58 protein-coding genes and 1 tRNA gene (1 of these 59 only partly in view) are annotated in these 55,110 nt (G+C 64.4%); 22 read left to right on the forward strand and 37 right to left on the reverse strand.

Annotated features, from left to right (window positions below):
* Positions 1–437: 437 nt before the first annotated feature.
* Complete coding sequence (locus tag E4K09_RS10000) at positions 438–851, reverse strand: DUF1236 domain-containing protein (protein WP_134496611.1); 414 nt, start codon at positions 849–851, stop codon at positions 438–440.
* 69 nt (positions 852–920) lie between these two features.
* Between E4K09_RS10000 and E4K09_RS10005 the strand changes: the two genes are divergently transcribed.
* From E4K09_RS10005 to E4K09_RS10035, 7 genes are all read left to right on the forward strand, one after another.
* Positions 921–1,670 carry an SDR family oxidoreductase gene (locus tag E4K09_RS10005; RefSeq protein ID WP_134496612.1) on the forward strand — a complete coding sequence of 250 codons (750 nt, stop codon included), beginning with the start codon at positions 921–923 and terminating at the stop codon, positions 1,668–1,670.
* A 292-nt stretch (positions 1,671–1,962) separates the two neighbouring features.
* The gene (locus E4K09_RS10010; protein WP_134496613.1) at positions 1,963–4,854 is read left to right on the forward strand and encodes a penicillin-binding protein 1A; all 2,892 of its coding nucleotides are present in this window, start codon (positions 1,963–1,965) and stop codon (positions 4,852–4,854) included.
* Complete coding sequence (locus tag E4K09_RS10015; RefSeq protein WP_134496614.1) at positions 4,854–5,891, forward strand: hypothetical protein; 1,038 nt, start codon at positions 4,854–4,856, stop codon at positions 5,889–5,891. Before E4K09_RS10010 ends, E4K09_RS10015 begins: the two co-directional genes overlap by 1 nt.
* Positions 5,892–6,145: 254 nt before the next feature.
* Complete coding sequence (locus tag E4K09_RS10020; RefSeq protein WP_134496615.1) at positions 6,146–6,541, forward strand: VOC family protein; 396 nt, start codon at positions 6,146–6,148, stop codon at positions 6,539–6,541.
* 25 nt (positions 6,542–6,566) lie between these two features.
* Positions 6,567–7,070 carry a peptide deformylase gene (locus tag E4K09_RS10025; RefSeq protein ID WP_134496616.1) on the forward strand — a complete coding sequence of 168 codons (504 nt, stop codon included), beginning with the start codon at positions 6,567–6,569 and terminating at the stop codon, positions 7,068–7,070.
* 31 nt (positions 7,071–7,101) lie between these two features.
* Entirely contained in the window at positions 7,102–7,326 is a 225-nt protein-coding gene (locus E4K09_RS10030) for a hypothetical protein (RefSeq protein WP_244610434.1), read from the forward strand.
* Positions 7,327–7,470: 144 nt separating this feature from the next.
* Positions 7,471–7,547, forward strand: a tRNA-Asp gene (locus E4K09_RS10035).
* A gap of 134 nt (positions 7,548–7,681) precedes the next feature.
* Here E4K09_RS10035 and E4K09_RS10040 read toward each other — a convergent pair.
* Positions 7,682–9,652 carry a PhoX family protein gene (locus E4K09_RS10040; RefSeq protein WP_134496617.1) on the reverse strand — a complete coding sequence of 657 codons (1,971 nt, stop codon included), beginning with the start codon at positions 9,650–9,652 and terminating at the stop codon, positions 7,682–7,684.
* A 123-nt stretch (positions 9,653–9,775) separates the two neighbouring features.
* Between E4K09_RS10040 and E4K09_RS10045 the strand changes: the two genes are divergently transcribed.
* Positions 9,776–10,033 (forward strand): hypothetical protein, encoded by a 258-nt coding sequence (locus E4K09_RS10045; protein ID WP_134496618.1) that lies wholly within the window; start codon positions 9,776–9,778, stop codon positions 10,031–10,033.
* Positions 10,034–10,154: 121 nt separating this feature from the next.
* Positions 10,155–10,583 (forward strand): RNA polymerase sigma factor region1.1 domain-containing protein, encoded by a 429-nt coding sequence (locus E4K09_RS10050; RefSeq protein ID WP_134496619.1) that lies wholly within the window; start codon positions 10,155–10,157, stop codon positions 10,581–10,583.
* 6 nt (positions 10,584–10,589) lie between these two features.
* Here E4K09_RS10050 and E4K09_RS10055 read toward each other — a convergent pair whose 3' ends face one another.
* Positions 10,590–11,810 (reverse strand): peptidoglycan L,D-endopeptidase MepK, encoded by a 1,221-nt coding sequence (locus E4K09_RS10055; RefSeq protein ID WP_244610435.1) that lies wholly within the window; start codon positions 11,808–11,810, stop codon positions 10,590–10,592.
* A 143-nt stretch (positions 11,811–11,953) separates the two neighbouring features.
* Positions 11,954–12,658, reverse strand: coding sequence for a L,D-transpeptidase (locus E4K09_RS10060; RefSeq protein WP_134496620.1), 705 nt, complete (start codon positions 12,656–12,658; stop codon positions 11,954–11,956).
* Between the two features lie 144 nt (positions 12,659–12,802).
* Here E4K09_RS10060 and E4K09_RS10065 point away from each other — a divergent pair, with 144 nt between their 5' ends.
* Positions 12,803–13,264: a DUF2726 domain-containing protein gene (locus E4K09_RS10065; protein WP_134496621.1), complete on the forward strand. Its 462-nt coding sequence runs from the start codon at positions 12,803–12,805 to the stop codon at positions 13,262–13,264.
* Between the two features lie 6 nt (positions 13,265–13,270).
* Here E4K09_RS10065 and E4K09_RS10070 read toward each other — a convergent pair whose 3' ends face one another.
* The 16 genes from E4K09_RS10070 to E4K09_RS10145 form a co-directional block, all read right to left on the reverse strand.
* Positions 13,271–14,281, reverse strand: coding sequence for a ribonuclease Z (locus E4K09_RS10070; protein WP_134496622.1), 1,011 nt, complete (start codon positions 14,279–14,281; stop codon positions 13,271–13,273).
* 41 nt (positions 14,282–14,322) lie between these two features.
* On the reverse strand, positions 14,323–14,802 hold the full coding sequence (locus E4K09_RS10075) for a DUF411 domain-containing protein (RefSeq protein WP_134496623.1): 480 nt from the start codon (positions 14,800–14,802) through the stop codon (positions 14,323–14,325).
* A gap of 81 nt (positions 14,803–14,883) precedes the next feature.
* A complete protein-coding gene (locus E4K09_RS30835; protein ID WP_342211344.1) occupies positions 14,884–15,435 on the reverse strand; it encodes a c-type cytochrome in 552 nt (183 codons plus the stop codon).
* Positions 15,416–16,336, reverse strand: a complete 921-nt coding sequence (locus tag E4K09_RS10085; protein ID WP_244610436.1) for a cytochrome c oxidase assembly protein — start codon at positions 16,334–16,336, stop codon at positions 15,416–15,418. The genes E4K09_RS30835 and E4K09_RS10085 overlap by 20 nt, the downstream gene beginning before the upstream one ends.
* Positions 16,333–16,680 carry a hypothetical protein gene (locus tag E4K09_RS10090; protein ID WP_134496625.1) on the reverse strand — a complete coding sequence of 116 codons (348 nt, stop codon included), beginning with the start codon at positions 16,678–16,680 and terminating at the stop codon, positions 16,333–16,335. The genes E4K09_RS10085 and E4K09_RS10090 overlap by 4 nt, the downstream gene beginning before the upstream one ends.
* Positions 16,681–16,690: 10 nt before the next feature.
* Complete coding sequence (locus tag E4K09_RS10095) at positions 16,691–17,290, reverse strand: cytochrome c oxidase subunit 3 (RefSeq protein WP_134496626.1); 600 nt, start codon at positions 17,288–17,290, stop codon at positions 16,691–16,693.
* Complete coding sequence (ctaD, locus tag E4K09_RS10100; protein ID WP_134496627.1) at positions 17,287–19,200, reverse strand: cytochrome c oxidase subunit I; 1,914 nt, start codon at positions 19,198–19,200, stop codon at positions 17,287–17,289. The genes E4K09_RS10095 and ctaD overlap by 4 nt, the downstream gene beginning before the upstream one ends.
* Positions 19,197–20,201, reverse strand: coding sequence for a cytochrome c oxidase subunit II (gene coxB / locus E4K09_RS10105; RefSeq protein WP_134496628.1), 1,005 nt, complete (start codon positions 20,199–20,201; stop codon positions 19,197–19,199). Before coxB ends, ctaD begins: the two co-directional genes overlap by 4 nt.
* A 7-nt stretch (positions 20,202–20,208) precedes the next feature.
* A complete protein-coding gene (locus tag E4K09_RS10110; RefSeq protein ID WP_134496629.1) occupies positions 20,209–20,772 on the reverse strand; it encodes a c-type cytochrome in 564 nt (187 codons plus the stop codon).
* Complete coding sequence (locus E4K09_RS10115) at positions 20,769–21,590, reverse strand: substrate-binding domain-containing protein (protein WP_134496630.1); 822 nt, start codon at positions 21,588–21,590, stop codon at positions 20,769–20,771. The genes E4K09_RS10110 and E4K09_RS10115 overlap by 4 nt, the downstream gene beginning before the upstream one ends.
* Complete coding sequence (locus tag E4K09_RS10120) at positions 21,571–23,364, reverse strand: methanol/ethanol family PQQ-dependent dehydrogenase (protein WP_134496631.1); 1,794 nt, start codon at positions 23,362–23,364, stop codon at positions 21,571–21,573. The genes E4K09_RS10115 and E4K09_RS10120 overlap by 20 nt, the downstream gene beginning before the upstream one ends.
* A 159-nt stretch (positions 23,365–23,523) precedes the next feature.
* Entirely contained in the window at positions 23,524–24,246 is a 723-nt protein-coding gene (locus E4K09_RS10125) for an ABC transporter ATP-binding protein (protein WP_134496632.1), read from the reverse strand.
* Positions 24,243–25,205 carry a PQQ-dependent catabolism-associated beta-propeller protein gene (locus E4K09_RS10130; RefSeq protein ID WP_134496633.1) on the reverse strand — a complete coding sequence of 321 codons (963 nt, stop codon included), beginning with the start codon at positions 25,203–25,205 and terminating at the stop codon, positions 24,243–24,245. Before E4K09_RS10130 ends, E4K09_RS10125 begins: the two co-directional genes overlap by 4 nt.
* 317 nt (positions 25,206–25,522) lie before the next feature.
* Complete coding sequence (locus E4K09_RS10135; RefSeq protein ID WP_134496634.1) at positions 25,523–25,825, reverse strand: hypothetical protein; 303 nt, start codon at positions 25,823–25,825, stop codon at positions 25,523–25,525.
* A 187-nt stretch (positions 25,826–26,012) separates the two neighbouring features.
* The gene (copM, locus tag E4K09_RS10140; protein ID WP_134496635.1) at positions 26,013–26,387 is read right to left on the reverse strand and encodes a CopM family metallochaperone; all 375 of its coding nucleotides are present in this window, start codon (positions 26,385–26,387) and stop codon (positions 26,013–26,015) included.
* A 66-nt stretch (positions 26,388–26,453) separates the two neighbouring features.
* The gene (locus tag E4K09_RS10145; protein ID WP_134496636.1) at positions 26,454–26,663 is read right to left on the reverse strand and encodes a heavy-metal-associated domain-containing protein; all 210 of its coding nucleotides are present in this window, start codon (positions 26,661–26,663) and stop codon (positions 26,454–26,456) included.
* A gap of 237 nt (positions 26,664–26,900) precedes the next feature.
* Here E4K09_RS10145 and E4K09_RS10150 point away from each other — a divergent pair, with 237 nt between their 5' ends.
* Together E4K09_RS10150 and E4K09_RS10155 are read left to right on the forward strand one after the other, a co-directional pair.
* Positions 26,901–27,791, forward strand: a complete 891-nt coding sequence (locus E4K09_RS10150) for an MYG1 family protein (protein WP_134496637.1) — start codon at positions 26,901–26,903, stop codon at positions 27,789–27,791.
* Between the two features lie 60 nt (positions 27,792–27,851).
* Positions 27,852–29,000 (forward strand): amidohydrolase, encoded by a 1,149-nt coding sequence (locus tag E4K09_RS10155; protein ID WP_134496638.1) that lies wholly within the window; start codon positions 27,852–27,854, stop codon positions 28,998–29,000.
* 27 nt (positions 29,001–29,027) lie between these two features.
* Here the strand turns inward: E4K09_RS10155 and E4K09_RS10160 are convergent, their stop codons facing one another.
* On the reverse strand, positions 29,028–29,732 hold the full coding sequence (locus tag E4K09_RS10160) for a glutathione S-transferase N-terminal domain-containing protein (RefSeq protein WP_134496639.1): 705 nt from the start codon (positions 29,730–29,732) through the stop codon (positions 29,028–29,030).
* A 211-nt stretch (positions 29,733–29,943) separates the two neighbouring features.
* Between E4K09_RS10160 and E4K09_RS10165 the strand changes: the two genes are divergently transcribed.
* A complete protein-coding gene (locus E4K09_RS10165) occupies positions 29,944–30,819 on the forward strand; it encodes an SDR family oxidoreductase (protein ID WP_244610446.1) in 876 nt (291 codons plus the stop codon).
* 51 nt (positions 30,820–30,870) lie between these two features.
* Here the strand turns inward: E4K09_RS10165 and E4K09_RS10170 are convergent, their stop codons facing one another.
* Positions 30,871–31,983: a tlde1 domain-containing protein gene (locus E4K09_RS10170; protein WP_244610437.1), complete on the reverse strand. Its 1,113-nt coding sequence runs from the start codon at positions 31,981–31,983 to the stop codon at positions 30,871–30,873.
* A 241-nt stretch (positions 31,984–32,224) separates the two neighbouring features.
* Positions 32,225–32,395 carry a hypothetical protein gene (locus E4K09_RS28985; RefSeq protein ID WP_166802253.1) on the reverse strand — a complete coding sequence of 57 codons (171 nt, stop codon included), beginning with the start codon at positions 32,393–32,395 and terminating at the stop codon, positions 32,225–32,227.
* 324 nt (positions 32,396–32,719) lie between these two features.
* Between E4K09_RS28985 and E4K09_RS10175 the strand changes: the two genes are divergently transcribed.
* Positions 32,720–33,823 (forward strand): alpha/beta hydrolase, encoded by a 1,104-nt coding sequence (locus tag E4K09_RS10175; protein WP_342211345.1) that lies wholly within the window; start codon positions 32,720–32,722, stop codon positions 33,821–33,823.
* 37 nt (positions 33,824–33,860) lie between these two features.
* Here the strand turns inward: E4K09_RS10175 and E4K09_RS10180 are convergent, their stop codons facing one another.
* Entirely contained in the window at positions 33,861–34,055 is a 195-nt protein-coding gene (locus E4K09_RS10180) for a hypothetical protein (protein WP_134496641.1), read from the reverse strand.
* A 396-nt stretch (positions 34,056–34,451) separates the two neighbouring features.
* Between E4K09_RS10180 and E4K09_RS10185 the strand changes: the two genes are divergently transcribed.
* Entirely contained in the window at positions 34,452–34,859 is a 408-nt protein-coding gene (locus tag E4K09_RS10185) for a DUF1236 domain-containing protein (protein ID WP_134496642.1), read from the forward strand.
* 137 nt (positions 34,860–34,996) lie between these two features.
* On the opposite strand, the gene E4K09_RS10190 is transcribed toward E4K09_RS10185, so the two are convergent.
* The 4 genes from E4K09_RS10190 to E4K09_RS10205 form a co-directional block, all read right to left on the reverse strand.
* Positions 34,997–35,785 (reverse strand): LuxR C-terminal-related transcriptional regulator, encoded by a 789-nt coding sequence (locus E4K09_RS10190; RefSeq protein ID WP_166802254.1) that lies wholly within the window; start codon positions 35,783–35,785, stop codon positions 34,997–34,999.
* 55 nt (positions 35,786–35,840) lie between these two features.
* A complete protein-coding gene (locus E4K09_RS10195) occupies positions 35,841–36,203 on the reverse strand; it encodes a DUF1236 domain-containing protein (protein WP_134496644.1) in 363 nt (120 codons plus the stop codon).
* Between the two features lie 90 nt (positions 36,204–36,293).
* Positions 36,294–37,058: an anti-sigma factor family protein gene (locus tag E4K09_RS10200; protein WP_134496645.1), complete on the reverse strand. Its 765-nt coding sequence runs from the start codon at positions 37,056–37,058 to the stop codon at positions 36,294–36,296.
* Between the two features lie 29 nt (positions 37,059–37,087).
* Positions 37,088–37,606 (reverse strand): RNA polymerase sigma factor, encoded by a 519-nt coding sequence (locus tag E4K09_RS10205; protein ID WP_166802255.1) that lies wholly within the window; start codon positions 37,604–37,606, stop codon positions 37,088–37,090.
* 267 nt (positions 37,607–37,873) lie between these two features.
* Here E4K09_RS10205 and E4K09_RS10210 point away from each other — a divergent pair, with 267 nt between their 5' ends.
* The 3 genes from E4K09_RS10210 to E4K09_RS10220 all read left to right on the forward strand — a co-directional run bounded on the left by E4K09_RS10210 (position 37,874) and on the right by E4K09_RS10220 (position 42,947).
* Positions 37,874–39,979: a S8 family serine peptidase gene (locus E4K09_RS10210; protein ID WP_134496646.1), complete on the forward strand. Its 2,106-nt coding sequence runs from the start codon at positions 37,874–37,876 to the stop codon at positions 39,977–39,979.
* A 176-nt stretch (positions 39,980–40,155) separates the two neighbouring features.
* A complete protein-coding gene (locus E4K09_RS10215) occupies positions 40,156–41,274 on the forward strand; it encodes an ABC transporter substrate-binding protein (RefSeq protein ID WP_134496647.1) in 1,119 nt (372 codons plus the stop codon).
* A gap of 524 nt (positions 41,275–41,798) precedes the next feature.
* Positions 41,799–42,947: a glycerophosphodiester phosphodiesterase gene (locus tag E4K09_RS10220; protein ID WP_134496648.1), complete on the forward strand. Its 1,149-nt coding sequence runs from the start codon at positions 41,799–41,801 to the stop codon at positions 42,945–42,947.
* A gap of 359 nt (positions 42,948–43,306) precedes the next feature.
* On the opposite strand, the gene E4K09_RS10225 is transcribed toward E4K09_RS10220, so the two are convergent.
* From E4K09_RS10225 to E4K09_RS10255, 7 genes are all read right to left on the reverse strand, one after another.
* The gene (locus E4K09_RS10225; protein ID WP_134496649.1) at positions 43,307–43,486 is read right to left on the reverse strand and encodes a hypothetical protein; all 180 of its coding nucleotides are present in this window, start codon (positions 43,484–43,486) and stop codon (positions 43,307–43,309) included.
* A gap of 481 nt (positions 43,487–43,967) precedes the next feature.
* Entirely contained in the window at positions 43,968–44,789 is an 822-nt protein-coding gene (locus E4K09_RS10230) for an SURF1 family protein (RefSeq protein WP_134496650.1), read from the reverse strand.
* On the reverse strand, positions 44,720–45,130 hold the full coding sequence (gene cyoD, locus E4K09_RS10235; RefSeq protein WP_134496651.1) for a cytochrome o ubiquinol oxidase subunit IV: 411 nt from the start codon (positions 45,128–45,130) through the stop codon (positions 44,720–44,722). The genes E4K09_RS10230 and cyoD overlap by 70 nt, the downstream gene beginning before the upstream one ends.
* Positions 45,127–45,753, reverse strand: coding sequence for a cytochrome o ubiquinol oxidase subunit III (cyoC, locus tag E4K09_RS10240; protein WP_134496652.1), 627 nt, complete (start codon positions 45,751–45,753; stop codon positions 45,127–45,129). The genes cyoD and cyoC overlap by 4 nt, the downstream gene beginning before the upstream one ends.
* A gap of 4 nt (positions 45,754–45,757) precedes the next feature.
* A complete protein-coding gene (gene cyoB / locus E4K09_RS10245) occupies positions 45,758–47,755 on the reverse strand; it encodes a cytochrome o ubiquinol oxidase subunit I (RefSeq protein ID WP_134496653.1) in 1,998 nt (665 codons plus the stop codon).
* 17 nt (positions 47,756–47,772) lie between these two features.
* Positions 47,773–48,996, reverse strand: a complete 1,224-nt coding sequence (cyoA, locus tag E4K09_RS10250) for a ubiquinol oxidase subunit II (protein WP_244610447.1) — start codon at positions 48,994–48,996, stop codon at positions 47,773–47,775.
* Between the two features lie 15 nt (positions 48,997–49,011).
* On the reverse strand, positions 49,012–50,355 hold the full coding sequence (locus E4K09_RS10255; RefSeq protein WP_134496655.1) for an MFS transporter: 1,344 nt from the start codon (positions 50,353–50,355) through the stop codon (positions 49,012–49,014).
* A 529-nt stretch (positions 50,356–50,884) separates the two neighbouring features.
* Here E4K09_RS10255 and E4K09_RS28990 point away from each other — a divergent pair.
* A complete protein-coding gene (locus tag E4K09_RS28990) occupies positions 50,885–51,157 on the forward strand; it encodes a transposase (RefSeq protein ID WP_166802256.1) in 273 nt (90 codons plus the stop codon).
* Between the two features lie 124 nt (positions 51,158–51,281).
* Here E4K09_RS28990 and E4K09_RS10265 read toward each other — a convergent pair whose 3' ends face one another.
* Both E4K09_RS10265 and E4K09_RS10270 read right to left on the reverse strand, forming a co-directional pair.
* Complete coding sequence (locus E4K09_RS10265; protein WP_134496657.1) at positions 51,282–51,974, reverse strand: DUF1236 domain-containing protein; 693 nt, start codon at positions 51,972–51,974, stop codon at positions 51,282–51,284.
* 467 nt (positions 51,975–52,441) lie between these two features.
* Positions 52,442–53,122 (reverse strand): GntR family transcriptional regulator, encoded by a 681-nt coding sequence (locus E4K09_RS10270; protein ID WP_134496658.1) that lies wholly within the window; start codon positions 53,120–53,122, stop codon positions 52,442–52,444.
* A gap of 188 nt (positions 53,123–53,310) precedes the next feature.
* Between E4K09_RS10270 and E4K09_RS10275 the strand changes: the two genes are divergently transcribed.
* The 3 genes from E4K09_RS10275 to E4K09_RS10285 all read left to right on the forward strand — a co-directional run.
* Positions 53,311–54,191 (forward strand): TRAP transporter substrate-binding protein (locus E4K09_RS10275; protein WP_244610438.1); only part of this gene is annotated, 881 nt, incomplete at its 3' end.
* 124 nt (positions 54,192–54,315) lie between these two features.
* The gene (locus E4K09_RS10280) at positions 54,316–54,855 is read left to right on the forward strand and encodes a TRAP transporter small permease (RefSeq protein WP_134496660.1); all 540 of its coding nucleotides are present in this window, start codon (positions 54,316–54,318) and stop codon (positions 54,853–54,855) included.
* A 4-nt stretch (positions 54,856–54,859) separates the two neighbouring features.
* Positions 54,860–55,110 carry the 5' end (the start) of a TRAP transporter large permease gene (locus E4K09_RS10285; protein ID WP_134496661.1) on the forward strand. 1,030 nt of this gene lie beyond the right edge of the window, so only the first 251 of its 1,281 coding nucleotides appear in the window; its start codon is at positions 54,860–54,862; its stop codon lies off the right edge, out of view.

The following is a 55,110-nucleotide window of genomic DNA, read 5'->3' on the forward strand; positions in this document are numbered from 1 at the left end:
CTGAACCCGCCGAAAACGCCAAAGCGCCTCGGCCAATACGGGGATGTTCGCTCCAGAGGAGCCCAGACCGCAGATCCCTCCACAGAACAAGGCTCATGGTCACGCCAGAGATGATCTTACCTCTGGCTCCGGCACGCGTGCGACCGTCCCTGCATTGCTGCCTGAACACGTTGCTGCGTTGTCCGGAAAAGAAGCGCGCGCCGATCAGACCCGCGCCGGGACGCGCCGATATAAGCGATTCGTGCGTTTATGCAAGAGGGGATGAACGGGGCGACCCTTCCCGGGCGGCGTTGTCCCGTCCTCCCTTCAACCCTTATATGGTGTCGCGGTCGTGTGGTTTGAAGGTGGATTCGAGCCGGGCGCGCTCTCAAGTGAAAAGGCGGCCCGTGCGAGGCCGCCTTGTCCGGTGATATTGTAACGGGAACGGCGCGGTGCGGTTATTCGATGACCTGAACGACCGTACGGGTTTCAGGGTCGACGAGCACTGTCCGGTCGTTCACGATCGTGTAGCTGTAGGGATTGGAAAGGCCGACCGTCTGGGGGACGGGGTAGAGACGGACGCGCGACGGAAGCGGTTGGCCGACCACCACTTCATCGGCGACGCGGATGGAGGGACGGCGCTGAGCAACGACATAGCCGCGGACGCGGGTCGATTCCTCCGCGGTCAGGGCCGTGCCGACAGCCGCTCCGGCGACTCCGCCTACGGCGGCGCCTATCGGCCCGCCCACGATGGCGCCCGTCACGGCCCCGCCTGCGGCGCCGGTGGCAGTTCCGCTCTGGCACGCCGCGAGAGCAAGGGGAAGGGCGATAACAGCCAGAGTTGCGGCCGAGCGTAGGATACGATTGCGCATGACGGACTCCTTTCCGATTGGCAAAATGCGAACGCGAAAAAGCTTGGCCGGTTCCACAGGAAGGAAAACATGAGCAGTCAATCCAGGATCGCTATCGTCACCGGCGCCGGAACGGGCGTCGGAAAGGCGATTTCCGCCGCACTCCTGAAGGAGGGATACAATGTTGTCATGGCCGGCAGGCGCCAGGAGGTGCTCGAGAAGGCCGCGCAGGAGATCGGCGGGACGCCACTTCTGGCAACAGCCGACGTGACGGACGCCGAGTCGGTCAAGGCTTTGTTCTCGAAGGTGAAAGACAGGTTCGGGAGGCTCGATCTCCTGGTCAACAACGCGGGCATCGGCGCCCCTCCGGTTCCTCTCGAGGACCTGACCTTGGAGCAATGGCAGACCGTCGTGGACACCAACCTGACAGGCGCCTTCCTCTGCACGCAGGAGGCGTTCCGGATCATGAAGGCGCAGGATCCGCGGGGTGGGCGGATCATCAATAACGGCTCGGTGTCGGCTTATGCTCCGCGGCCCTTCTCGGCACCCTATACGGCCACCAAGCACGCGGTGCTGGGACTGACGAAATCCACTTCGCTCGACGGCCGAGCCTATGACATTGCCTGCGGACAGATCGACATCGGCAATGCGGCCACGGACATGACCGCGAGAATGTCGGCAGGGGTCCTGCAGGCGAACGGCACGACGATGGCGGAGCCGACCATCGATCCCGTCCATGTGGCGCAGGCCGTCGTCTATATGGCGAGCCTGCCTCTGGACGCGAATGTGCTCAACATGACCGTGATGGCCACCAAGATGCCGTTCGTCGGACGTGGCTAGAGCTGTTTCCACGGGCGTGGAACCACCTCTCCTCTTCGGTGTGCCGCATTTTTAGGCGGAGAACACGACCCGCTTCGCCGAAAAGTGCTCCAGGGCGCAAAATCGACGGGGCCAGGCTGGGAAGCCTGGCTTTGCCGCTCCATATGAATCCGATGCCCGTCCTAAAACAGCCGTACTATCCAGCTTTCATTCAGCTCGCTTCCGGCAATGTGGAACGGGCTGGTGGGTGCCGGATCGTTTTCCTGCGAGTTCACACCCTTAATGAACCCTGTCGTTCCAGAATGGCGGCGGAATGAGCGCAATCCTCATCAAGATCTTTGCAACGGCTCTCACCCTGAGCCAGGTTCTGGTGGATCCGGACACGGTGAGGACGTCGTTCAACCCGGTGGAGGATCGGAACGAGGTGAGCGAAATCCTCAAGCAGGGCTGCACGCATATGCGGCGCGCCTTCGACATCGAGGACATCAATCTCGACGATCTGATGGCGACCGCCATGGACGATCCGCAGGCGGTGACCGGCGACCTCAAGATCCTTCAGGGCCTGAGTTTCAACGACCTGCACGCCAGTTATCGGATTTTCTGCAAGAGCGAGACGGTTGAGCCTTCGCCCGTCGACCTCGGCGAGGTCATCACCTATTACAACGCTGCGGTGGCCGATCTTCCGGACGCCGGAAAACTAAAGGATCTCAAGCTGCCTGGCGTCAGCGTCGTCCTGGACGGCAGCGGCAGGCGCTTCGCGGAAGTCTACGAACCCGATCACCGGCGCATCTCGGTGTCGTTGTCGGAGATCCCGAAATCGGTGCAGCAGGCTTTCGTTTCGGCCGAAGACAAGCGCTTCTATCAGCACAAGGGCGTCGACGAGAGAGGCGTGATCCGGGCGTTCGTGAGCAACCTCGCCAATCCCGGGCGACCGGCCGGGGGCTCCACCATCACCCAGCAGGTGGCCAAGAACCTGCTCGTCGGAGACGACGTGACCTATGAACGCAAGATGCGCGAAATGATCGTCGCCTCGCGGGTCGAGCGGCTTCTCAGCAAGGCGGAGATCCTGGAGATCTATCTCAACTCCATCTATCTCGGGCGTTCGTCCTGGGGCATCGAAATGGCGGCCCAGAGCTATTTCGGCAAGAATGCGAAATCGCTCTCCGTCTCCGAAGCGGCGCTTCTCGCAGGCTTGGCGAAGGGGCCCAATTACTACAACCCCGACACGCAGCCCGATCGCGCACGCGAGCGCATGGCCTATGTGGTCAGCCGCATGCAGGAGGACGGTTTCCTCAACGCCGAACAGGCCAATCAGGCCATCGCCGCGTTGCCGCCTCGGATCCCTTTCCAGCGCCCCCGCCGGGAGAGTGGTTTCTATTTCGTGGATCATCTCAGCCGGGACGCACGCACCCTCGCGGGTCTCGAGAATCTCACCGCGGGTTCCTATACGGTGCGCTCGACGATCAACGCGGACCTGCAGCAAGCCACGGAGGCAGCCCTTCAGGAAGGGCTCGCGCGCTACGAATTGAGCGTCGGCCGCCAGCGCTTCCAGGCGCCGGAGATGAACCTGGCGGATGCGGTCAAGCTGCTCGAGGACAAGAAGGACGGCGCGGCGACGCCATCCTGGCGCAGGGCCCTGGAGAACGCGCGCCTGCCGCTTTACGACGTCCATTGGACGCCCGCCGTGGTGATCGAGAATGGACGCGACAGAAAAAAGGGGACTCCCGTCCTGAGGGTGGGGCTTGCGGATGGGCGGATCCTGCCGCTCAACGCCTGGGACGCGGCGCGCCGAAATCTGAAGCTCCATGACGTGGTGCGCGTCCGCATCGTCGAGCAAAAGGGCAAGGGAGCCGTTCGTGCGGACCTGAGGGTGCCGCCGACGGTGCAGGGCGGGGCGGTCGTTCTCGAGAACAGGACCGGGCGCATTCTCGCCATGGCGGGGGGATTCTCCTATCCGCTGAGCCAGCTCAATCGCGTGACGCAGGCGCATCGCCAGCCTGGTTCGGCGTTCAAACCGCTCGTCTATCTCGCCGCTCTCGCCAAGGGGCTTCAACCCAATACGCTGGTGTGGGATGCGCCCGTGACGCTCCCCCCTGTGAACGGCGATGCAGCCGCGCGGGCTCGGGATTACTGGACACCCAAGAACTACGATGGCGGCGGCGGCGGCATCGTCACCTTGCGGCGCGCTCTCGAGAACTCGAAAAATCTGGTGACCGCCCGCCTTCTTGACGGCGGCATCGAGACCGACCCCGCCAGAAGTCTGCGGAACGTCTGCGAGCTTGCCCTGGAGGCGCAGCTCTATCTGGAATGCACGCCTCATTATCCTTTCGTGCTCGGCGCGCAGCCGCTGCGAATCCTCGATCTCGCGGCCTTCTATGCCGCCATCGCCAATGAGGGTGCAATGCCGTCGCCTCATGCGTTCGAGAGCATCGAGGAGCGCGGGCGCACGGTCTACAACCGCAGGGCGCAATCTCTCGTGAGACTGGGCTCTGCCGATGCCGCCGCCTTCTACCAGCTGAAGACCATGCTCCAGGGCGTGCTGGAGCGAGGCACGGCTCGCGGCTTGAAGGCTCTCGCGCCGTATGCCGCGGGCAAGACCGGCACCTCGAACGACGAGAACGACGCGTGGTTCGCAGGCTTCACCAACGATGTGACCGTGGTGGTCTGGGTGGGGCACGACAATGCGGACGGCAAGCGTCGGACCCTTGGGCGCGGGCAGACCGGCGCGAAGGTGGCCGCGCCGATCTTCAAGGACATCGTCGAGGCGGCCTGGCGGCACCACATGCCGCAATCTCCGTTGAGCCCGCCGTCGCCGCAGGCGGCCAAGCAACTCATCGCTTTGCCGATCGATCTCAACACCGGCGACCGGCTGACGAACGGAGAGCGCGGCGCATTCACGGAACATTTCCGGCTCAACTGGTTCGGACGGCTGAGCGAGACGCAATACCGCCTCGTGCCCCAGGACGAGGTGTATGCGCTGCGCAATCCCGATCCATGGAGCGATGGCGATGAGGTGGGCGCGTACAGCCCCTATGAGGACGCGCCTTACATGGAGGGCAGGGGTTGGCTGGATTCCCTCCGCCAGAACGCTCCCGCGCAGCGCCGTTCGGATCCGGGCGCGCGCTGGTGGTGGGAGGACGAGCCTCGCCAGAGGCCGCGTCGGGTCGATCCGGATTTTCCCTGGGGCTATCAGCGGGTTTATTGATGAAAACTGTTCCCCCTCGGCGCCGGTGCCTGATCGCTCTGGCGGCCTTTTTTCTGTCCGTCGCTCCCGCCTTGGCCGAGGCGTTTCGCGTGGAGGACGTGCCGTCGGTCACGGCCGTGTCGCCCGACCGCGTGAAGGTGAGGACGATCCTCGTCAGCGACCATGCGGATAAGATCGCCGATGGCGAGACCGGACTCATGCGGTTCGAGGATTGGGCGCGGGAGCGGCCGCAGCAGAAGCGCTTCTTAAGTCTCTTCCCGACCTATGCGGAGCCGCGGATCAAGGTCTCCGTCCATGGGATCGAGAAGCCCTACACCGAAAAGCTCCACATGTATGTGGTGGAAACACGCTTTCTGATCGGGAAGCCCGCCGATGCCGTAGACCTTGGCCGCTTCGTCAATCTGGATGTGCTGGAGGCGATCGATCCTTCGATCAAGCACCGCCGCATCACCGCCGATCAGGCGGGCCCGAACCGGGATCCGCGAAGCGCCCACAACCGCAATCCCGGCCGGCGTTGGTGCGAGGCCGCGCAAAGCCTGTGCATCGAATCCCGCTACCCGCTCGAAGGACGGCTGCCGGTGGGCATTCGCCTCGCCAACAAGCTGGAGGAGGGCGGCAAGAAAATCTCCGAGTTCATGGAGTTTCAGAGCGAGATCCGGGTGCTGCCGCAGCCGGAGATCGATCAGGCAGGCCTTGCAAAGCTCACCAATTTCGATGCGCCGGTGACCGGCGTGCTCGAACAGACCCTGTTCGACGTGAACCAGGTGCTGCAATTCGGCAAGCTGCTGGCGGTCCTTCAGCCGCACCCGACGGATCGGGCGAAGACGGTCGCGACGGTATTCATGGCGCTGGGCATCGAAACGGACGTGCTGCAGCAGAAACAGGAGTTCGCAAGCGTTCCCGTGCTCCGCAACCTGATTCCCGTGCAGGTGCTCATGGGGAAGAGTTCGTTCAACACCGGCAACTCCATCAGCGCCGGTCTGCCCAGCTATGTCCGGAACCGCGTTCGGGCGATCGCGGAGATGCTGGACGGGTGAGGCCTGGCACGAAAAAGCCCCGTTCGAAGGCGGGCTGAACGGGGCTCGAAGTTGGCGGAGGCGGTAAGGGGTTGCGGGTGTGATGCCTCCGTGCCAAGTCAAGAATTTGGGGCGAAACAAGGTTCCGCCCTCCCGAGCTCTTCAGCAAGCTTGGCAGGTTCACGTTTTCTCGACTATGTGCTGTGAACCGAACCGCCCTTGCAGGCGGAACGCAGGCGGCCATTTGAAGGCCCTGATTGCAGCGAGGATTCACCATGGCGAAGGCCATCCATTCCATGATCCGGGTTCTGAACGAGCAGCGTTCGCTCGATTTCTACGGCAAGGCTTTCGGGCTCGCCGTCGCGGAGCGGTTCGGCTTCGACGGCTTCACCCTGGTCTACCTGAGCAATCCGGAGAGCGAGTTCGAGGTCGAGCTGACCGTCAACCACGGGCGCAGCGAGCCCTACGCTCTCGGAGACGGCTATGGCCACCTTGCCGTCTCCGTGGACGATCTGGAGGCGGAACACGCCCGCCTGACGGAGCTGGGCCTTCAGCCTCAGCCGATCAAGGAGTTCATGCACGAGGGGAGGCTGCTGGCGAAGTTCTTCTTCATTCAGGATCCCGACGGCTACAAGATCGAAGTGCTGCAGCGCGGCGGTCGCTACAAGTAAACGGTTCCAGTGAAGGAGCAGCCCTGTGGCGATCCGTCCCATCGTTCGCTTTCCCGATCCGCGCCTGCGCCGGAAGGCGGAGCCGGTTGCGATCTTCGGCGACGCGCTTCACGCCCTCGCGCAGGATCTGGCGGAAACCATGCGGGCTGCTCCTGGCATCGGCATCACGGCTCCCCATATCGGAGTGCTCGAGCGCCTCGTGGTGATCCAGCTCGACAGCGATCCCGCGCCGCACGTCTATGTGAACCCGCAAATCATCTGGGCCTCACCCGAAATGCTTCGCCACGTGGAGGGAAGCGTTTCGATGCCGGGCGTCACCGAGGAGCTCGAGCGGCACGCCCGTGTTCGGGTGCGCTACAGCGATCTCAGCGGGGTGGAACACGAGGAGGAGGCGGAGGGCCTGATGGCCGTCTGCCACCAACACGAGATCGATCAGCTCGACGGGATCTTCTGGATCGACCGCCTGTCCAAGCTGAAGCGGGATCGCCTGATCAAGAAATTCGACAAGCTCCATCGCCTTGGCGCGTAGCGGAGCCCGTCTCAAGTGGAGTTGCTCCGTCGTGGTTGAAGTCTATCGCATCGAAACCATCGCCTCCGCGGAAGCCGGAGGCGGGGTGATCCGCCGGATCATGGTCCGCACCGATTCCCTCGACAAGGCAAAGGAGCGCGCCCTCAAGGTATTCTCGCTCGCCTGCCGTCCGCAATCCCGCGATGGGGACGTGGAGGCCGTGCGCGTGCTGAACGGGGCGGGATACGAGGTGTTCTCCATCAGCACCCGGGATTGATGGCGGAGAATTATCGTTCGAGAAAGGGCGCCAGGGCTGTGGATGACGAAAACGGCATTGACAGCCCGCCCGATCACCGGTACGAGCGCGCCTCCATCGCAGAGATTTGAGGCCTCGGGCCAGCCGCGATGGAATGAGAAATGCGCGGGCGTAGCTCAGTCGGTTAGAGTGCCGGCCTGTCACGCCGGAGGTCGCGGGTTCGAGCCCCGTCGCCCGCGCCATTTCCCCTCCCGAACAGTTCATCAGCGGTCCAGCCCAGCGGCGCAATCCGAAGGCTGGGCGGCGTCGTCTTCCCAAATGAAAAGGGAGTTCGCAGGAACTCCCTTTTCGCGTCTCAGAGAAACGAGCTGGCAGATCAGGCGATCTTGCCTCCGCCCCGTTTGGTGATGACGAGCACCGAGGGACGCGTGGGCATGTTGTCCTTGAAGTCCGGCCAGCGGGTGATCGGATTCTCGAATGTGGAGGTTGCGCCTTCCTCCGCCTCGCCGGGATGCTGCACGGCCAGGAAGAGCGACTCGTCGTTCGGCGTGAAGAAGGGGCCGCACAGCTCGCCGCCGACGGGCACGCGGAAGAAGTGCTTCGAGGTGCCGCGCTTCTCTCCTTCGGTCTCGAGAGCCCAGAGACCGTCGGCCCGGCCGGTCGCCTTCGCGTTGTTGCCGTCGGTGGAGACCCAGAGGCGGCCCTGGCTGTCGATGGCGCAGTTGTCGGGCATGCCGAACCAACCGTTCTTGGTCGTCTCGGACGAGAAGGTCGCACCGACCGAGGCAACGGAGGGATCGCCGCACTTGACCAGGACTTCCCAGGTGAAGGTGGTCGCCGCGTGGTTGCCGCCCTCCGGCATCATCTCGACGATATGGCCGAAGGCGTTGTTGGCGCGCGGGTTCGCCGGGTCGACCTGATCTTCCTTACGACGCGTGTTGTTCGTCAGCATGACGTAGACACGGTTCGTTTGCGGATTGGCCTCGATGTCCTCGGGGCGATCCATCTTGGTCGCGCCGAGCAGATCAGCCGCCCGGCGGGTCTCGATCAGCACGTCGGCCTGGCTCTTGAAGCCATTGGCTTCGGTGAGGGGGCCCTGGCCGTGCACGACCGGCAGCCATACGCCGGTGCCGTCCGGATTGTACTTGGCGACGTAGAGGGTGCCCTCGTCGAGGAGGCCGAGATTGGCGGCCCGGTTCTGCGGATCGACCTTTCCGGCGGTCACGAACTTGTACACGTAGTCGAAGCGCTCGTCGTCGCCGAGATAGACCACGTAGCGGCCGTCGCTGTTCGTGATGCCGGCCGCGCCCTCATGCTTGGTGCGTCCGAGCGCCGTGCGCTTCTTCGGCACGAAGGACGGATCGAACGGATCGATCTCGACCACCCAGCCGAAGCGGTTCGCCTCGTTCGGCTCCTTCACCAGGTCGAAACGATCATAGTACTTGCCCCAGGCATAGGCGGGCGTGCCGATGCCGTAGCGCTTGTAGTTCTTGGCTTCGGCGTGGTCGTCGGCAAGCTTGCCCCAGAAGTAGCCGTTGAAGTTCTCTTCGCAGCTCAGCCAGGTGCCCCAGGGGGTCACGCCGCCGGCGCAATTGTTGATCATGCCGTTCACCTTGCGGCCCGTGGCATCGGCAGAGGTCTTCATGCGGTCGTGACCGGCGGCGGGGCCGGTGATGTCCATCGGCGTCGCGGCCGTGATGCGGCGGTTGTACTTCGAGTCCTTGACCACCTGCCACCGGCCGCCGACACGGCGGATTTCGACGACGGCGCCCCCATGGGCGGCGATCTCGATATCCACGAGCTCCTTGGTCATCTTGCCGAAATTCGCGTCCTTGGCATCCTGGACGCCGACGCCGGGGAACATGAGTTCCTCGTTGGTGTACTCGTGGTTCGCCACGAGCAGGCCGTGATCGGCCGAGCCGTCGAGCGGGATGAAGCCGATGAAGTCGGTGTTGTATCCGAACTGACGCGCCTGCTTCTCGGCAGTCTGGTTCATGGGATCGAACTCGGGGGCATCCGCAAAGATCGGGTCGCCCCATCGCAGCAGCACCTGGGCATCATAACCCTCGGCGACGTGGTGCGTCTGGTCGACGCCGGCCTCGATCTCCTCGAAATCGAAGGCGGCCATCGTCGAGGCCTGCTTGGCGGGCTGCTCATTGGCCGCGAGCGCCCGCGAACCGAGGGTCGCGGAAATGGCCGCGACGGCGAGGGAGCCGCGCAGGAGATCACGCCGGTTGAAGCGCGTCGCGATGATCTCTCCCATCGTAAGATTCCCGGTCGGGTTGACCCCGACGTCGCCCGAATCCTCAAGCTCGCTTGCGCGAAGGCGAACCTTGTGCTCGTCCATATGGCTTCTCCGTCTTGTGTGACGTATGGGCCTTAGGACGGTTCTATGTAAGCTGCGTGACAGGGTGGGGCCGCCGGACGATTGCCGGGGACAGGACGCGCCGGATCGTGTATGGATCGACCCATGACCGACGATAGCTCCACCCTCCGTCTCCAGCTGGCCGATCAATGGCAGAAGCTCGCCATCGAGCTGATCAAGAAGGGCCTGCCGGCCGACATCATATTCGAGTCCCTGCTCACGGTGGGACTCGCCGGCCAGGTCGAGGTGCTCGGCAAGGAGGTCGCCGCCGCTCGTCTTGCCGCCATCGCCGAACAACTGTCCGAGCAGGTCCGGCAGCAGAAGGAGGCTTTGCAGGAAGCCTCCAGCGCGACGAAGAACTGAACCGGAAACGTCGGAAGCCCCACCTCAAAAAAGTCGCCGGACATGCCCCGCCCGTGCAACGCCTCGCCAGATTGCAGCGTTAGGCTGACAAGCCTTCGTCAAACCTTGAGGTGATGTCCTCATGCAGCCGGCACTCGATAGCAATACCCTGGACCGTTTGATCTCTCTCGGCCGCGAGCGGGGACATCTCACCACGGAGGATCTTCGAGCCAGTCTGCCTATCGACAACATGAGCGCGGAGGACATCGCGCTGGTCGTGGTTCATCTCGAAGAAACCGGGGTGCCGGTGGACCTCGAGGAGAGCCTCCTGTCCTCCCCTTCGAAGCCTGCGGCGTTGCCCAGGCAGAGCGCCGAGATCATTCCCTTTCCGGGACCGCGCGCCAGACCCAAGCCCGTGAAGGAGAAGCCGCTGCAGCCGGCGAAGCCTGCACCTTCGGAATCCCGTCAGGAAGCGTCCGGGATCACCGCCCCTGCCCATTGGATGATCGTCGGAGCCGGGGTGTTCGCCTTCGCGGTCGTCTCGCTCGTCATCTTCGCGACGGCCGGCTGAGGCCGATCAGCCAGCTTTCGCCCACAGATTGCTGGGAGCTTTCTGCTGCTCAAGCCGCGGAAGAGGCTTGATCGCCGGGCCCGTGAAACGTCCGGTGCTCAGATCGTCCAGCGCCCCCGACGTGAAACCGGTGTCGAGCAACGCGGTCTTCGGCTCGAACAGCGAGCGGACGGCGGCTTTCACGTTGTATCCGAGGATCGGCTCGAAGGTGGCTGTCGCCTTTCCGGCCATCTGGGTGGCGTGCGAAACCCGGACCGGCGGGACCGGTGGTTCCGCCGCCGCCACCTGGCGCACCAGGTCCTGGGGCCGTTGCGGCGGAAGCGGAGCATGCGGCGCGGCAATTTCGGGCGCCGCCGATGCCACCACGATCGGCTGCTGAGCCGGCGTCTGCGGCTGCTGTTGCGGCTGCGGTTTCCGTCCAAAGACGTTCGCCAGAAGGGAGCCGATCGATCCACCGCCGGCGGAGGCCTGTTGGGCAAGGGCGGCGTTGCGGGCGGCGATCTGAGTTCTGGCCTGTTCATATCCCGGCAACGGCTTGCCGTTTGCGGGAAGATGCGCCGTGTTCCCATCGGGGAAGAGGCGCGCGAGCTGTTGCTGCGACATGCGCGGCCAGGCACGCACGTTGCCCGTGTCCACATGCACGAAGTCGGACGAACCGTAGTATCCGACGCCGCCATATTGCAGGCGCATGGCGATTTCGCGGAGCCGGGCGGTGGGAACGTCCGGCAGGCGGATGTCCATGGCCTTGCCGAGCGTATGCTGGCTGTTCTCGGCCACACCGCTCGACCGGCGACGCAGGGCGGAGTTGGTCTCCGGAGAGCGGTAGGACGAGATGATGTGGATCGGCTGTCGCGATCCGGACTCGCGATAGACCTCCCACAGGACGTCGAAGAGGCGCGGGTCCATGCGCGCGGGCTTGTCGTTGCGCCAGTCGCGCAGGAACCAGTTGAGCTGGCCGAGAGCCTGATCGTCGTATTGCCCGTTCCGGCGGAAGGTGACCGTAATGGTATCCTGGCGGTGGGTATGGACGAAGCTCAAGGTCCGTGTCTCGCCATCGGCCCGGACGGTCGGATTCCAGGGATAAAAGGCAAGCAGCCCGGCCGCAGCGGCAAGACAATAAGCAATCTTCAGGTTTTTCTTCCTGTCATGCTCGCCATCGTCTGCGAGCACACGCGCCGCATGATTCCTGCCGAACGACCGTTCCGGTCGGGCGATGATGTCCCGCATTTTGGTTTTGTCCCGCTACCCTTACGCAAGGTTTGGCGGTCAACCATGGCAAAAATAGGCTTAATACTTCGTTCTCTCCCGCCTCGAGCACCGGGCCCAAAAGTGGATTTGCACCTTTGGGGCCCAATCCGATGCTCAATGGGCTAGGAGGCCCGTGCCGAATGCTGGCCGCGCCTGCCTCCTGGGGAACCGAGAACGACCACCTTCGCGCCCAGAGGCGTGTGATTGTAGAGATCGATCACGTCCTGATTGATCATGCGGATGCATCCGGACGAAACATTGGTGCCGATGGTCCAAGGCTCGAAGGTGCCATGGATGCGGTAGAGGGTATCCTTGTTGCCCTGCCAGAGATACATGGCCCTGGCGCCGAGCGGATTGCCCGGGCCCCCAGGCATGCCGGGACCGCCCGGCAGCTCGCCCATCTGCTCCATCAGCTCGGGCTGGCGCCCGAACATCTCCTTGGGCGGATACCAGTCGGGCCATTCCTGCTTGTCCTTGATCACGGCCGTTCCGGACCAGCCGAAGCCGGAGCGACCCACGCCGACCCCATAGCGGACGGCCATGCCGTCCCGGAGCACCAGGTAGAGATAGCGGCTTCGCGGATCGACCACGATGGTGCCGGGCGCTTCGCTTGTCCCGTAGGAAACGACCCGGCGCAAATAGTTAGGATCGATCCGCGAGAGATCGACGCCAGGGATCGGGTAGAGATCGTCGTCGATGGGCGCGTACATCGCCTGGTAGGCCGAGCGCGGTATGGCCTGCTGGGCGTGGCTCGGGCCGGCCGGAAGGCTGGAGCAAACGGCGGCGGCCGGGAGACCGAGAACAAAGGCGCGTCGGTTGAGATCCATCGTCACTCTCCCCAGGGCTCTAACGTGGCAATAAGAAGACGCGGGACCAGGGCGCTCGGTTTCATGAACTCTGGCCTGTCCTGTGGACATAGCCGAGATTCCTGACATACGGGCGGAAGAACGCGGGACCAGCAGGGAGAACCGATGATCCAAAACATGTCCTGGGCGTGGCTCGGCGGCATCACGCTGCTCGTCGTGGCCTTCATCGCGGCTCTGATTTGGGTCCGCCGGGTGCGCTATCGCCGCACGTCCGTCATGACGGCGAACGAGCGCGAGTTCCATCAGCGCCTGCTCCAGGCGCTCCCCGATTGCGAGATCTGGCCTCAGGTGCCGCTCCTGGCTCTCCTGCGGCCCGACGCGCGGGAGGGCAGCCGCACGTTCTGGGTCGCCTTCAAGCAGATCTCGAACACGCGGGTCGACTGGGTGATCGCCCGCGACATGGAGGTGATTGCCCTGATCGAGCTGGACGACCGCTCCCACAATGCGAAGCGCGATGCCAAACGCGATCAGATCCTCAAGTCCTGCGGCTATCGGGTGGTGCGGTTCCAATCCAACAAGCGCCCTGGTCCCGACCAGATTCATGACGCTGTTTTCGGCGCCCGATGAGAGGTCTCACGCCGTCAGGGACCGGGTCCTGCCGCTCGTGAAGCTCTCGAAGGCTTCCTGCGGCAGGGCATCGGGTTCGGCGAGATAGCGCGCCGAATGGTGGAACGGCGTCAGGTGACGGACTCCGGCCTCGCGGGCAAGAGCGCCCGCCTCCCAGGCGGTCAGGTGGCATGAGGCCTCGGCGAGGTGCCGGTCGCGTTCCAGGAACACCGCCTCGATGAACAACTGGTCCGCCCTGTCGATCAGTTTGAGAATTCTGTCGCGGTTCCGCACATGGGGCGCTGCGTCGGTAACGTAGGCGACGACCTGGCCCGGGGCCACGCGCAGGGCGCGATGCTTCAGGTCGCCCAACCTGATGGTCTGGTTGTCGGACACGACGATCCGATGCTCGTCCGGCATTCCACGGCGCACGGCTCCCTTGGCCTCGTTCAGCCAGGACCCCGGCGGCAGCCCCATCTCGGCAAGCACTCCGCGCCAGACATTGACCTGCATCACCTCCTTCAGCGCGAACGCCAGGGAGGGGATGCCATGGTCGAGCGCAACGCACTCGATGGTGAAATCCGCTTCCGCCCAGGCGACCCCTCCGGGGAATTCCGGCGGTTCCACATCGCGCCGCGCAAACGCTTCGCGGGCATGGAATTCGATGCCCTTGACGAGGCGCAGGCCGTCGTAATCGAGGGCGCGAAGGCAGAAATCGACCGAGTTCTCGTCGAGCAGGTTCCAGGTGAAGCTGCGGATGCGATGCTCGACCTGATCGGCGAAACCGGGCGGTCCGATCATGACGAGCGGTGAGGGCCGGTGCAGGCACAATCTGAACAGGCGGTCGAACCCGGCGATGTGATCCACGTGGGTGTGAGAGACGAAGACATGGCTGACCCGCAGGAGCTCGCGCGACGACAGCGCGCTCACGTCGCCGAGATCGAAAAGGATCGCCCGGCGACCATACCGGAAATCGAGGTAGACGCCTGGATCGCTGAAGGGATCGTTCACGAGGCGGGGTTGAACAAGCCAGGACATGGAGGGCCAACGAGGCCGCCGGCCCAGTGTTCCCGAGGGTGTCAGAGCGGTTCGTTGCCCTTATAGCGAGCGAAGGAACGCTGGCCAGACGGGCCGAAGAGGACGACCTCGAAGGTCTGCGGCTCCATGTCCGGGACTTCCATTCCAGGGGAGCCTGCCGGCATCCCGGGTACCGCAAGTCCCCTGGCGTGGGGCTGCTCGGCGAGAAGCCGCTTGATGGCGTCGGCAGGCACATGACCCTCGATCACGTAGCGATCGATTTCAGCCGTGTGGCATGAGGCCAGGTTCTGCGGAACGCCTAGACGGGCCTTCACGCGGCTGATATCGGGCGTTTCGACAACCTCGATGCTAAATCCTGCCGACCGGATATGCTCGACCCAGGCGCTGCAGCAGCCGCAGCTGGGATCCTTGGTCACCACCATCCTGCGGGGGGCGTCCGCCGCAGCGGTGCGGAACGCAAAAGGTGAGGCGATGAGCGTTGCCAGAACTGCCCTCCGGCAGATCGTCGCGTTGGAGTGCATGATCGAACCTCCTTCGAGCCATATCGCCATGATCTGGACCCTCCCGGAATGGCAAGGTCAAGTACGAACGGCTAGAGGCACCTACCGTAGGGAATAGAGATAGGCTGCCACATCTCGTGCCTCTCCGGTCGAGATCCCGGTAACGGGCATCGCCGTTCTCGGGTTCACATCCCGCGGGTTGGCGATCCAGCGGATCAGGTTGTCCGGCGAGTTGGGCAACATGCCGGCCACATAGACCCGGCGGGAGATGGAGTTGAGCCGAGGCCCGACGAGACCGTTCGCCCGGGAGATTCCGGGAATGGTGTGGCAGCCGGCACAGCCGTAGCGGATGATGTGATCTTCGGCCCGGTGGAGATCCCCTCCCGTCATGGCCTCGGCGAGCTGCTCCCGCTCGCGCATGTCCCTGTAGGCAAAGCCCCCGTAACCGACAGCCCCTACCACCAGCAGGAGAACGAACGCGATGAAGGCGCTGCGCGGCAGCCTGTAGGGCGCTTGGACGAAGGGAGCGATCGCGCCTTCGGGCGCCGTGGCTTGCCTTGTGCGCTGTGGCTGCCCTGCGCGCTTGGCCAGGGAATAGCCGACGGCGACCGCCCCAAGCGCCGAGAAGATCGTTCTACCGAGGAAGCGGGGCATGAACGCCTCCCGATGCGGACATTCGGCTCGACCGGCTGATCCAGATCCCCATCATGGCAAGAGCCGCTACAGCATAAACCACTCCGGCCGGCACCCACATGATGAGACCGGCAAGTTGCTGATCCTCCAGGGGCGTGAGGCCCCAATCCGGCGCCGCCTCTGTCTGGCCAGGATAGATCGGCGTTTTCGTCAGCGCGATCAGGATTCCGAGGAAGCCCGAGTGGAGCGCGGTGATGAAGAGATAAAAGGACGCCGTGCCGTAGCCGCGGGTGCGGGCCCGACCGCGCAGCAGCGACCACCAGAACAGGATCGCAGTACCGAAGAAACTCACATGCTGCACTCCGTGCACGAGAGGGCTTGCCAGCGCGGCATTGAACAGGATGGGGAGATGCCAGATCCAGAGGGCGGCACCATGGATGAGCGTTGCCGCGAAGGGATCGATCAGGACGCTCCAGAGGCGGGCGATGTCCCGGTTTCGGGCGATGGTGCCGACGAGGCGTCTTCCGCCTTGGGGGAGGGCCCACAGCATCCCGCCCACGGGTCGCGCGATCACGAGCAGCGGAGCGGAAACAGCCATGAGAATCTCATGCTCGAGCATGTGCGCCGTGAAGAGGCGTTCCCCCAAGGCGTGAACGGGCGAGATCAGGGCGATGGCGAGCAGGAGCCAGCCGAGCATGAAGCAGAGGAATTGCCACACACGGACGCCTCGGCCGATCCTGAGCCCGCGCCAGAGGCGCAACACGCCGGTGAGATAGAGAGCGGCCGACACGAAAAGGGCCAGGGCCACCCAGGTTTCGAGCGACCAGGGCGAGGGCAGGTGGTGATCGCCGCCATGGGCAAGGGCGGTTGAGGGCAGCAGAGGGATGAGCGGCAGAGCCAAGGATTTTATCGAGGATCTCATCGCTCGCATCCGTGGAACATGAGACCGGCTATGCCATGCAGGACGATGATGGCCGTGAACAGGGCGGCCATCGCGACGCCGATGAGCGCCGTGAAGCGATGCGGGCGTCCGGCGCCCGTGCTGTCCGGCGCGGGAGTGACGGGCGACATCCGGTATGCGCGCCACGACAGGAGGCCTCCCGCCAGGCTGACGACGGCGGCCGCGAAGGCCACCACGGGCACAAGCTGGACCTGATGCGCGCAGATCCAGGGCACGAGGGCGTAGTTGATCTGCGTATCGATGAGCCAGGCCAAGGGCCCCATGAAAATGCCGGCCGATGGGATTCCTGTGCGAAGACGGGCCATGACGATCGCCTCACATCCTCGGGAGCCAGTAGAGCAGGACGTAGATGGGAAGCCACGTGATCACGACGAAGTTCCAGTAGAAGGCATTGTCCTCCACGTCGCTGAACCGCTTGCCGCGCCCGTGACGGGTGAACATGAGCACCGTCAGAACGATGGTGTCGCCGAGATCGGTCAGGACGTGCAGCGTGTGCAGACCCAGGAGCAGCCAGACGATGGAGCCATAGGCGTTCTGATCCCATCGGACATGCAGGCCGTAGAACTCGAAGACGCGGATCCCGAGCAGGGCGACGCCGCTCAGACTCATGATCACAAGGGTGCGCCGGACCTTGGGGAGGTCCTGCGCCTTCGCGCCTTTCCCTGCCAGATGGTTCGGCCAGAGGCTTGCGAGCAGCAGCAGCGTGAAGACGCCTGACCAGAGCAGGTCCGGCGGCGGGGCGCTGAGTGGCCATTGCCCATTGATGAACACGAGGTAGAGGTAGGCCCCGATCGCCATCGCGAAGCCCGCGCCCTCGACGGCGCAGAAGCCGAGTGTGCCCCACCACGTGGTCATGCGGGGGCCGAAGGCGAGATCCGGCAGGGACGAGACGTCCTGAACGGGGCGATGCTTCATTCCTCGTCCTCCTCGCTCTTGGGCCAGAACCAGCCCGTCAGGGTGATCGCCACCAGGGCGCCGCCCCACACCACCGCCCAGGGCGTGAAGATCGAGGCCACGAACGTGATCGACGTCGCGATCGCGGCGAGGAGCGGCCAGAGGGACGGATCCGGCGACGGCTCGCGAACGTCGGCTCTGGCTTCCGACACGGTCGTGACGAGGATTTCGCGCTTGTTTACCTCGAGGCCCGTCACGACAGGCAGCGTCTCGCGTTCGGCCCAGAGCGGCTCGCGATTGGTCACGAAGGGAATGCGGTCGAAGTTCTGCGGCGGCGGCGGCGAGGTGGTCGCCCATTCGAGCGTGCCGGCATCCCAGGGGTTGTCGCCGGCCAGCGGACCGCTTCTTGCGCTCGTGACCATGTTGTAGAGGAACAGGACGAAGCTCGCGAAGAGGATGAGCGCGCCGGCCGTCGAGATCAGGTTGAGGTTGCCCCAGCCCATTTCCGGCAGGTAGGTGTAGACCCGGCGCGGCATGCCCATCAGGCCCGTGATGTGCATGGGGAAGAAGGCGATGTTGAAGCCGATGAAGGCGAGCCAGAAATTCCACTTGCCCAGCCGCTCGCTCATCATCCGGCCGGTGAATTTCGGGAACCAGTAATACACCGCCCCGAGCAGCGGAAACACGTTGCCGCCGATGAGCACGTAATGGAAATGCGCCACCACGAAGAAGGTGTCGTGCACCTGGGTGTCGAGCGGCACCGAAGCCAGCATGATGCCGGACAGGCCGCCTGCGATGAAGATGAAGAAGAATCCGATGACGAAGAGGAGCGGGGTGCGGAAGACCGGTCGCCCGTCCCAGAGCGTCGCGATCCAGCAGAAGATCTGAATGCCGTTGGGAATGGCGATCAGCATGCTGGAGGCGGTGAAGAAGCTCGCTCCCAGCTGCGGCAGGCCCGTGGTGAACATGTGGTGCACCCAGAGGCCGAAGGAGAGAAAGCCTGTGGCGATGAGCGAGAGCACGAGGGGCAGATAGCCGAAGGCCTGCCGCCGCGAGAAGGTCACGACGATGGCGGAGACCCAGCCCGTCGCCGGGATGAAGATGATGTAGACCTCCGGGTGGCCGAAGAACCAGAACAGGTGCTGGTAGAGCAGGGCATCCCCGCCCTCGGCCGGATTGAAGAAATGGGTGCCGACGAGCCTGTCCATGATCAGCATCGCCGAGGCGGTCACGACGGCGGGCAGCGCGAAGACGATGATGAAGGCGTTGACGAGTTCCGCCCAGACGAAGAGCGGAATGCGGTCCAGGGTCATGCCGGGCGCGCGCTGCTTGAACACCGTCACGATCACCTGGATCGCCACGGCAAGGCCGGCGACCTCCGTGAAGGTGATCATCTGTGCCCAGAAATCCACGCGCTTGCCGGGCGAATTCTCGGGGCCGGCCAGCGGAACATAGGAGAACCAGCCCGTATCCGGGCCGATATTGAGCATGAAAGCGATCCAGATCATGAGACCGCCGAAGAGGTAGACGTAGTAGGAATAGGCGTTGAGGCGCGGAAAGGCGATGTTGCGCGTGCCGATCATGAGCGGCAGCAGATAGACCGCGAAGGCCTCGCCGATAGGCACGCCGAACAGGAACATCATCGTCGTGCCATGCATCGTGAAGAGCTGGTTGTAGAGATCGGGCCCGATCAGCTGGCTCTCCGGCCGCGCCAGCTGCAGGCGCATGGCGACAGCCGCCAGACCGCCGAGGAAAAGGAAGAAGATGGCGGTGAAAATGTAGCGGCGGCCGATGATCTTGTGATCGACCGTGGAGAGCGCGCCGATGATCCCCCTGGCGGTGCCCCAGGTCCTGGCGAGGCGCGCCGACAATTCGGCATCGCCCAGGTCGGTATCGCGCAACACATCCTTGCCGGCCGCAAGTTCGCTCACTTCAGGCTCTCCAGATAGGTGGCCAGCGGCTGGATCTCCTCCGGCGCGAGTTGGACGAGGGGCATGTGCACGCCGGGCTTGATCCCCTGCGGATCCACGATCCAGGCGGCGATGTTGCCGCGGGTCGTGGGCAGGGTGCCCGCCGCGATATATTGCCGGCTGCCCACATGGGTGAGGTCGGGCGCCACCTTGCCGCCGGCGGAGGTGCCGCGGATCTGGTGGCACATGATGCAGGGCTTGGTCATGAAGATCTCCATGCCCTTCTGCTCCTCCGGATCGTCGGGGATGTGCGCCGCGCTGATCTGTCCGTCGCGCCAGCGCTCGAAATCCTGCCTGGTCTCCGCCACGACGAGCAGGCCCATATGGGCGTGCTGCCACCCGCAGAACTCGGCGCATTGGCCCCGGTAGACGCCCGGCCGGTCGGCCTGGATCTCGATCTGGTTCTGACGCCCTGGGATGGCATCGAGCTTGCCGTTGAGACTCGGCACCCAGAAGGAATGGATGACATCGCTGGATTCGAGCTTGATCAGCACCTTCTCCCCGACGGGGATATGGATTTCGTTGGCGGTCGTGAAGGTGCGGGCGGGCGAGGCGTCCTCGTACTGCACCTTCCACCAGAATTGCTGCCCGGTCACCAGCAGGGTGAGCGGCCCGTCCCTGCTCGCGAACAGAACCCTCTGCGCGCCGTAGCTCACGATTGTCAGGGCCATGACGATGAGCGCGGTCAGCGCCACGGCAGACGACACGACGATCGTCATGCGCCGCTCGGTGCCGGGATGCGTCATGAGTGGATCGTCCCCCGGTTCGCGCCTGCGGCGCAGCGCCAGGAGCAGCATGACGATCGTCACGATCCAGACCGTGCTCAGGATCGCGAGAAAGATCCAGAAGAGGCGCGCGAGGCTGTCCGCGTGAGGGCCATGGGTGTCGAGGGCCGATTGCCAGCCCGAGCAGCCGGAGAGGGGCAAGGCGGAGAGAAGGATGAGGAACGGGCGCGCTCCCATCGAGGCCTCACTGAGGCATCTGCGCCGAGGACGGGATGCTGCCGCCCGGATTCATCTCTGCCGGGGGGCGGCGCTGCTCCGCGGGGCCCGGGTGCATGTCGTCCCTCCGGGCAGGGGAAGCAGCCTTCGGCGTGTAACGGCCCATGGAGCGCACATAGGCTGCGATCTGCCAGACCTGGTCGTCGGGGATCTTGCCACGGAAGGACGGCATGCCGTTCGGACGTCCCTCGCGGATGGTCTGCACGATGTGTTCGATAGACCCGCCATAGATCCAACGGTCGTCCATCAGCGCCGGGCCGGAACCCCCACCTCCGTTGGAATGGCATCCGTTGCAGTTGAACCAGGTATAGAGCTTCTGGCCCTCGCTGATGTGGTAGGCGTTCTCCTCGAAGTTCTTGCCCTTGCCCGTGGTCTGCTGTGAGGGGGGAGACGGGCCGGCGGAGAGGGACGAGAGAGCGATCTTCTCATCCGTCTCCTCGGACACCTGCGCGGGGCGGAATTCACGCTTCTCCCGCTCGCAGGCGGAGAGCAGAAGAAGAGCAGCCGGGAGCAGCCAGATGGGCTTCTTCATGGCCGGATCTCCCCATTCCTCGCAGCCTTGTCGGCACGGGGAACGCCATAATCTTCGAGAATGGCGTCGATCCGGGGTTTCAGGCGAACGAGCGCCGCTTCGATCTCATCACGCAGGGCGTCGTCCCCCTTGCGGACGGCCATGGAGATATCCCACACCATCGGCAGCTGAGGACCGTCGAAGAAGGGTTTGACCGGCGCGACTTTCAGCGGCGCGGCTTGCCGGGTGGCGAAGTAGCCTCCGAGCGGGCCCCAGGCGATGGCCACATCGATGCTGCCATCGGCCACCGCTTCGATGATCCGGGCCGGCGGGTTCGGCTCGCGATAATCTCCGTAAAGGCTGTAGCCGCGTACGTTCCCGACGATGCCGCGCTTGGCGAGCGCATGGGCGGGCGGCGTGTTCCAGCCGTCGTCACCCACGAGCTGCACGCCGATTTTACGCTCCCGCAGAAGCGCGTCGTTGAAGGATTGCGGGACCGGCTCGTCCGCGCGAGTCACGAAGACATAGGACGAGCGATAATAGGGAGCGGTGGTGCGCACGCCCTCCAGATTGCTCGGAAGTGCCGGGACCAGATCGCAGGCTTCGGCTTTCAAGCCTTCCCGTAGAAAGCCTCTTCGCTGGGCGCGCCAGGCATATGTGACCGTTGCGCCGAGATCGTGGGCGATGAGTTCCACGATCTTGTTCTCGAAGCCTTCACCCTTGTCATTGGAGAAGGGCAGGTTGTTCGGATCGGCGCAGACCTTAAGCTCGCGCGCCTCGGCGAAACCGGAGACGAGGAGAGCCGCGACGAGAGCCGCCTTAAGGGAGTTTGAACACATAGAGCGTTCCTCCCTTGGTGGTGACGTTCTTCAAATCGCGCATGGCGTTGACGAAACCGAGCGCTGCCGTGCCGTCGCGTGGGTCGAGATCGCCTGAGACGATGGAGCCTGCCCATCCACCGACACCGGAGAGGATGGCGACGTATTGCTTGCCGTCGGGCCCACGATAGGTGGTTGGTTGCCCGATGATCCCGGAGGAGGTCTTGAACTGCCACAGCACCTCGCCGGTGCGGGCGTGGACCGCTTTGAACCAGCCGTCCATGGTGCCGTAGAAGACCACGTCTCCGGCTGTCGCCATGGCGCCGCTCCAGAGCGGGAAGCGCTCGTTGATGGTCCAGAGCTCCTTGCCTTCCTTGATGTCCCAGGCGGAGAACTCGCCCATATGCCCGCCCGGTCCGGGGAACATCCGCACCTCGGCGCCGACATAGGGCGTACCGGCGATGTAGTTGGGCTCCACGCTTTCCCAATCCATGCACATGTTCATATGCGGGATGTAGAGAATGCCGGTCTTGTGCGAGAAGGCGCTGGGGTTCCAGTCCTTCGAGCCGGGCGCGGTCGGGCAGATGTCGCGCACCACCCGGTTGTTCACCGGCTCCTTGTCGGAATTATATTGGATGCGGCCGGTTTTGAGGTCGACGCCCGTGACGGCCGTCAACGCGTGGAACGGCTTGGCGGAGAGGACCTCGCCGGTGGTCCGGTCGATCACATAGACGAAGCCCGTGCGTCCCGGATGCACCAGAACCTTGCGCGGCCGTCCCTCCCATTCCAGGTCCAGGAGGACGAGCTCGTTGATGTTGTCCCAGTCGTGCAGGTCGTGGGGCGCGGTCTGGTAGAACCAGCGCGCTTCGCCGGTATCCGCATCGCGGGCGAAGATGCCGGCCGTCCACTTGTTGTCGCCCGGGCGTTGGTTGGGGTTCCATGGGCCCGGATTGCCGGTGCCGTGATAGACGAGGTTCAAGTCGGGGTCATAGGAGAGCCAACCCCAGACCGTGCCGCCCCCTTGCTCCCAGGCATTGGGCGGCCAGGTGCTGACGCCGAGATCCTTGCCCTTGTCGCTGTCGTAGAAGGGCTTGAAATTGGGGCCGATCTTCACGTCCTGGTCGGGGCCGGTGCTATAGGCTTTCCAGACGCTCTGGCCGCTGTTGGCATCGAGCGCCTGAATCCAGCCGCGCACGCCGTATTCGCCGCCCGAGATGCCGACGATGACCTTGTCCTTGACCGCCAGGGGAGCCATGGTCATGGTCTCGCCCTTGTTGATGTCGCCGAGCTTGGTCTTCCACGCCTCCTCGCCCGTCTCGGCGTTCACTGCCACCACATGGGCGTCGAGGGTCGTGAAGTAGATCCTGCCGTTCGCGAAGGTGGGGCCGCGGTTGACCACGTCGCAGCAGGCGACGCCCTGCGCTGCGGAGTCAGGCTTGGGGTTGTATTGCCATTTCAGCGGCGCGCCCGGTTGCGTCAGGTCGAGCGCATAGAGAATATTGGGGTAGGGCGAGAGCACGTACATCGTGGTGCCGACCACGAGAGGCGAGGATTCCTGGCCCTTGTTCACGCCCGTGGAGAAGGTGAAGGCCACCTGAAGGTTCTTCACATTCTCCGTATTGATCTGGTCCAGCTCGCTGTAGCGGGTGCTGGCGAAATTCTTGGCCGGCATCGTCCATTGCCCGTCCTCGGACGGGGCGGCCGCCGGCGGGGCTGCGGGAATGGGCTGCTGTTGCGCGACGGCCGGGAGGGACGTTGACAGGATCAGGAATGCCTGAGCGACGCTGCGGCGCATGAAAGCCAAGCCTCGGTGCATCCCCGGAACCTCACGCCTTACACAACAGGAATCCTCAAGCTTAACGATTCATGCCAAGGGTATGTTCCTGAAGAGGCTCGGCTCGGGGCGGCCCACCGGGTCCGAAATCGGCGTTTCGGACAGAATGCTTCCGCGGCCTCAGCCAGCTTGCCCGGTCAGCTTGAGGAACGCGTCCTCCAGGCCCGCCGCGGTACGGGAGAGGTCGCCGGCCCGTCCGCGCCAGCACACGCGGCCTTGGTGAAGCACGACCAGACCATCGTCGGCTTCGACCTCATCGAGCAGGTGGGTCGCCCAAAGAACGCTCAGCCCCTGATCCCGGCAGAGCGACCGGACATGGTGAAGCAAGGATTGCCGTGCGATCACATCGAGACCGACCGTCGCTTCGTCGACGATGAGCAGGCGCGGGCGGTGGATCAGGGCACGGGCGATCTCGACCCGCCGCCTCAGGCCGCCTGAAAGGTTGCGTACCTTGTCGTTCATCCGGTCGGCCACGTTCAGACGCTCCAGCTCGATGGCCGAGCGCTCCCTGGCCTCCCGCCTGGAAAATCCGTGCAGGGAGCCGAAATAGAGAAGGTTTTCGGATACGGTCAGATCGAGATCGAGGGTGGAGGCCTGAAACACCACTCCGAGCTGGGCAAGGGCCCTCAGAGGATCTGTCCGCAGGCGCTGTCCCAGAATGCGGATCTCACCTTGCCGGGCCGCATAAAGTCCCGTGACCAGGGAAATCAGGGTTGTCTTTCCAGCACCGTTCGGGCCGAGAAGCACGCAGAACGTGCCCGGCTCCACGGAAAAGCTGACCTCGTTCAAGGCGCGGCGCTTGCCGAATTCATGGGCCAGGTTTTCAACCAGGAGAGCTGTCATGGTGCCACCACCACGCCCCAGGGGGAGCGTCCGACTCCGATGCTCTTGACGACGCGCCGGTCCTCGAGATCGATCACGGACACGTCGTTCGAGGTGCCGTTGGCCGTGTAGAGGCGCTTGCCGTCGGGCGAGAGAGCGATATGCCAGACGCGCTGGCCCACGAGATAGGTGCGGAGCACCGCGAACGTTCTGGCGTCGACCTCCGCGACCCGGTTCGAGGGCCCCAGCGCCACGTAGGCTCGGGAGCCGTCCGGTGTGAGCTGCAAGCCCACCGCCTGGACGAGCTCTCGGGGGACGCCCGGCACCTCGAAGCCGATCTTCGTAATCGGTTCCCGTGTCTGCGCGTCGAAGACGGAGACGGTGCCGCGCAGCTCGGATGAGACCCAGAGCTGCCTGCTGTCGGGAGAAAAGAGAACCATGCGGGGGCGGGTGTCGACCAGGACGTTGTCGATCAGCTCCGAGGATGCCGCGTCGATCACATGGACCATGCTCGTGGTCTCGGACGTGACGGCCGCAAGGCGTCCGTCCGGGCTCACGCCGACCCCTTCCGGTTCCACGCCGACCTCGATCTCCTGCACGATGGCGTGCCTGGAAAGGTCGACGACGGAAGCAAGGTTGTTGTCCTCGTTGGCGACGAACAGCCGTTGACCATCCGGATGAACGGCGAAGAACTCCGGATCGGGACCTGACGGAATGGTGCCGACCACGTGCTTCGACTTTAGGTCCACCACGTCGATGCGATCGTCGTCCCCAACCGCCACATAAAGCTTCGTCCCGTCATGGCTCAGGGCGATGCCGCGCGGACGCCGCCCAACCTTAATGGTTCCCGTCGTCTTCAGGCTCTCGCCGTCGATCACCGAGACCGTGTTGTCCTGCTCGTTGGAGACATAGACCGTCTCCGCGAGGGCAGGGCCGGTCAGGCACAGGAGGCAGACGAGGCTGTGGTTCAGGATACGCATCGGCTTTCCTCGTCCGTTCCCGGACTGTCGAGCTCCGACGGCTCGTGCCCGATCGCATCGACCCTCCAGGTGTAGGTTCCGGACGTCACCGCGCGCAATTGCCGAGGTGAGGTCTGCCGCCAAGACGAAAGGGAGGAGATAAGGAGGGAGAAGCCGGAGACGAACCTTGGAACCATGTGCCGTCTCGATAGCAGGAAACAGGCGCATCAATCAAACGGCCAAGCTCGGCTGTTGTTCCACCTGGACCCCTCAAAGAAGCGGCCGCGCCCGGGATGCCGAGGCGCGGCCTGGTCGAAACGCGTTTCGGCGCCGAGGGGCTAGTCCTCGTCCGCCTCGTCCGGATCGGTCACGTCGACCAGGAACATGATGTAGGGACCGTCCTCCTCATCATCATCGTCGTCTTCCTCGTCGTCGAAATCCGCGCCCTCGAACTCGGCCTTTTCCTCTTCGGTAGCGGGCCGCACATTGAGCGTGGCGAAGCCATCCCAGATCGGAGCGCCTTCGCTCTCCAGGTACTTGAGGTCTTCCTTGAAGTCCTCGCTCGTGAGGAGCTCGCGGGCTTCCTCCTCATCTGCATTGGTAATAGCAATCGGCTTGTCGCTGATTGTAAGCGTGAACATGGTTTTTCCTTTCCTGTCGCCCGCAAGGGATACCCGTTAACGCACGAGCCCTCTCGTTCGAAGCAGGGAGCTCCTCACAAGTGCGCAGCCTTCCTTCTGTACACGTCTCGGAAGTTGAATGACACTGCCAAGGTGAGGCTCGGGCGATGCCGCGCCAGCCCGAGGGAAAAGCTTGGTTTTCCTGCTTCTATTGGACGCCCTTCTTCTTCAACCAGGCTTGCATTTCCGCAATCTCACGCTCCTGCTCGCGGATGACGTCCGTGGCCCATTTGCGGATCTGTTCATCCTTGGCGTGCTGCAGAGCCACCTTGGCCATTTCGATTGCCCCCTGGTGGTGGGGGATCATGCCCCGGACGAAATCGACGTCGGAATCGCCGGAATATGGGATGCTCATGTCGCGATGCATTTTCGCATTGGCGTCGCGGTAGCCTTTCGTGGCGGGGCTGTCGGTCGATTGCTGCGTCTGCATCGGCATCGAATGCCCGCTATGGGCCCCTTGCGCCGCCGCGAGGGAAGGGAGCGCAGCGAGGCCTGCTGCAAGGATCAGAGAGCGTATGATCATTGTCATGTTCCTTGATCGGATGAGCGTGAAGGGGTTGAGATATCCAGAATGAAATCCGCAGGAATCTCAACGTAGGGTAGAATGCGGCTCGGCTGGATAGCCGGCCCTTTCCAGCACCGCGCGCAGCGTCTCTTCGGATGTGTCCGACGCGACCGCAATCCTGCGGTTCTCAAGATCGCCCTCGACCTTGGCTTGCGGATCGAGCTGCTGGATCGCCCTTGTCACGGCGCCAAAGCAGCCGCCACAGGTCATCCCCAGGATATGGAAGTCATGCATGACAGAATCCTTCATTGATCGGGATTCCGGCTCTTTGGGCCTTCCTACCGTGGCAAGGTCAAGCGCCTGGTCGCCATGCCGCGGCTCTCCCCACCTGGAAGATAACTTCTCAAACATGTAGAAAAGGGCCGTTCGGATGCATCGACGCTATTCCTTGCCATCGTGATAAGGTTATATGAGCGCCCAGCTTGGCGGTTGGAGAGCTGCGCGTTTCGAAGCATCGACTGGATTGGAAGAATGAAGATTGTAACCCATAGCGGGACATTCCATGCGGATGATGTGTTCGCATTCGCCATTCTGCGTGCCGCCCTCGGGGATTTCGGTTTTATTCGCACCCGCGACGCCAGCCTGATTGACGCTGCCGATATCGTTTTCGATGTGGGCGGAATCTATGATCCCGTCAGAAGGCGGTATGATCACCACATGCGCGATCTGCCGCGACGGGAGGACGGCACGCCGTACAGTTCCGTAGGACTGATCTGGCGTGACTATGGCCGGGCCGCCCTGCATGCCTTCGTGGCCGGGATGGACGAAAGCGCGGTCGATTCCGTGTGGCAGGATGTGGAGTCCGGCATCGTGCTTCCGATCGATCAGGCGGATAACGGCGTCGCGACTGCGTGCCCCAGTCATCTCGCCCTGCTGATCGAAGCCTTCAACCCGACATGGGACAGCACCCAAACCTACGATGAGGCCTTCATGGAGGCGGCGGGGCTCGCCCATGGCGTCCTGCAGCGGGCCTGCCGCCAGGCCTATGCGGAAGCCAAGGCAACGTCGTTCGTGCTCGAAGCCGCCAGAGAAATCGCGAACCCTCGCGTCATAGTGCTCGACCGCAAGCTCCCGTGGGAGAAGGCCGTGTTCGAGCATGGCCTGACTGATCTGCTGTTCGTGATCTACCCGAACGAGGATTGCACCTCCTGGTATTGCCGCACGGTTCCGCCGGAGCCGAACTCCTTCGGTCAGAGATTGTCGCTGCCGGAATCCTGGCGCGGATTGCAGGAGGAGGCCTTCTCCAAGACGGCCGGGATTCCCGACGGGGTGTTCTGCCATCCGAGCGGCTTCATCTGCGGTGCCCGCTCGCAAGCCTCGGCCATTCGCCTGGCGGAACGGGCGATTGCGGCCGGCGCGTAAATCGAAGCAACCTGGCCATCCCCACGCAGGAACACGCGTCGTGGGAGCGGAGACGTTTCCATGTTCTTGACCAATCAGGATGTGATCGAACTCACCGAGTGGCGACGCGGCCTGCATCGCCATCCGGAAGTGTCGGGAGAGGAATTCGAGACCGCTCGAACGGTTGAGGCCCTGCTCGTCTCGGCAGGTGCCGACACAATCGTCACGGGCATCGGCGGGCACGGCGTCGCAGGAATCTTCGCGGGGCACGAACCCGGGCCGACGGTCATGGTCCGCGCCGAACTCGACGCTTTGCCGATCGAGGAAATCTCCGAGGCGCCGCATCGGTCGCACATTCCCGGCAAGGCCCACCTTTGCGGGCATGACGGGCACATGGCGATCCTTGCTGCTCTCGCCCGCGGGCTGAGCCGGCAGCGCCCTCGGCGCGGGCGTGCCATCCTGCTGTTCCAGCCGGCCGAGGAAACCGGCGCCGGCGCAGCGGCCGTGGTGGCCGATCCGAAATTCCGCGAAATCGCACCGGATTTCGTGTTCGCCCTTCACAGCCTGCCGGGGATGAAGCTCGGCAGGGTGGCGCTCATCGAGGGACCGGTGAGTTGCGCCTCGCGCGGCATGCGTATCGTGTTCACGGGCAAGACGGCCCATGCCTCGATGCCTGAAACCGGTCTCTCGCCCGTCGACGCCGTCGCCCGTCTGATGCCGGCGCTCACCGCGCTCGGCAGCGGCGGTCCCATGGATGCAGGCTTCGCGATGGTCACCGTCACGCATGCGCGCATCGGCGAACCGGCCTTCGGTATCGCGCCGGCGCATGGGGAAGTCTGGGCTACGTTGCGCACGCTCACCGATTCAGGCATGGATGCCCTCGTGGCCAGGGCGGAGCGCCTGGCAAACGATGCGGCGGCTGCAAGCGGCTTGTCCGTCCATATTTCCTATAACGACATCTTCCGCCATTGCGAGAATGCGCCCGAGGCGGTGGCGCATCTGCGCCGCGCCCTCGATGCGGAGGGGGTGCCGCACGACAGGGGCGATCTTCCGATGCGGCCGTCGGAGGATTTCGGGCATCTGGGCGCGAATGCCCCTGCGGCAATGTTCTTTCTCGGCGCGGGTGAGAATCACGCAGCCCTTCACAATCCCGACTACGATTTTCCCGACGATCTCATCGCCATCGGGTCCAGAATCTTCATGCGGACGCTGCGGGATCTGCTGGGTTAGGCCCTCGGGGGCCTAACCCAGCGTTTCTCAAGGGCGTTTCGGAATCTCGAGGCCGCGCTGAACGGCAGGGCGGGAAAGGCCACGCTCCAGCCAGGCGGGAACGTTCCTGAGCGAGTCGAACTCGACGAGTTCCCGAGCGCCGTAGAAACCGACGAGGTTGCGCACCCATCCCAGGAGGGAGATGTCGGCGATGGTGTATTCGTCGCCCATGATCCACTGGCGGCCTTCGAGGCGCGTCTCCAGAACGCCGAGCAGGCGCTTCGACTCCGCGCGGTAGCGCTCGAGCGGCCGCTTGTCCTCGATTTCGCGTCCGGCGAATTTGTGGAAGAAGCCGAGCTGGCCGAACATCGGGCCGACGGCCGCCATCTGGAAGAACACCCATTGAATGGTCTCGTAGCGGAGCGCGGCGTCGCCCGGCAGGAGCCGGCCGCTCTTCTCCGCGAGGTAGAGGAGGATCGCGCCCGATTCGAAGAGCGCCAAGGGTTTGCCTCCCGGTCCATCGGGGTCGATGATGGCCGGGATCTTGCCGTTCGGGTTGAGCGACAGGAACTCCTCGGTCCAGGTCTCGCTCGCCCCGATATTGATCAGGTGCGGCTCATAGGGAAGGCCGATCTCCTCGAGCATGATCGAAACCTTCACGCCGTTGGGCGTCTGCGCGGAGTAAAGCTGCAGGCGGTCGGGATGGGCTGCGGGCCAGCGCCGGGTGATGGGAAAGGCGGAGAGATCTGTCATGAATTGTTCCATTCGGCAGGGCCTGTGATTGAACCGAGGCTCCCTCGAGCTGTTAACCGGTGATCTGATTCACCGGAAGGGCAGCAACATGGCGCGGAATGACGACGGGTCAATCTCGCGACGAAGCGTCGTGGGCGGTGCGGCCATCGGCTTTGCATCGGTCGCTGCAGGTTCCGGCGAGGCGCAAACGGCAAGCACAGAGGGCATCGCCATGGAAGATCCGACGACGAAATACCCGAAACCCCCGTTTCGCTCCCAGTCCCAGCCCTGGCCCGGACTGGCGGGCCAGATGGACCCGCGCCCGGATCACGGCGAGACCACTTACAAAGGCTCCGGCCGCCTTCAGGGACGCAAGGCGCTGATCACCGGAGGGGATTCCGGCATCGGTCGGGCGGCGGCGATCGCCTATGCCCGTGAGGGCGCCGACGTGGCGATCAGCTATCATCCCGACGAAGAGCCCGATGCCCGCGAGGTGATCGACCTCATCAAGAGGGAAGGGCGCATCGCCGTCGCCCTGCCGGGCGACATCCGCGACGAAGCCCTGTGCTCGCGGATCGTCGCCGATGCCGTGCGCGCGCTCGGAGGTCTCGACATCCTCGTCAACAATGCCAGCCGGCAGCAGCAGCGCCAGTCGCTCCTCGACATCACGACGGAGGATTTCGACGCGACCATGAAGACCAACATCTATGCGATGTTCTGGATCGCCAAGGCGGCGCTGCCACATCTCAAGCCGGGATCGGTGATCATTCAGACCACCTCGGAGCAGGCCTACGACCCATCCGCCAATCTGGTCGACTACGCCATGACCAAGGCGGCGATGATGAACTTCTCGAAATCGCTCGCCAAGCAGCTCGGCCCGAAAGGCATTCGCGTGAACGGGGTCGCGCCCGGTCCGATCTGGACACCGCTCCAGGTGAGCGGCGGTGCAACCCAGGAGAAGCTCCAGGAATTCGGCGGCGATACGCCGATGGGGCGGCCGGGCCAGCCGGCGGAACTCGCTTCGATCTACGTGCAGCTGGCCGCGTCGGACGCGAGCTATGCGACGGGCCAGATCTATGGTGCCGCGGGCGGCAGCGGGCAGCCTTAAGCCGGCTCACCGCCGCGCGGGCTGTCTCAATCCTGTGTCCTTCAGAACAGTTCAGGACGTGCGGCCCCGGCCGACCATGCGGGGCAGGGCGTCCTGGCCGCGCCCGGCGACGACGACGAGACGCTTCACTTCGCCTCGCAGGAAGGCCTGCAGGAACCGGTCGTAGTTCTTGAACGACACGCAGCCGTTCGAGTCCCCGTTGGGCCCGAGCAGGTAGGTATGGGCGAGAATTCCGTCGCGGCCATAGATCGCTGCGCTGCCGCCGACCGGGTTGAGGCGGATGGCGCGCACGCCGTGGAACAGAGCCTCGCGTTCGGTGAGGGTATAGGTGCCGGGCGGCGTCGCTCCCTTCATGCGCACATGAACGAAGCGGGGATCGTCGAGCTTGTCGCCGAGGCCGGAATGCGCCTCCAGCCGCTCTCCGTTGGGCATGATGACGACCTTCGCGCTGATGTCGTAGACGGCGGTTGCGTCCCCGATCGTCGGATTGAAGCGGCCGCTCGGAGACATGTTGCCGGTGTCGAGCGCGGCATAGCCGAGAGCGTTTTCCGGCGGCCGTGCCGGCTTGATGCCGAAAAGCTTCTCGAAGAAGGACGGTTTGTCCTCCGGAGCGCTCGGCGCGGCGGCAACCTGCACCGGGCCGGCGGCCGGAGCACGGGACGCCCTCGGCGTCTCTGGCTTCGGAGCCTCGGGCGCCTTCGCCATCCGGAATTCGGCGGGGCGCGGGACGGGCAGCGGCACAGGCTGGACCGCTTGCGCCACCGGAGGCTCCGGCGCGGGCTGCTGCGGCTGGGCAGGCTCCGAGGCCTGCGGCAGGATCGGCGCCGCCGCTGCCGCGATCGTTTGAGGGGCATTAAATGGTGTGAAGCCCGTCGCGAGAGGTGCGTTGCCCGCGAAGGCGAGCGCATTGGGCTTGAGCGTGAGGTTCGGGTCCATCGGAGACCATTCGCCGCGATCCGCCATGGCGACCTCGGCGTTCGCCGGCACGGTGGGACGGGCGGTGCTCGCGGAGAGCTCGGCGGCGGGCGATGCGTCTTGCCTCTGGACGTCCGCATAGAAGGCGATTGGACTGATGGCGAGCGCGACGAGGGCGGCCGTCAGGAGGAGCGTGTGTCGGCTTTTTCGCCGAACGCGGAGGCCTGACGGATAGCGCTGATGCAACATGGCGGACTCTACGCAACACTTCGCCGCGCACGACATGCCTCCGCCGAACAGGCCGAGGGCAATTTCCGAGTGCCGAAACCGCCGCGCGCGAAAGTACACTGTCACTCGCGGCCATTGAACGATGGTTCGGTTAAATTAAGGATAACCGGCCCGTGCGCGGCACCCCGCTCCGGCCGTGATCCTCGTCTCGACGGCAAGCCGTCTGCGGAGTGCCAGGTCAATCATGAAAAGGATGCAGGCCTCAGCGAGGCGCGACCGTGTCCGGATTGGACGGGATCTGTTCTACTGTCTCCTTGTTCGCGGCTCGGCCTGGAGCAGTCTCGGGATCCGTATGAACCTCGCGAACGGCAAAGAAGAAGACGACGACTGCGGCGGCGATTGAGGCGAGAGCCAGCCAAGCGCGAATACCCATGATGTTCTCCTGCTCGGACAACGGGCCCACGAGGCAGAACACATTCGGATCCGGCTGGTTCCTCTTGAAGGTGACCGCGAGGGGGCGGCACAAATTCCCCCGGCGAGGGTGTTCGCGGCTGGATTCAACGCTACTTGGTTCTTCCAATGAACTCCACCAGGCTCGCAAAGCACAAGTTTGTGCTACCAGAGCGCCGGGCCATGCCGTCCCTGTTTCCTCACCAAGCGAAGACTGACACAGCCTTTCATGCCAGTTGCCGGAAACCGCATATTCGTCCAACACGCCCCATGCGGGTCCCTTTGGCAACCGCCTCTGGCATGCCTCGTGATCGGGCTGCTGATGCTCGTGCTCAGCGCCTGCGCGAGCCGTCCCGGCCCCGAGGTCCTGACGCCTGTGGGTGCTGCGGTTCCCGGTGCGCGGATCGTCACCGTCTATGTGGCGACGACCCGCGAGCGGAGCGCGCCGGAGCAGAATGTCTTCACGACCGGGCGGGCCGCGGCTCTCAACTATGCCGAGTTCGCGATTTCCATTCCGCCGGGGCACAGGACGGGTGAGATCGAATGGCCCGGCACGGCGCCCGATCCCGCGACCAGTTTCGTGACCGTTCGCCAGACCGTCCTCGACGAGGCGGCGTTCCGCCAGAGGGTGCGCGGCCGGTCAGGGCGGGACGGCCGTGACGTGGGTGTCTTCGTGCATGGGTACAACACCAATTTCCAGGAGGCCCTGTTCCGTCTCGCCCAGCTGAGCGCCGACTCGCAGCCGGACACGGTGCCGGTGCTCTTTGCTTGGCCGTCCGAGGCCGCCATCACCGGCTACGTGGCCGATAGGGAGGCTGTGACTTATTCGCGGGACTATCTGGCACAGGTTCTGTCGATGCTCGCACGGGAACGATCCGTCCGGAACGTGGCCGTGATCGGGCACAGCATGGGCGGATGGCTGACGATGGAGACCCTGCGGCAGCTCCGCCTCCAGGGCAGGGACGAGGTTCTGAAGCGGCTTCAGGTCGTTCTCGCGGCCCCCGATATCGACCTCGACGTGTTCCGGACCCAGGTGGCGGCGGTCGGCCCGATGTCGCCGCCGCTGACCGTCCTGGTCTCGAAGGACGATTGGGCATTGGCCGCCTCGAGTCGCCTGTCCGGTGGCCGCGAACGGGTTGGCACGCTCGACGTAGCGGACGCACGGGTCCAGGCCGTCGCTCGTCAGGCAGGCCTGCGGGTCGTCGACATCACGGCCCTAGAGCCCACCGACACCTTCAACCACGACCGCTTTGTCGCCTTCGCGGCCATCTATTCGGCGGTGGCGCCCCGGAGCGGTGCCGAGGATGGACTTCGCCAGGCCGGAGCCTTCGTGTTCAACGCCGCTGGAACGGTTCTCTCGGCGCCGTTCACCCTCGTCGGGCAGGCGCTGTCCGGTCAGCCGGCCCGTTAAGCACGCGGACGCTGGGCGTGCGCCCATGGTCCGGCTTTTAGGCGCCGCCGATCTCCTCGATCACGACGCCCGTCCCGCCGCAGATCGGACATTCCTTGTCGCCGATCTTGCCGGTGCCTTTGCATTCCTGGCAGACGTTCTCGCCGGCCCCGGGCGTATCCAGATCGGCCTGGTCGCCAGGATTCAGCTTCGGCTTGTTAGAGGGAACGTCACCTGGCTTCTGGTCGGACATGGCCTGCTCCTGCAACGCTTCAGGCAGGACAACGTGAAAGTCCTGTTCGGGTTGCCGGGACAGATCCGGGACCGCGACTATTTGGTAGCGTGCACGGCGCCCCAATCAGCCCTGCCGGCCTGAGAATGGCGTTCCCTCTTTCACAGCTGAGCTGTGTCGATAGAGCATCCGCCATTCTTCAAGCACGTTGTGCTCCCGCGCAGATAGTTTCCACGAGCACGATCGTGAGCGCCGGGATGCTTAACGCAATATAAATTTCGCGTTCATCTGCTGTTTATGTTCGTGAACGGGACATAATACAACACATAATGGATCAGATGTCGGAAACTACTTTACGGCATGGCCGTTATGTAGACGACGGGCGCTAAGCCCGAACGTTGAATTCAGGAGTGATCGATGTCGAAGAAACTTCTTCTTGCTGGTGCCGTGCTTGCAACCCTCGCCCCTGCGGCGGCCTTCGCCCAGTCCGGCGGTGCCGCGGCCGGCGCCGCCACGGGTGCCGTTGGCGGCGCCATCGTCGGCGGTCCGGTCGGTGCCGCCGTTGGCGGCGTGACGGGCGCCATCGTGGGCGGGATCGCCGACCAGCAGCAGCCGGAGTTCCGCCAGTACGTGACCACCCAGTCGGTCCCGTCCTACACCTATCGGGAAGAGGTGCGCGTGGGTGCGGTTCTGCCGGAATCCGGCGTGACCTATTACGAGGTGCCGGCCCAGTACAAGGTGAAGGGCTACAAGTACACCGTCGTGAACAACACCCCTGTGCTGGTCGAGCCGAGCAGCCGCAAGATCGTGCAGGTCATCCGCTAAGCGACATCCCTGGAGGATGGCAGGGGCGGTCGGTAAGGCCGCCCCTTTTCGCATGGAGGTGAACGAGGCTGGCATGCTGGCCGGGGATCGGCATTTCGGAGGCCGATCTTCCTCGGATTCAAGCGGACGAAGCAGGCTCATGACGGGTTGAAGGGTTGTTTCCTGGCGTTGGGCAAGCGTTCGTCATCTGACGCTTCCATCGCCGCTTCAGCCGTCAGGTGATAGGTCGCCCAGATCGCCGCCTGGGACCGGTTGCCCGCGCCGATCTTCCTGAGGATCGCCTTCACGTGAACCTTCACGGTCGATTCCGTCACGTTGAGTTCGCGGGCAATGATCTTGTTCGAGGCGCCTTCCCTCAGCCGACCCAGCACTTCGAGCTCCCGGCGGGAGAACGGTCTCTTCGGAACCGCACTCTTGAGAACCGGGCGACCGTGAGCGGGCAGGTGTTCTGAGCCGTTTCGGGCCCTTGAGATGAAGGCCAGGATCAGCCCCGACGGGACGATCACCTCTCCGAGCATCACCAGTTCCATGCAATGGATCAGGACGTCGCGACCGCTTGTCGAAAGGCAGAATCCGTCGACTCCGGCGACGTGGCCCGCATAGATCATGCTCGGCAGGAATTCGTCGGCCCATACAACCACCCGGGCCGACGGGGTTTTAGCCTTCAGTTCCGCGGCAAGCGCCGGAACCGCGTCCGGGCGGGCATTCCCGTCCACGATGAAAAGATCCGGCGCCGGAGCGTCACAGGCCGAGAACGTGGATACCGCGCGCAGGGGCGCATTCGAGACGACGAAGCGCGTGCCTTCGAGGATCTGGATGATCCCCATCCGGAGCAGGGGATCGGCGCAGATATGAACTCTGATCACGCCCAGCTTTCCGCCACCCCTGACGAGATCCTGTTCCTGATGAAGACGAGGTGTTGACATGGGCTTCTCTCGGCTCTGACGGTTTGGATGCATGGTCGGCGCGTGGATCAGGGGATCACCGGAGGATGTAGACGATCTGACGCGACGCTGCGTCGACGATGACCCGTTGCCCTTCGACGATCGTGTAACGGTAGGATTCGTGCCTCGGGATCTCGTAGAGATCGAAGGTCTCGGGAACCACATCGCCCACCTTGGTCCGAGCACCGTCAGCATTGCTCGCCGACGGTCCGGACCATGCCTGATCCGTCGACAGGTGCGACTTGACCTTTCGCACGATCGCGACGGCCCCGGTCAGGGTTCCTGCCTGCGCATAAATGTCCTTGGGGCCGGACGTCTCGGATGCGTTGTCCGGGCTTTCGAAGGTCGCCATTGCGCCCAGCGAAAACACGACAAAGGTCAGGATGAGCAGTATCCGCATCGGAGACCTCCTTCGCCTGCTTGATGGCAGAACGGATGACCGCCCGGGTTATTCCAGCGTATCGGAAATTTTTGCCACCGGCGTCCCGCTTCAGCGCAGGCGGGGAGGCTCGCGCAATGCCTGAACCTCGGCCGCGTCCAGCAGAGGCTGGCCGGCACCGCCTTTCTGAAGGTAGCTGTCCACCAGGTCCGCTCCGTCGCTCGGAACATAGCTGCCGCTCGCATCGGCCGAGGCGAGCGCAAAGGTGGTCTTCCAGTCGCGGCCGCGGCACGCGACGGCATTGGAGGCTCCGGCGGATGTTTCGAGCTTGAACTCGCGACAGAGGGACCCGTCCGCCATGCGGTAGGTCGAGATCACGCGGATCCGTCCGAAGGGCAGATCCTGCTCCTGGCCCGAGAGGTTGCTGCCCAGGGCGCGGCTGACCTCGGGAGCCGCAAGATAGGCGATTGGATCCGCCGATGGGGTTCCGAGTCCTTGCCGCCCGGCAAGATAGCCGCCCGTCGCGAGCGCGAGCGCACCGATGCCCGCCGCCAGGGCCAGAGCGGGACGCCAGCGTCCTGCGGGCGACGCGCTCCGCGATATCGGATCGCCCGACGGCGCTTGGGGGCCGGCCTGTGCTTCGAGGCGGTCGATCTGAGCTTGGACGGCGGCCCGCAACGCGGGCGGGACGTCGGAGGCCGTGCTCCGGGCGTAGGCCGAGCGGATCAGGCGTCGACTGCGCAGGAACTCGGCGATCCGCCTGGCGATGGCTGGGTCGTTAGCCATGGCCTGCTCCACTCTGCCGGCCATCTGCTCGTCGAGCTCTCCGTCGGCAAACGCCATGAGAATTTCGTCGCTGAAGTGAAATTGTGCCATCGGCGTCATTCCCCGTCTTTCATTCCGTGTCAGGCGGCCGCCGTCATTTCGGCGAGGCGCTTGCGAGCTCGCGCGAGACGGCTCATCACCGTTCCGATCGGGACACCCAGAACCTCGGCCGCCTCCCGGTAGGCGAGGTCCTCGACGCACACGAGAAGAAGCACCTCCCGCTGTTCTGCCGGCATCGTGTCGATGAATTGCTGAACCTCGGCCAGAAGCAGCTTGCTCAGGATCGGACCTTCGCCCGCATCGCCGACGATGTCTGGCCGCTCCGTGATGTCCTCGCTCATGCCCTCGGTCCTCGATCGCCTCAGGTGATCAATCCATTGATTGCGCAAGATACGAAAAACCCATGCGTCGAGGCGCGTGCCAGGCGTCCAACTGTCCGCGCCGGCAAGCGCCCGCTCGCACGCACTCTGCACGAGATCGTCCGCCAGGGACGGCGAGCGGCAGAGGACCAGCGCAAAACGCCTGAGCCGTGGAAGAAGCCCGACAAGTTCCTGCCCGATGGCCGCCGGCATCGTTTCTCCGCGTGACCCCTTGGTCATGAAAACGGATCCTGACCCGTTTTATTCCCCGCCGGTATTCGGGGGCCGTGGTTCGGCATCATCGGTCGCGGCTCCACTGGATATAAAGGCGAACTTGATCGTTATGGTGATGAGGCCACCCTGGAGGAACGGGGCGTGCGCTTTATCATTCATGATAGGGGCACTTTCCGTGACCGACAGTGCGCTGCAGACCAGAATGTCTCAATCCGCCCTTTTCCCGCGGGACGGCAGGTCTCGGCACATGGGGAAGAGCCATGAGGAACCGTAATGGCCCGTTGGTGGCGATATCTCGTCGTTCTGGCCGGAGGCGTGGCCGTTGCTGCGCCGGTTCAGCTGCACTTCGATTTCGGCTCGTCGCCTGACCTCCAGCTGACGTCCTCCCTCGCTCTCGCCAAGGCGGGCGGAGGAGGCAATGGCAATGGAGGCGGAAAGGGGAATTCCGGGAACGGCGGCGGCCAGGGGAATTCCGGCAAAGGCGGCCAGGGCGGGGATGGCAATGGCGGCGGCAACGGCAACGGCAATGGCAATGGCAATGGCGGCAACGGGAATTCCGGTAACGGCAATGGTGGCGGCAACGGGAACGCCGGGAACGGCAATGGCGGCAATTCGGGAGCCGGGAAATCCGGCGGCGGAGGTTCCGGCGTCGGCGGCGGAGCAGGCGGTGCGAACAATGATGGGGGCAGCGCCTCGGGCGGCTCCTCCCACAGCAAGAGCGGCGATCCGGGTGGCAATTCAGGCGCCAAGTCCACCGGGGGCAACTCAGCCAGGAATGCGGATGCTTCTCCCGGCAGGTCGGGAGGGGTGAAGCCGTCGAGAATGGCCGTCAAGGAGTTGAGAAGGGCCATTAAGGAAGCGAGAAAGGCCGTCAAGGAGGCGGAAGCTGCAAAACCGCGCAAGCAGAGGGTGGAAAAGCTGCGTGTCGGCACCACCCAGAAGGCGAAGGGGGTGGTCCGAAGCGTGAACGCTGCGGCCGACAAGAAGGGCAAGGCTTCCGTCGCAGCCGAGACCGGAACAAAGAAGGACGAGACCCGTACCCAGCGCCAGGCCGCCTCCGGCTCGCCCGCCCGGGGACCATCGAATCCCGTCAGCAGCGCGCGCGCATCCCGACAGGTATCGCCGCCCGTGGTCACACCGGCGGCTCGCAGGATCGCGAGCGATCCCGGAGCGCCGAGCGAGCTGCTCCTCAGGCCGCGTCAGGCGTCGAACTCCATCGTCGTGGCTGGTCTGTCCGAACAGGATCTGGCCAAGCTCGCCGCGACGGGCCTGCGCGTGACGTCGCAGACCCGCGGCGTGGTCGCTCCCCAGGTTTTCCGCCTGAGCGTTCCTCCCGGCATGTCGCTGGCGGATGCCCGCAGCGCCGTCCAGAGAATGAGCCGCACCGCGTCGGCCGATCTCGACACGTACTATTACACGGATGAAGGTGCGCCAGGATGCACCGATCCCGGCTGCGAAGCCTCGGTCCTCGTCGGCTGGACCCCGCCCGCCGCCGATGCGTGCGGGGCACAGCCGCTGATCGGCCTCATCGACACCGGCATCGATCTCGAACACGATGCCCTGAAAGGGCAGTCCATCGAGTTGTTGAATTCATCGCAGGCGCCCGGCGGCAGGTCGTCGCTCGACCACGGCACCGCCATCGCGGCGCTTCTCGTGGGGCGTCCTGGAAGCGCGACGCCCGGATTGGTGCCGCAGGCGAGGATCATCGCCGTCGATGCCTTCTCTCAGGACGACGGCATGGCGGCCAGGGCCGACGTGATATCCCTCGTGAACGCCCTGGAGCTTCTCGCGGATCGTGGCGTGACGGTCGTCAACCTCAGCCTGTCGGGACCGCCGAACGAGGTTCTCCAGAGAGCGATCGAAGCGGCCCGGGCGAAGTCGATCATCCTCGTGGCGGCGGCGGGCAACAACGGCGCGGGCGCCGAGCCGTCCTATCCGGCTGCCTATCCCGGCGTCATCGCCGTGACGGCGGTCGACCGCGAGTTCAACATCTACCGCCGCGCGACCCGCGGCTCCTACGTGGCGATGGCTGCTCCGGGAGTCGACATCCAGGTGGCCCAATCCCGGGGCGGGAGTGCACCCAAGAGCGGCACGTCCTATGCGGTGCCCTTCGTGGCGGCCGCCATGGCGATGATGCGGGCCGCCAATCCTGGGATCGAGGTCCAGGCCCTGCAGAGGCGACTACAGGACAGCACGCAGGATTTGGGCGAGCCCGGGCGGGACATCACGTTCGGATACGGTCTCGTGCAGATGTCCGATGCGTGTTCCGGGCCGGAGGCGGCCCCCATTCATCCCCGTGGCGGGCGGCATGCCGGACGTCGCGCCGCTCGTCCGGAAGCAGGTTCAGGCTCCGTGACCTTGGCAACGCCCGCTCCGTGATTCCACAAGGGAAAGATCGCGGCTTGGACTTCCCGATGCGGCTTCCTATTCTAGTTCATCCTCGGTGCGCCGCCCGACTGGGTCCTTGGACGACCCCGAGGCGCAGGCAAGGCAAGAACGGCGATCGGGGAGGGCTGCCCGGACCAGGCCTCCGATCAGCGAACGGGAGGAATGTCATGAACGTCAGGCCGCTGCTGTCCCTATCCATCCTATCTCTGCTGGCCGCGACCGGCGCTGCGCGCGCGCAGGACATCACCATCGCGGTTGCGGGTCCGATGACGGGTGCCGTCGCGTCGATCGGCGAGCAGATCAGACGCGGGGCCGAGTTGGCGGCGGAAGCCATCAACCGGAACGGCGGCGTCAACGGCAAGAAGATCCAGATCTCGGTTCAGGACGATGCCTGCGATCCGAAACAGGCGGTCGCCGTCGCCAACCGCATCCTGTCGGCCGGCATCAAGTTCGTCGACGGGCATGCCTGCTCGGGCTCGTCCATTCCCGCGGCGGAGATCTATGGCGAGAACAACATCCTCATGATGACGCCGGCCTCGAGCGCTCCCAAGCTCACCGACGATGCGGCGAAGAACGGCTACACGACGGTCATGCGTCTCTATGGCCGCGACGATGCGCAGGGCCGCTTCATCGGGCCATGGATCAAGGAGAGGTACGGCACGAAGAAGGTCGCGATCCTCCATGACAAGAGCGCCTACGGCAAAGGCCTCGCCGACGTGGTGAAGGAATCCCTCAACGGGGCTGGCGTGAAGGAAGTGCTCTACGAAGGCATCAATGCCGGCGAGAAGGATTACGGCGCCGTGGTGAATCGCCTGAAGAGCCAAGGCGTCGAGTTCCTGTACTTCGGCGGCTACCACACGGAGGCCGGGCTCATCAAACGGCAGGCGGCGGATCAGAATTATCAGTTCCAGCTGATGATGGGCGACAGCCTCGCCACGCCCGAATTCTGGTCGGTTGCCGGAACGGCGGGCGAGGGCACCCTGTTCACGTTCCCGACGGATGCCCGCGGGAGCGAGGCCGCCAAGGCCGCCGAGGAGCAGTTCAAGCAGATCAACTTCGTGCCCGAAGGCTTCACCCTGTTCTCCTACGCGGTGGTGCAAGCGATCGCCGGCGGCATCGCCAAGGCGAACAGCACCGACCCCGCCGCCGTCGCGAAGACCTTGCGTGGCACGACCGTTGACACGGTCATCGGCCCCGTCGGCTTCGACGAGAAGGGCGACATCAAGAATCCGCGCTATGACATCAATGTCTGGAAGAACGGCCAGTACGGCAAGCTGACCCAATAGACGTCCCAAAACCCGATGCGACGAGCCCGGATGCCGTCCGGGCTCCACGCCACGCTCCGTCCCGCGTCGGGCCTTCCCCTCGTCAGGCTACGCCGGCGGCTCAGGCAGTGAACGGTCATCGGCCTGCTTGGCTCTGCGTGCCTCCTCCTCCGCTGCGAGCTGTTCCAGATGCCTGGCGGTCTCGAGCAGACGGTGGCGGTCGTCGCTGATTGAGATCTGACCGGCGAGAGCTCGGGCCTCCTGGGCTCGACGGCGATACTCGGATGCCCTGTTCTGGGGGGAGATGTGCACAGATCATGCGCCTCTTCGGGAGTGTCACTGTGTCAACTGCTGTCAGCCCCCAATGGTTCTCTCGGCTAAAAGACCTAGGCGGATTGGCAAGCGGCTGCGACACCCTTAGCCGGCATTTACGGTCCTTGGATTGTATGACTGAATTTCGCGAGCCTGCCGGCTCGAGGTGGCGATTCCGTCATGCGGATGTCACGGGCCGATGGCAGGCAATCGGCTTGGGAGGACCATGAAAGATGAAGACCATTTCAGTGTTAGGCGCCATCGCCGTCTCGCTGCCCGCGTTGCTCGGCCCGGCCGTGGCCCAGGAGAAGACGCTGACCGGCGAGCGAACCATTGTGGTCGCCCACCGGGGCGCCAGCGGCTACCTCCCGGAGCACACCCTCGAGGGCTATAGGCTGGCCATCGACATGGGAGCAGACTTCGTCGAGCCTGATCTCGTGGTGACCAAGGACGGGGTGCTGATCGCTCGTCACGAGCCGATGCTGAGCGGCACGACCGATGTTGCCGACCGTCCGGAATTTGCGTCCCGCAAGACGACCCGCAAGGTCGATGGGGTCGACACGACGGATTGGTTCGCGGGCGATTTCACCCTGGCCGAGATCAAGCAGCTCCGCGCCAAGCAGGCGATGGCGGATCGTGACCAGTCCAAGAACGGTCAGTTCCAGATCCCGACCCTTCAGGAAGTGATCGAACTCGTCCAGAAGGAATCGGCGGCTCGCGGGCGTACCATCGGCATCGCTCCCGAGACCAAGCACCCCACCTTCCACGCAGCGCTGGGCCTTCCGATCGAGGACCGCCTGGTCGAGGTTCTCAAGAAGGCCGGCTGGACCGGCCGGGACGCCCCCGTGGTGATCCAGAGCTTCGAGACCGCAAACCTCAAGTACCTCAATACCAGGATCGACGTCCGCCTGGCGCAGCTCGTGGATGGGGGCGACGTGGACAAGGACGGCAACATGGTGCTGGAGCCACCCTACGCGCAGCCTTACGACTTCGTGGTGGTCGGCGACAAGCGCACCAACAAGGACCTCCTGACGAAAGAGGGACTGGCAGAGGTCAAGACCTACGCCGACATCATCGCCCCGTGGAAGCCGTATATCCTGGCGAGCAAGCAGGTCGACCGGAACACCGACGGCAAGCCCGACGATCTCAACAACGACGGGACCATCGACGAGCGCGACCGCGTGCTCGCAGAGCCGTCGAGCGTGGTGAAGGATGCCCATGCGGCCGGTCTTCAGGTTTTCACCTGGACCTTCCGGAGCGAGCCGAAGCGCCTGACCTCGGATTTCAAGGGCGATCCCACAGCGGAATACAAGGCCTTCTATGCCCTTGGCGTCGATGGCCTCTTCAGCGACTTCACCGATCACGCCGTGAAGGCACGCTGACGCCGAGGACCGTCAGGCCCTCGGGGTTCGGTGGCGTCCCCGAGGGACCTAAGGAAACCTCCGCGGCATCGTCGGTCGGGTCCGGCACTCCGCTTTAGCTGCGCTTCTGGGTGACCTTCTCGGCACGTGATCCTGACGGCTGGCTCTTGATCCGCTTCGCCCGTTTCCAGGACGGTCTCATGCGCGCCTTCTTGGCCATGACAGCTCCCTTGGTTCGCAGTGATTGTCGGACGCTGACGCGTCCTAGAGCATTGTGCGGAAAAGTGGATCCGGTTTTCCGCTCTGAACGATGCTCTTAGCTTAAGAAGAAAGCATCGGATCGATCCCAAAAGTGCAAGCCCACTTTTGGGTCCGATGCTTTAGCTCCGGCCGCCGGTCATGTCGCTCGGCGCACGGCCGTCCGTCCCGGTTCCGGGGTCCAGCGGTTTCGCCTCCGTCTTTCCGGATCCGGTTTCATGGCCTTGTCGGCGCTTGCTGTCCGCGCCCTTGTCCTGGGTTTTGTTGACACCACCCTGATTGGCGCCTGCGTTCTGTGCCATGGGGCTGCTCCAAAGAGATGTGACCGATTGAGCCAACCGGAATGGCGACGCGATGTTCCCGCCCCCCTTGCGGTTGATCGCCTCCCGGCAGCAGCGCCTCGGGTCACCGGCTGCCTCGTCGCGGATCGTGGTGCTGGCGGGCGGGGCGTTCGAGGCGAGGCGGGTTTACGATGACCCGCCCTTGCAGATCCGGTTGGTCGTCCCCATATCGGGTCTACCCCAGCGGACATTGTTGTGGACTTCGGATGCGGCGGGCGTCACCGCCAGGCTCCGATGAGGCCGCGCCAGGACGGATGTACTCCGGCCGGTCTGTTCCCGTGCCTGCCTGACGATGCAGGCGCCCGTCTGGTACCCCATCAGCCCAGGCCCGTAGCTGGCGCGGCGAGAGATGCGAAGGCATCCCGCCCGTTCGCCCCGGAGCCTGGGCTTTTCCGTTCAACGGGAGCCCCGCTCCTCCGCATCGGCATGGCCGGCTTTCTTGTCACGACTCGTGCAGGCCCATCTGGCGCTGCCCCGCCCAGCCGGGCCGCAGCCGGTCCAGGTTGACGAGGATCGCCCCCGCCGCGGCCATCAGCGCCAAAGCGCTCCAGGTGAGCGCATAGACGAGATGATTGTTCGAAAAGGCGATCACCGTCAGTCCTGGGACGGGAAGGCCGTTCTCGCCGGGCGTCCGCTCGGCGTCGATGAAGTAGGGCGCGACCTTGTCCAGGCCGCGCGCGGCGGCGATCGCGGCCACGTCGCGGGAGAACCAGCGATCGGAATCCGGGTCGTTCATGCGCAGAAAGCCGCCGCCCGGCTCGGGCAGGCGCAGCAGGCCGGTGACCGTGACGGGCCCCCGGCTCCGAGGCCGCCAGGAGGCCGGGTCGCGCTCGGTCTCGGGAACGAAGCCGCGGTTGACGAGGATCGTCGACCCGTCGTCCCGGATCAGGGGCGTCAGGACCCAGGACCCGCCGCCCAGTTCCGTCACCGCTTTGACGAGGGTCGAGCGATCCTCGAGCCAGTCGCCCGTCACGGTCACGCGCCGGTACTCGTCCGCAGCCGCCGATACGCGCGCCCAGCTTTCCGGCCCCGGCGCGGCCGTCGGGGCCGCATGGACCCGCGCCTCGACGCGCGCGATCAGGTCGAGCTTAAAGGCGCGGCGATGGACCTGCCAGACGGCGAGCGCGGCGAGACAGGCCACGATCAGGATGGCAACGATGTCGAAGGCCACCAGGGCTGCGATGTGCCTGCCCGTCAGGGCCTTTGCAGCGCCTCGTGCGGCGACATCGGCATCATGTTCTGGTCCATGTGGTACATGACCCATATCGACCCAACCAGTGTAATCACCACAAGTGTCAGCGTGAATACCAGGGCGAGGAACGTCCAGCCGCCCTCCGACTTCGTGTTCATGTGCAGGAAGTAGATCATGTGAACCACGATCTGCACCGCCGCGAACGCCATGACCACGATGCTGGTCAGGAGCGTGTCGTTCAGGACGTTCCCCATCACGAGCCAGAACGGGATGGCGGTGAGGACGACCGACAGGACGAAGCCGGTCATGTAGCTTCTGAACGTACCATGCGCGCCGTGAGCGTGAGGCTCCGTGTGCGCCCCACCGTGATCCGGCGGCTTCCGGGTGAGCCCGGGCTCAGTGACCGTGCTCATCGCATGGCTCCCATCAGGTAGACGAAGGTGAACACGCCGATCCAGACCACGTCGAGGAAGTGCCAGAACATGGACAGGCACATGAGCCGGCGCCGGTTGTCCGCGATCAGCCCGTAGCGGCGCACCTGGACCATCAGCGTGACGAGCCAGACGATGCCGAACGTGACGTGCAGCCCGTGCGTTCCCACCAGCGCGAAGAAGGAGGACAGGAACGCGCTGCGCTGAGGCGTCGCGCCCTCGTGGATCAGGTGCGCGAACTCGTAGAGCTCGATGCCGATGAAGCCGGCTCCGAACAGGCCCGTGACCGCGAGCCACTTGAGGGTCGGCCCGACCCGCTCCTTGTCCATCTCCAGCATGGCGAAGCCGTAGGTGATCGAGGACAGGAGCAGGAGGCCCGTGTTGACCGCGACGAGCCGCAGGTCGAACAGGTCGGCTCCCGACGGACCCGCCGCATAATTGCGGCCGAGCACGCCGTAGGTGGCGAACAGGGCCGCGAAGATGAGGCAGTCGCTCATCAGGTAGAGCCAGAAGCCGAACAGTGTGCCCCCGTCGCCGTGGGCATGCTCCTCCTGCTCGTAGAAGACGGGCGCCGTGGCGCCGGGTGGAGGGGTCGTTTCCTGCATCGCCTCAGGCTCCCGCGGGTTGCGCCGTTCTTCGGCTTTCGATCCGGAGGACATCCTCGGCCGGGATGTAATAGTCGCGGTCGTAGTTGAACGTGTGGGCGATGGCGACCGCCAGGAGGGCGACGAACGACAGGGCGGCCAGCCACCAGATGTACCAGACCAGGGCGAAGCCGAGCACGGTGCTGAGCGCGGCCAGGATGACGCCCGTGCCGGTGTTCTTCGGCATGTGGATCGGCTTGAAGCCCTGCAGGGGCTTGTCGTGACCGCGCTTCTTCATGTCCCACCAGGCGTCGAGGTCATGGACCATCGGCGTGAACGCGAAATTGTAGGGCGGGGGCGGCGAGGTGGTCGACCACTCGAGCGTGCGGCCGCCCCAGGGATCGCCTGTGAGGTCGCGCAGCTGCTCGCGGCGGAGGTAGCTGACGAAGAGCTGGATCAGGAACGACAGGATGCCGGCCATGATTATGAAGACGCCGATTGCCGCCGTCGTCAGGAAGGGCTGCAAGGCGGGATCGTCGAAATACTGCGTCCGGCGCGTCACGCCCATCAGGCCGATGATGTAGATCGGCATGAACGTCACCCAGAAGCCGACCAGCCAGCACCAGAACGATGCCTTTCCCCAGAACGGATCGAGCTTGTAGCCGAAGGCCTTCGGGAACCAGTACTGTACACCCGCGAGCAGCCCGAACACCACGCCGCCGATGATGACGTTGTGAAAATGGGCGACCAGGAACAGGCTGTTGTGCAGGACGAAGTCGGCGGGCGGCACCGCGAGCAGCACGCCGGTCAGCCCGCCGATCACGAAGGTCGGGATGAAGCCCAGCACCCAGATCATCGGCGTCTCGAACCGGATCTTGCCGCGATACATGGTGAAGAGCCAGTTGAAGACCTTAGCGCCCGTCGGGATCGAGATGATCATTGTGGTGATGCCAAAGAACGCATTGACGTTGGCGCCGGCCCCCATCGTGAAGAAGTGGTGAAGCCAAACAAGCCATGACACGACGGCGATGACCATCGTGGCATAAACCATCGACGTGTAGCCGAACAGCCGCTTGCTGCAGAAGGTCGACACCACCTCCGAATAGATGCCGAAGGCCGGCAGGATCAGGACATAAACCTCCGGATGGCCCCAGATCCAAATGAGATTCATGTACAGCATCGAGTTGCCGCCGAAATCGTTCGTGAAGAAGCGCGTTCCCACGTAACGGTCGAGCGCCAGGAGCGCGAGGGTCGCGGTCAGGATCGGGAAGATCGTCACGATGATGGCGTTGCTGGCGAGCGTCGTCCAGGTGAAGACCGGCAGCTTCATCATCGTCATGCCCGGGGCGCGCATCTTCACGATGGTGGCGATCAGGTTGATGCCGGACAGCGTGGTGCCGACGCCCGCGATCTGGAGGCCCCAGATGTAGTAATCGACCCCCACGCCGGGGCTGTAGGCCGCCCCCGACAGCGGAGGATAGGCGAGCCACGTCGCCCGCGAGAACTCGCCCACGAACAGGGACATCATGGTGAGGACGGCGCCTCCCGCCGTCATCCAGAAGCTGAAATTGTTCAGGAACGGGAAGGCGACGTCACGGGCGCCGATCTGCAACGGCATGATGTAGTTCATGACGCCGGTCACGAAGGGCATGGCCATGAAGAAGATCATGATCGTGCCGTGAGCGGTGAAGATCTGGTCGTAATGATGCGGGGGCAGGTAGCCCTCCGCGCCGACCGCGAGCGCCTTCTGCGTGAGCATCATGACCGCGTCGGCGAAGCCGCGCAGCAACATCACGATGGCGAGGATGATGTACATGATGCCGATCTTCTTGTGATCGACGCTTGTGAACCATTCGCGCCACAGGTAGCCCCACTTGCCGTACCAGGTGACGGCGCCCACGAGCGCAAGACCGCCCAGGGCCACGACGATGAAGGTCACCACCAGAATGGGCTCGTGATAGGGGATGGCCTCCAGCGTCAGGCGACCGAATATGAATTGCTGGAGATCGAGGTTCGAGAACATGCGGATGCTCGCTCCAATCAGTGCTGGTGGCCGTCGGCAGGCCGGTTGTTCAGTTGAGTCGGCGCGGGACCACTCTCCGGGCGGGACGGGGCATTGCTCGGCGGTGTCTTGCCGCCCTCTTCGCCGGGCTGGTCGCGCGGCATCACCCCTTCGGGCTCTTCGAGGCTCCTCGGCGGCCGGCCGGAGGCCGGGAAGGTCGCTCCGGACGGCTCGTCGCCGCCTTGCAGGCGGCGGCTGTCGTACTCGAGCCGCTGACGGTTCGCCTCGCTGTCGGCGACCGCACCGCCCATCCTGTCGATGTGGTGCATTTCATGCACGCACATCTGGCCGGGCGCGACGCACAGGCCGACGATGGCACCGAAGAGGCCGTTCTCGACCGACGTGAAATATCGGACCGGCTCGGCTTCGCTCGGCTTTTCCAGCGCGAGATAGGCCTGGCGGTCGAGTGGCGCTCCGGAGGCCTTGGCTTTCGCCACCCACTCGTCAAAGCCCTGCGGGCTGAGGCTGCGGAAGCCGAAGTTCATGCGGGAGAAGCCCGATCCGCTGTATTGCCCCGATATGCCGGTGAAGTCTCCCTCCTGGTTCATGACGGCGTGGAGCTTCGTCTCCATGCCCGGCATGGCGTAGATCATGCCCGCGAGGGCGGGAACGTAGAACGTGTTCCACACGGACGAGGACGTGATCCTGAAGGTGATCGGCACATTCGCGGGCGCGGCCATCTCGTTCACGCTCGCGACGCCGTGTTCGGGGTAGATGAAGAGCCATTTCCAGTCGAGGGCGACGACTTCGACCGTCAGCGGCTTCACGTCGGCGGGCACCGGCTTGTTGGGCGCGATCCGGGAGAGCGGCCTGTAGGGGTCGAGCGTGTGCGTGCTGACCCAGGTCATGGCGCCCAGGGCGATGATGATGAGGAGCGGCACGGTCCAGATGACGACCTCGAGCTGGGTCGAGTGGTGGAAGTCCGGATCGTAGGTCGCGTCCGCATCCGTGTTCGACGCGCGGTAGCGCCACGCGAAGATGAATGTGAGCGCGATCACGGGCAGGATGACGAGCAGCATGAGCGCGGTGGACGCGATGATGAGGTTGCGCTGCTGGACCGCGATGTCGCCGGAGGGGTCCATGACGGTCATGCCGCAGCCGGCGAGCAGCCCCGCAGCCGCGAGGAGCGCCAGCGTGCGGAGGAGACTGCGCTTCAGGGATACGCCAGGACGGCCATCTGCGCTCTTATGGTTCGGGTTCATCGGCTTGCGCATGACTCAGACCTGCCGGAGTTCCGAGCGGGACAGGCTGAGCGCCACGAGGGTCGTAACCGCCCCGGACAGCAGGTAGAGGCCGACGCAGGCGAGCCCGTAGCGGGCCGACAGGAACAGGACGATCAGCGGCGCGAACCCCGCCCCGAGCAGCCAGGCGAGGTCGTTGGTGAGAGCCGCGCCGGTGTAGCGGTAGCGCTGCGCGAGCTGCGACGTCACCGCGCCGGAGGATTGGCCGTAGGACAGGCCGAGCAGCGCGAAGCCGGCATTGACGTAAATCGTCTGGCCGATTGCGTTCTCCTCGATGATCAAGGGCGCGATCGTGCTGCAGATGGCGAAGACGGCGATGAGGCCTGCCGAGACCAGGAGGAGCTTGCGGCGGCCGATCTGGTCGGCGATCAGACCCGAGGCCAAGACCGCGACCGCGCAGATGAAGGCGCCGGAGCATTGAACCATCAGGAACTCGCCGGCCGAACGGTCGGTGAACAGAGTGATCCAGCTGATGGGGAACACCGTCACGAGGTGAAACAACGCGAAACTCGCCAGGGGAACCAGAGCCCCGACCAGGAGGATCCCTGCGTGACTCCGTATCAGGGGGATGATGGGCGACGGTTCGAGCCGCCCCCGTTCGAGGAGCCGCGTGAATTCCTCGGTGGCCACGAGACGCAAACGGGAGAACAGGGCCACGACGTTGATGGCGAAGGCGCAGAAGAACGGATAGCGCCAGCCCCAATCCAGGAAATCGGCCTCCGACAGGTTGAGCATGAAGAAGGCGAACAGCACGCCGGCCACCATGAAGCCGAGGGGCGCGCCGAGCTGCGGGAGGGCGGCGTAGAAGCCGCGCCGTTCGACCGGCGCGTTGAGGGCGAGGAGCGACGCGAGCCCGTCCCAGGCGCCTCCGAGCGCCAGGCCCTGTCCGATCCGCAGGACGCCGAGAAGATACAGGGACCAGGCGCCGATCTGCGCGTAGCCGGGCAGGAACGAGACCGCCATGGTGGAGAAGCCGAGCAGGAACAGCGCGATGGTGAGTTTGACGCCGCGGCCGTGCCGGCGGTCGACCGCCGTGAAGATGACTGAGCCTATCGGCCGCGCGACGAAGGCCAGCGAGAACATGGCGAAGGAGTAAAGGGTGGCCGTCAGGGGCTCAGCGAAGGGAAAGAACACTTTCGGGAAGACCACCACGGACGCGATGGCGAAGACGAAGAAGTCGAAATATTCCGCGGCCCGGCCGATGATGACCCCGATGGCGATCTCGCTCGGCGCGACCTTGTGGTCGGTGGACACCAGGCGGGCGTCGCGCTCGATGGGCGTGGAGGTTGGCTGCGGGCCTTCAACCTGATCCGTCGTCATTGGGGCGATCACCTCCCGTGAGAAGAGTCCGGCCCAAGCGGAAGATGGTTCAGGCCCGCGACAGCCTGTTCCCAGCGACGCGATCCGAGGCATCGTCGCCTTCATTCAGGTTGGACTTGAGCCCAGGTTTTAGGGTCGATGACTGCTTCAACAACCCGGCCTGCAAGCATTTCGGCGCGGAACGGGCGTTTGAACGCGAGATCGGGAGCCAACGGAATGGATCGCCCTCGGCTTGGCCCGGCGGAAGCCGCGTCCAAGGGAGGGTCGAAGGGGGAGCGCAGAGACAGCTCCGCGCTGCCTCTGTGCGGCATAGACGAGGGAATCCATGACGGCGAAGTGCGAGAGTGACGGTGCCCGTGTCATCCCCAGGCCGGACGCTGCCTCGCCTTGCTATCCCTGGCGGCTGCGCAGCGCCTTGTCATTCTTACGCGATCCTCGCAAGCGTGCCAGGCGTGAGCGCGGTGACCGCACGCACCCTCATGGCCGAATGGCCCGAGCTGGGGAGCCTCTCCGGCAAGCGGATCGCCGCGTGGTCGGGGTGGCCCCGCTCAACCGTGACTGCGGCCAGCAGCGGGGCTATCGCGCCATCGGCGGCGGACGGGCACACTTGCGGCGCATGCTCTCCATGGTGGCGATGGGCGCGGCCACGCGTAACAATGCGCGGCTCAAAGCCTTCTATCGAAAGCTGCGCTCTGCCGGCAAAAAGCCCAAGGTGGCTCTCGTGGCGGTCATGCGCAAGCTCATCGTCATCCTCAACGCTCTCATCCGAACAAACCAGACCTGGAACCCCCAAACGGCTTGATCAACAACACAGTCGCTCCCCGTTGCTGTCCGAAACTTGCAGGAGAATACTTCACATGCAAAACCCCGCATCGCAGAGCCATGCGGGGTCGATCGCTCACGGGAGCTTGAGCCTCTTGGCCGCCTTAACGTTCGATGACGGTGACAACGCGACGGCTGCTGCCCTCGACGATGTAGTACCGATCGCCCACCAGCACGACCTTGCAGTCACGCACGCCCGTGATCAGGCTCTCGAGCGTGGTCGGGCAGTCGACGAGCTCCGTCACGGTCGTGGGAACGGTCTGGCCGACCGTGATAGTGACGTTCTGCTGAACGGGCCGAATGTTGACGCTGCGAAGCGTTTCGACCGCCCGGGTGCGTTGCTCGCCTGTGATGTTGACCGTGGTCGAGCTGCTGGTTCCCGTGGCTGCACCGCCGCTCGTGCCGGCTGCGCCTCCAGTCGAACCGGAAGCCGCGCCACCGGAAGACGTGCCGCTCGCGGCCCCACCCGAGGTTCCGCCGGAAGTCCCTCCGGACGTGCCGCTCGCCGCCCCACCGGAGGTTCCTCCGGAAGCTCCGCCGGATGTGCCACCGGCTGCGCCACCTGACGTACCGGACGAAGTTCCGCCCGAGGTGCCGGAGGCGGCTCCGCCAGAACTCGTGCCGCCGCTCGTCCCACCTGAAGCACCTCCGGAACCGCCAGAGGTGTTGGGCGCGACGGTTGCTCCACCCGAAGAACCGCCCGAAGAACCGCCGGACGAGCCGCTCGTCTGGGCTACGGCAGCAAGGCTGAGGGAGAGAGCAGCAGCAGTCACTGTCGTCAGCAATGCGATACGCATCTGTATTACCTCCATTCACGACCGGGCTCACATGAACCCGTATCGACGGATACAAACGACATTCCGAAATATAATGTTCCGCTGCCCGTGAATGCTATTCAGTATACTTAGAGTATAGATGGACAACTTGATCCAATGTAACGAAATTTGTCGGCATTTAAGGCTTCATGCGAGGATGTTTCATGTCTAAATGAACAAATATTCATTTGGCTTCGGGCTGTAATCTGGATGCTTGGTTCATCCGTAATTTTGCAGCGCTGAATCTGCTGATGCCCGCAACGGATCTTCTTGACGATTCGCTCGGCCCTTTTCGGCAGGTGGTCGACAGCATCCGCCATGGGCCGCCATGACGCGTGAGCGTTCCGGTGCTTGGGTCACGGGGATCGGTATGCTTAACGACCCGGGCTGACGTTTATTCCCGGCCGATGTCGATATTCCGGATCGATGCGGCGTGGGGCGGGCGGCTTTCACGCGGTGAACAGTTCCGGGTGTTCCGCCTCCACTCGCGGCAGGGCCCTGAGGATCTCCGTGAGATGGCGGAGCATGGCCTCGGCCGCGGCATTCTCGTCGCAGGCATCGATAGCCGTCACGATAGCGCGATGCTGATCGACCAAGGGCAGCATCGCCTCCGGGCCGGGGAGGGTGAGCTGGCAGACTCGGTCCATATGAGCCTTGATGTCCTGGATGGCTTCCCAAGCGAGCGGGCAGCCCGCTCCCTCGGCCAAAGCAACATGGAAGAGTTCGTCATAGCGCTGGAAGGCGGCATGATCGTCACGCCGCGCGGCATGTGCTTGCATTTCCAGCAGGTCATCGATCCTCTGCCGGCTCTGCCTGTCGAATGAGGAGCACGCCCGGCGCACGACCGCGGTCTCGATAGCCTCCCGGACGAAACGGGCCTCCATCATCTTCCGGACCGAAATCTTGACCACGATGGTTCCCCGCTGCGGCTGAATCTCCACCAGGCGGGTTCGGGCGAGGCCGATGAGGGCCTCTCTGACCGGCTGGCGCGAAACGCCGTGGCGTTCGGCGATATCGTGCTCCGAAAGGCGACTGCCTGGAGGGAGTTCCAAGGTGATGATGGAACGGCGCAGTTCGTTCTCGATCCGCTGGGCTGCGGAACCTTGATGGGCGGGGAAGTGCGTGTTCACAGCGGTTCTCATGCTTTTGGCGCATTGCCTTATATATCAGTGGATACTACCATACAAGTGTCGGCCAGTAAGCTGCGGCAAGCGGCACCTGGCCCGGCTTGGGAGGCAGAAGCCCCTTGAGCCGTCGGGCGGGCCGGAAGGTTTTGCCGGCAATACGACAACACGTGAGGAAACCTCAGGAGGACAGCATGACGACGAAGCGATTCCTGGTTGCGGCCACGATCGGCCTATGGGCGGCCTTGATGAGCGGAACGGCAGGAGCCCAGACAACGCTCCGCTCCGCGGATATTCATCCGGACGGGTACCCGACCGTCGAAGCCGTGAAATATCTTGGCTCCCTGCTCGAGAAGAAGACCAATGGCCGTTACAAGATTCAGGTCTTCCATTCGGCCCAGCTCGGTCAGGAGAAGGACACGATCGAGCAGACCCGTTTCGGCGTGATCGACCTGAACCGCATCAACATGGGGCCATTCAACAACCTCATTCCGGAAACATTGGTACCGTCCTTGCCCTTCATCTTCCGCTCGGTCGAGCATATGCGCAAGACCATGGACGGTCCGATCGGCGATCAGATCCTGAAGGCCTTCGAACCTCACGGCCTCGTGGCTCTGGCCTTTTACGATTCCGGTGCGCGCTCCTTCTACAACTCCAAGCGCCCCATCAACACGCCCGCCGATCTCAAAGGCATGAAGGTTCGCGTGATCCAGTCCGATCTCTTCCTCGACATGGTGAACGCACTCGGCGCGAACGCCACGCCGATGCCTCCGGGCGAAGTCTACTCGGCGCTTCAGACCGGCGTGGTCGATGGCGCCGAAAACAACTGGCCGAGCTACGATTCCTTCCGGCACTTCGAGGTGGCGAAGTACTACTCGCTGACCGAGCACTCCATGTCTCCGGAGGTGCTTGTCATGTCGAAGAGGAGTTTCGACAAACTCTCTCCGGAGGATCAAAAGGCGCTGCGTGAAGCGGCCAGGGAGTCGGTCGCGAAGATGCGTGAGCTCTGGGAAGCGCGCGAGAAGGATGCGGAGAAGAAGATCCGGTCCAGCGGCAGCCAGATCAACAATGTCGANAAGGATTCGAAGGTGAAAGACCTCGTCGGGCGCATCCAGGCGACGAACTGAGACGGGATGGTTCCCGAACTGCTCAGGGCCGGCGTGAGCCGGCCCGAATTTTCCTGAACGGAGATTGTGTCAATGCGCGCTGGACTTGCCGCGTTGTCCCGCATCCTCGGCATCATCAACAGAGCGGCGCTCTGGATCTCGGGGGGCGGCCTTGTCGTGATGACCGTGTTCGTGGCCTGGCAGGTGTTTGGCCGCTACGTGCTGAACCAGTCGCCGAGCTGGACGGAGCCCGCTTCCCTGCTGCTCATGAGCTGGTTCATTCTGTTGGGGTCGGCGGTCGGCGTGCGGGAAGGCAATCACCTCGGCTTCGAGGTTGCTCTTCACTACGCGCCTCCGGGCGCGCGTCAGGCAATGCTCGCCGTCACCGAGTTGCTGGTTTTCGGCTTCGGCGCCGCCATGGCGTGGTACGGTGCGGATCTCGCGGCAGAGACCTGGTCCGCCGCGATGCCGGGGCTGCCGATCCCGCAAGGCATGGATTACGTGCCGCTTGCCGTCGGTGGCGTTCTGATCGCGCTCTTCTCTCTTGAAAAGCTCGTTCGTCTTCTGCTGGCCGGTGAGGACGTTCCTCTGGTTCGGGTCGACGAACCGCATCTGGCTCCCATAAAGGATTGATGCGATGGAGATCTGGGTTCTCTTCGGCGTCTTCACCGCGCTCCTGCTCATCGGAACGCCCGTCGCCTTCTGTCTGGGCATCGCGTCGCTCGCAACCGTGCTCTACATGGGCCTTCCGCCGGTCGTGGTGTTTCAGCAGCTCAACTCCGGCATGAACGCCTTCGCCATGATGGCGATCCCGTTCTTCATCTATGCCGGCGATCTGATGATGCGCGGCGGCATCGCCGACCGGCTGATCCGGCTTGCCGCGGGCTT

The organism is Microvirga pakistanensis (genome assembly GCF_004458765.1).
GTDB classification, from domain to species: domain Bacteria; phylum Pseudomonadota; class Alphaproteobacteria; order Rhizobiales; family Beijerinckiaceae; genus Microvirga; species Microvirga pakistanensis.

Excerpts from the sequence above, each read along its gene's own strand:
- E4K09_RS10000 (WP_134496611.1), bottom strand. The coding sequence starts at position 851 with ATGCGCAATCGTATCCTACGCTCGGCCGCAACTCTGGCTGTTATCGCC.
- E4K09_RS10005 (WP_134496612.1), top strand. The coding sequence starts at position 921 with ATGAGCAGTCAATCCAGGATCGCTATCGTCACCGGCGCCGGAACGGGC.
- E4K09_RS10010 (WP_134496613.1), top strand. The coding sequence starts at position 1,963 with ATGAGCGCAATCCTCATCAAGATCTTTGCAACGGCTCTCACCCTGAGC.
- E4K09_RS10015 (WP_134496614.1), top strand. The coding sequence starts at position 4,854 with ATGAAAACTGTTCCCCCTCGGCGCCGGTGCCTGATCGCTCTGGCGGCC.
- E4K09_RS10020 (WP_134496615.1), top strand. The coding sequence starts at position 6,146 with ATGGCGAAGGCCATCCATTCCATGATCCGGGTTCTGAACGAGCAGCGT.
- E4K09_RS10040 (WP_134496617.1), bottom strand. The coding sequence starts at position 9,652 with ATGGACGAGCACAAGGTTCGCCTTCGCGCAAGCGAGCTTGAGGATTCG.
- E4K09_RS10045 (WP_134496618.1), top strand. The coding sequence starts at position 9,776 with ATGACCGACGATAGCTCCACCCTCCGTCTCCAGCTGGCCGATCAATGG.
- E4K09_RS10050 (WP_134496619.1), top strand. The coding sequence starts at position 10,155 with ATGCAGCCGGCACTCGATAGCAATACCCTGGACCGTTTGATCTCTCTC.
- E4K09_RS10055 (WP_244610435.1), bottom strand. The coding sequence starts at position 11,810 with ATGCGGGACATCATCGCCCGACCGGAACGGTCGTTCGGCAGGAATCAT.
- E4K09_RS10060 (WP_134496620.1), bottom strand. The coding sequence starts at position 12,658 with ATGGATCTCAACCGACGCGCCTTTGTTCTCGGTCTCCCGGCCGCCGCC.
- E4K09_RS10065 (WP_134496621.1), top strand. The coding sequence starts at position 12,803 with ATGATCCAAAACATGTCCTGGGCGTGGCTCGGCGGCATCACGCTGCTC.
- E4K09_RS10070 (WP_134496622.1), bottom strand. The coding sequence starts at position 14,281 with ATGTCCTGGCTTGTTCAACCCCGCCTCGTGAACGATCCCTTCAGCGAT.
- E4K09_RS10075 (WP_134496623.1), bottom strand. The coding sequence starts at position 14,802 with ATGCACTCCAACGCGACGATCTGCCGGAGGGCAGTTCTGGCAACGCTC.
- E4K09_RS30835 (WP_342211344.1), bottom strand. The coding sequence starts at position 15,435 with ATGCCCCGCTTCCTCGGTAGAACGATCTTCTCGGCGCTTGGGGCGGTC.
- E4K09_RS10085 (WP_244610436.1), bottom strand. The coding sequence starts at position 16,336 with ATGAGATCCTCGATAAAATCCTTGGCTCTGCCGCTCATCCCTCTGCTG.
- E4K09_RS10090 (WP_134496625.1), bottom strand. The coding sequence starts at position 16,680 with ATGGCCCGTCTTCGCACAGGAATCCCATCGGCCGGCATTTTCATGGGG.
- E4K09_RS10095 (WP_134496626.1), bottom strand. The coding sequence starts at position 17,290 with ATGAAGCATCGCCCCGTTCAGGACGTCTCGTCCCTGCCGGATCTCGCC.
- coxB (WP_134496628.1), bottom strand. The coding sequence starts at position 20,201 with ATGGGAGCGCGCCCGTTCCTCATCCTTCTCTCCGCCTTGCCCCTCTCC.
- E4K09_RS10110 (WP_134496629.1), bottom strand. The coding sequence starts at position 20,772 with ATGAAGAAGCCCATCTGGCTGCTCCCGGCTGCTCTTCTTCTGCTCTCC.
- E4K09_RS10115 (WP_134496630.1), bottom strand. The coding sequence starts at position 21,590 with ATGTGTTCAAACTCCCTTAAGGCGGCTCTCGTCGCGGCTCTCCTCGTC.
- E4K09_RS10120 (WP_134496631.1), bottom strand. The coding sequence starts at position 23,364 with ATGCGCCGCAGCGTCGCTCAGGCATTCCTGATCCTGTCAACGTCCCTC.
- E4K09_RS10125 (WP_134496632.1), bottom strand. The coding sequence starts at position 24,246 with ATGACAGCTCTCCTGGTTGAAAACCTGGCCCATGAATTCGGCAAGCGC.
- E4K09_RS10130 (WP_134496633.1), bottom strand. The coding sequence starts at position 25,205 with ATGCGTATCCTGAACCACAGCCTCGTCTGCCTCCTGTGCCTGACCGGC.
- E4K09_RS10135 (WP_134496634.1), bottom strand. The coding sequence starts at position 25,825 with ATGTTCACGCTTACAATCAGCGACAAGCCGATTGCTATTACCAATGCA.
- copM (WP_134496635.1), bottom strand. The coding sequence starts at position 26,387 with ATGATCATACGCTCTCTGATCCTTGCAGCAGGCCTCGCTGCGCTCCCT.
- E4K09_RS10145 (WP_134496636.1), bottom strand. The coding sequence starts at position 26,663 with ATGCATGACTTCCATATCCTGGGGATGACCTGTGGCGGCTGCTTTGGC.
- E4K09_RS10150 (WP_134496637.1), top strand. The coding sequence starts at position 26,901 with ATGAAGATTGTAACCCATAGCGGGACATTCCATGCGGATGATGTGTTC.
- E4K09_RS10155 (WP_134496638.1), top strand. The coding sequence starts at position 27,852 with ATGTTCTTGACCAATCAGGATGTGATCGAACTCACCGAGTGGCGACGC.
- E4K09_RS10160 (WP_134496639.1), bottom strand. The coding sequence starts at position 29,732 with ATGACAGATCTCTCCGCCTTTCCCATCACCCGGCGCTGGCCCGCAGCC.
- E4K09_RS10165 (WP_244610446.1), top strand. The coding sequence starts at position 29,944 with ATGGAAGATCCGACGACGAAATACCCGAAACCCCCGTTTCGCTCCCAG.
- E4K09_RS10170 (WP_244610437.1), bottom strand. The coding sequence starts at position 31,983 with ATGTTGCATCAGCGCTATCCGTCAGGCCTCCGCGTTCGGCGAAAAAGC.
- E4K09_RS28985 (WP_166802253.1), bottom strand. The coding sequence starts at position 32,395 with ATGGGTATTCGCGCTTGGCTGGCTCTCGCCTCAATCGCCGCCGCAGTC.
- E4K09_RS10180 (WP_134496641.1), bottom strand. The coding sequence starts at position 34,055 with ATGTCCGACCAGAAGCCAGGTGACGTTCCCTCTAACAAGCCGAAGCTG.
- E4K09_RS10185 (WP_134496642.1), top strand. The coding sequence starts at position 34,452 with ATGTCGAAGAAACTTCTTCTTGCTGGTGCCGTGCTTGCAACCCTCGCC.
- E4K09_RS10190 (WP_166802254.1), bottom strand. The coding sequence starts at position 35,785 with ATGTCAACACCTCGTCTTCATCAGGAACAGGATCTCGTCAGGGGTGGC.
- E4K09_RS10195 (WP_134496644.1), bottom strand. The coding sequence starts at position 36,203 with ATGCGGATACTGCTCATCCTGACCTTTGTCGTGTTTTCGCTGGGCGCA.
- E4K09_RS10200 (WP_134496645.1), bottom strand. The coding sequence starts at position 37,058 with ATGGCACAATTTCACTTCAGCGACGAAATTCTCATGGCGTTTGCCGAC.
- E4K09_RS10205 (WP_166802255.1), bottom strand. The coding sequence starts at position 37,606 with ATGACCAAGGGGTCACGCGGAGAAACGATGCCGGCGGCCATCGGGCAG.
- E4K09_RS10210 (WP_134496646.1), top strand. The coding sequence starts at position 37,874 with ATGGCCCGTTGGTGGCGATATCTCGTCGTTCTGGCCGGAGGCGTGGCC.
- E4K09_RS10215 (WP_134496647.1), top strand. The coding sequence starts at position 40,156 with ATGAACGTCAGGCCGCTGCTGTCCCTATCCATCCTATCTCTGCTGGCC.
- E4K09_RS10220 (WP_134496648.1), top strand. The coding sequence starts at position 41,799 with ATGAAGACCATTTCAGTGTTAGGCGCCATCGCCGTCTCGCTGCCCGCG.
- E4K09_RS10225 (WP_134496649.1), bottom strand. The coding sequence starts at position 43,486 with ATGGCACAGAACGCAGGCGCCAATCAGGGTGGTGTCAACAAAACCCAG.
- E4K09_RS10230 (WP_134496650.1), bottom strand. The coding sequence starts at position 44,789 with ATGGGTCATGTACCACATGGACCAGAACATGATGCCGATGTCGCCGCA.
- cyoD (WP_134496651.1), bottom strand. The coding sequence starts at position 45,130 with ATGAGCACGGTCACTGAGCCCGGGCTCACCCGGAAGCCGCCGGATCAC.
- cyoC (WP_134496652.1), bottom strand. The coding sequence starts at position 45,753 with ATGCAGGAAACGACCCCTCCACCCGGCGCCACGGCGCCCGTCTTCTAC.
- cyoB (WP_134496653.1), bottom strand. The coding sequence starts at position 47,755 with ATGTTCTCGAACCTCGATCTCCAGCAATTCATATTCGGTCGCCTGACG.
- cyoA (WP_244610447.1), bottom strand. The coding sequence starts at position 48,996 with ATGAACCCGAACCATAAGAGCGCAGATGGCCGTCCTGGCGTATCCCTG.
- E4K09_RS10255 (WP_134496655.1), bottom strand. The coding sequence starts at position 50,355 with ATGACGACGGATCAGGTTGAAGGCCCGCAGCCAACCTCCACGCCCATC.
- E4K09_RS10265 (WP_134496657.1), bottom strand. The coding sequence starts at position 51,974 with ATGCGTATCGCATTGCTGACGACAGTGACTGCTGCTGCTCTCTCCCTC.
- E4K09_RS10280 (WP_134496660.1), top strand. The coding sequence starts at position 54,316 with ATGCGCGCTGGACTTGCCGCGTTGTCCCGCATCCTCGGCATCATCAAC.